Here is a 56,984-nt window from a genome sequence, read left to right on the forward strand (position 1 = left end):
GAGCGGTAGTTCAGTTGGTTAGAATACCTGCCTGTCACGCAGGGGGTCGCGGGTTCGAGTCCCGTCCGTTCCGCCACTTAATAAAAGTGCATATGATATTAATATGCTTTAAAGAAACCACACAATATATTGTGTGGTTTTTTTTGCCTGAAATTCCTTACTTATATCTCTGGCGTACACGCTAATATTACCCTGAATTTCTGTGATTATCTGTGTCGGGGAATAACAAAAAGTCCCCCGCTCAGGCGGGAGACTTTTTACAGGCATAATGACAGGATCAGGAGCGGGCAGAAGAGCCTTCGGATATATTGCTGACCTGTTTCTTTTTAGGATAAAAACGTCCTTCTTTCAGTGATATTTCTATATCTTCCAGTGAACGTCCCCTGGTTTCCGGTACAAAAAAGTAAATAAATAAAAATCCCAGAAAGTTAAGCAGTGCATAAAACCACATCGCTCCGCCAATCCCGAGAATATTTACCAGAGATAATGCCGTGGCTGTCAGCAGCAAGTTAGAGCCCCACAGTACAGCTGCATGTAAACTGGTCGCTTTTTCCCTGATCCCCATGGGATACACTTCTGAACCAATCAGCCAGCCAATAACCTGAATACCGCCGGAATTAAATACCATAAAGGCAAACAGGCAGCTAACGACCAGCCAGCGATGTTGACCTCCATGGCTATTCATAACAAATACTGTCCCCAGTAATAATAAACTAATGATCGCACCAGGCATCATCCACAGAGTCAGAGTTCTGCGTCCAATATGATCAACCACCAGTTTTCCGAAGATAGTCAGCACCAGATAAATCACAGCCACACCTAATGCCGAGTGTAATGCTGCACTGCGGCTGAACCCGGCATCGGTTAAAAACGTCGGCGTATAGTAAATCATCATCTCAATACCTGATAATTGAGTAAATGCCGCAACGCCTAGTCCGGCAAACAGAGCCGGTCGTAACCAGGGCTGTTTTAAATCTCTCCACCCGGTAATCGATTTCCGTTCTACTTTATCGTGTACTTTTTGAATATTTCTTAGCTCATGACGGACTTCCCGGTCAGTCTCACGGACCATATTAAGTGCAATACGTGCATCTTTAGTTCGTTTCTGACCGACCAGCCAACGCGGGCTTTCCGGAAGCGGTAACATACCTAACATCAGGATCAGTGCCGGTATGGCCGCAACAGAAAACATTGTGCGCCATGTCCATATATCCTGCAGGAATGCACCGACCAGCCCGGCAGTCAGTATTCCGACGCCAATGGAAATATTGAAAAAGGTCACCAGACGACCACGTTTATGGGGCGGAGCCAGCTCAGCAATGTATACCGGTACAATCTGCGAAGCCCCGCCAACGGCAAAGCCGAGCACAATACGTGCCAGTGCCAGGGTGATAGCTGAATCTGACCAGCCTGATGCAAGAACCCCGATAGCAAATATTGCGGCCACAGCCATTACCGTATAACGGCGGCCAATCGCTGCCGAAATTTTTCCACATACCAGAGCACCTATTACCGCACCTACCAGAATGGCACTGGTAACCAGTTCCTGAGCATGGGCTGAAAGTGAAAAATCATGAGTAATTTGCAGCAGGGCACCAGAAATAATACCGGTATCATACCCATAGAGAAAACCGGCAATAGCAGCGATACCTGTGGCGGTTAACAGAAATGCATCTGCACTGAGAAAATAACTGTTGCTGCTGTCGTCCTGATTACTTGTATTATTGTCGGTCTGTGAAGTCTCCGGGGAGGTCTTTTTTATCTGAGGGTTAGATTGAGTCATAATTACCTTTTTTGTTGTTAGTGTGGTGTGCGAATTATCCTTGCGAAGAGTAATTTAAGGCCTGCCAGGCAGGGGGGAAGTATCTTATATAGCGTGGTTTGATAGTCTCCTCATACTCAAAAAATATATAGAAATTAAAAATCAATAGATAAAGCTATAACAGCTGATGTCCATGATGTCATTTTTTTATGATTGATATCACAGTTTTTGATGATATTCAGAGGATATCTCTATAATTCACTCTTTGATTGAAATATATAACTGGAATTTCTGAGGGTGATATTTCCATATAACAGCTGTTTTTAGTTATGAAATATTTATATTTTTAGCCATGATTTATGGTGTTTTTTTCGTGATTTTTATCAGGAGGTGAGGCTGTTATTCTGTATTGTTTTTCTTGTGTGTTATTTTATTTTTTATGATTGAGTTCTCTGGGTTTTCATCCCGATGGACATTATTTTTACTAGCTGATGAATATTTATTTTTTTTGCAGGAGAGGCTATTTCGTTATTAATTTTCCGGAGGGGTAGTCCGGGGCGTGCCCTTGTGTATCAAAGCCTGTGTAGTCCGTCTGGCAGGTTAATTATATTATTACCCGTGTCTTCCTGGCTGGTGCCGGTACAGATAAAGTGGCATTATTTCCTCATTATGCGCCTCATCCTTAGGTGTAATAATAGTTGTTCCACGAATCACAATGTATGATATTTCCTTACATATATATGCAGATGATTGATCTTACCCGTCTATGGTGGATACACGAATTAGTGAGTAAACTCGCAACCTTCCGGAGGTACCCGAGTAACCTGTTTAATAACCTGATTTACTCTGAAAAGTTAATAATCAGCGCGATAAAAATAGCGGGGAAATAAGCCCTGCCGTTGATATACCACCGATACTTAACCTGATAATGATCAGTGGTAAGGACTGCGGTAACATGCACGCCGATAATGTTCTCCGGGCAGATAAAAGTCACAGGCAGGGCCAAAGTGTTTTATCAGGGGGCGGGAAAAGCGGATATTATGTGTGCCGGCACGTCGGGATCAGTACCTGCTGATTGAAACCAGGGCATAAAGTCCCTATAACAGAGAGAGACGTTTTCCGCGGTGAAGAGAGCAGACACTAAAGTGCAGAAAAAAACCTATGCCATGAGATATGTTGCAGGCCAGCCGGTGGAAAGAACATTTCCTCCGGCCGCCTTATTGCATCTTGGCCAGGCGATGCCTGCTGGTGTACCTCTGACTACCGGGCCGAAGCTCAAAGTTGTGGTGTGGAATATTTTCAAACAGCAACGAGCAGAATGGCAGACAGTCCTGAAAAATTTCGGGGCACATTCTCATCTGGTGTTATTACAGGAAGCACAAACCACCCCGGAACTGATTCAGTTTGCAACCAGCCATTATCTTGCTGCCGATCAGGTTCCGGCCCTGGTATTACCCCAGCATCCTTCCGGAGTTATGACCCTGGCGTCGGCACACGCTGTCTACTGTTGTCCGCTGCGGGAGCGTGAACCGCTTCTCCGTCTGGCGAAGTCGGCATTAGTTACTGCTTACCCTCTGCCTGATGGCCGGATGCTGATGGTGGTCAATATTCATGCGGTGAATTTTAGCCTGGGCATTGATATCTACCGTAAGCAACTGGCTGTGATTGGCGAGCAGATACAACATCATAACGGACCGGTATTAATGGCCGGAGATTTTAATGCCTGGAGCCGGCAAAGGATTCGTGTTCTTTATCAGTTTATGCGTCAGCTTAAACTGCGGGAAGTGATGTTTACTCAAGACTGCCGGCGTAAAGCGTTCGGACGCCCACTGGATTTTATCTTCTACCGTAATATGACACTCAGTCAGGCATCAGTACTGGAAACGACGGCTTCCGATCATAACCCTTTGCAGGCCGAGTTCTCATTTTAATACGACGGGTCATGGGTACAAAAAAGGCTGACCGCGGTCAGCCTTTTTCAGTGGTATCTTTAGCTATTATTCACAAAGAGTGTCAGTTTATCGCCCGGTCTCAGGGATTGCTCATCAGATAGCAGCGCATTCCAGCGCATAACATCTTTGATATTCACACCGTGTCTTGCGGCGATGCTGGAAAGAGAATCACCCTTACGAACATTGTAGGTGATGCTGTTTCCATTATCAGCCAGCTGAGTGGTTTTTGCCGTCGCGGTGCCCAGTTTCAGAGTCTGGCCCGCTTTCAGACTGGCGGTACGCAGGTTATTCAGTGATTTCAGTGTGCTCATACTGATCCCGGTTTTTGCTGCAACCGTGGACAGCGTATCACCGCGGCGAACTCTGTAACTTTGTGATCTGCTGACAGTACTATTATCCGCCATTAATTCTGGCTGAATTGCCTTAATCTCGGTGGACGCCAGAGACATTTCCAGACGTTCAACATGAGACTTCGGTACCATAATGTACTGAGGACCTTGTGGCGCAGTAGCCCCCTTTTTATATCCGGCATTATAGCTTTTGAGCCGCGATACGGAAATGCCAGCCATCTCAGCAGCCTGGGTCAGTTTTATTTGCTGACCAACCTCCACCCGAGCCAGAGCACGACTTTCATTCGGCGCAGGTAATCGTACACCATAGCGCTGATTGTTCTTCAGAATTTCACTTAATGCCAGCATTTTAGGGATATAAACCGTTGTTTCTTTTGGCAACGACAGGTGCCAGAAATCCGTCGGTTTACCCTTCGCCCTGTTTTGTTTAATCGCTTTCATCACTGTCCCCTCACCACTGTTATAAGCAGCAATAGTTAACAGCCAGTCACCGTTAAACATTTTATTAAGGCGTTGCAACATATCCAGGGCCACACGGGTAGAAGCGACTACGTCTCTCCGTCCGTCATACCATTGGTTTTGTTTCAGTCCATAATTCCGACCCGTACTCGCAACAATCTGCCAAAGGCCTGCGGCGTTAGCTGCAGAAGTTGCATGCGGATCAAAAGCGCTCTCCACTATGGGTAGCAGTACCAGTTCCATCGGCATTTTACGTTGCTGTATTTGTCCGACAATCCAGTACATATACGGTTCAGCCCGTAATGTTACATCGTGGAGATAGCTCTTATTTTTCAGGTATTTATTTTTTTGCTCACGGATCCGGTTATTATCCGGAATCCCCATCTTCAACTCGTCACTAATGGTAACCCAGAGGTTGTTGTCCTGTGCGATAGTCGTTCCATCATCCTGCCATCGCGGTGACAACATCCGCTCTCCGTACTTACCATTTTCTCCCTGACCAGCCGAAGACAGACTCTGTGCATGCTGAACAGGTATATCAGCATCTTTCCCTGATGCCTGACATCCCATCAGCAAGACCGAGGCGAAGAATATCGCTTTAGCCTTCATTATGTGTGTCATCGTTGATAGTAGATTAAAAGACGAACAATCATACGTGACGTGATGGCACAACACAATAAAAAAAGTTAAAAGTTATCCTTCTTCAGGCGCAGGGCAGAAAATACCTGCCATTCTTCAGGTAAACTTATGTCAGGCAATATATTCCTTTGTAAATCAATATCATGGGTTTTAAGAAAAACATTAATCTCGCGTTCTTTCGCCAGCGTCGAAGGTAAGCTAATGCAGTTTTTATCACGTAACTGCTTAATATCATGGTAATAAGAGCGAATCTGCTGGTTTTGTGGTAACACTTCCAGTGCAAAGGCAAGATTCGATAATGTATATTCGTGGGCGCAGCAGACCAGGGTATCTGCAGGTAACTGATTAATGGTCTGAAATGAATGGTACATTTGTTGTGGCGTTCCTTCAAAAAGCCGCCCGCAGCCTCCTGAAAATAGCGTATCACCACAAAACAGATAAGGCTGAGTGTAATAAGAGACATGCCCCAGGGTATGGCCGGGAGTATCGAAGACAGTAAACTCATAGCCCAGTAATGTGACTGAACTCCCGCCTTTGACAATATGGCTGGCACCCTTAGCCTGAGTTTCCTGAGGACCGTAGACCGCCAGCTGTGGCCACTTGCCGAGTAATCCGGCGACACCATCGACATGATCACTGTGATGATGGGTGAGTAAGATAGCCACTGGCTGCCACTGATTTGCTGTTATAGTGTCCAGTACCGGCTGTGCCTCTCCGGGATCCACAATAATGCATTGCCCTGCCGGAGTGTTCAGCATCCAGATGTAATTATCTCTGAGGGCCGGAACACTGGTAAGATTTAAACGGGGAAGATTCATACGCGCCTCTCATAATCCTGAATGTTTTAGTGATGGTAAAATATGAAGCCTGCGAAAACACGTCAAACTCTTATTGCGCCTGAAGAATGGCAGGATATGCCCTGGGGCAGTTATTTTCATGATGCACTGACATATCATCTGCAGCCATACTTCGGGAAATTGTATGGTACACACCTGCTTAAAATCGGCACTCTGAGTGGCAAAATTGATACCAGCAGTTGTGCTATCAGCCATCAGGTCAATGTCAGTCTGTCAGGTGAGGGCGGAGGGGTTATTGCTGAAGATACCCGCTTACCTTTCCTCAGCAAATCAGTGGATGCCTGTTTACTGGCTCATACGCTGAGCTGGAGTCAGGATCCGCATCAGGTATTACGCGAAACTGACAGGGTTCTGGCGGATGATGGCTGGATCATTCTTAGCGGCTTTAACCCTTACAGCCTGATAGGACTGGGAAAACTGGTTCCCGGGCTTCGTCACCGTATTCCGTGGAATGGACGTATGTTCAGTAAGGGGCGGCTGATTGACTGGCTGAGTATTCTTAATTACGAAATAATTTTCCGCAGTGGCTTCCAGGTTATCCCCTGGAAACCGCAGGGAGGTAATATTATCAGTACCCACCTGCCTGCGATCGGGGCAGTCAATATCGTTGTCGCGCGCAAGCGGACCTATCCGCTGATATTGAATAAAAATCAGTCTGTTGCCCGCGCCCCGGGGATCCGTGCAGCCGTTAATGTCACCCGTCAGTTATCTGAAAATAAAAATCATGATACTGGCGAATAACCGCTGTCTTCCTGGTCAGCGACATTTGCCGCCTGGCGGGCCAGCTCATCACAGCGTTCGTTTTCAGGATGGCCGGAATGTCCTTTGACCCACTGCCAGTCAATTTTGTGATTTTGTAATGCCTGATCGAGACGCTGCCAGAGGTCAACATTTTTCACCGGCTTTTTGTCTGCTGTTTTCCAGCCGCGTTTTTTCCAGTTAACAATCCACTGGGTAATGCCCTGACGAACATACTGGCTATCGGTACTTATTGTGACGTTACAGGCTTCGGTTAATGCTTCCAGGGCAACAATTGCCGCCATTAATTCCATCCTGTTATTTGTCGTCAGCCGATAGCCTTTACTGAACTCTTTTTCGTGTTTTCCGTAGCGTAAAATTGCACCATAACCGCCGGGCCCGGGATTACCCAGGCAAGAACCATCGGTGAAAATTTCTACCTGTTTGCGCATCTCTGGTAGACTTCCTGTTGTGAAAAATCCAAGTCTGACATAAACGGCCCCTATGAGCACAGTAAAAAACCGCCAAATCGTCCTTGATACAGAAACCACCGGTATGAATATGATCGGGGTGCATTATGAAGGGCATCGCATCATTGAAATAGGTGCAGTGGAAGTGATTAACCGCCGTTTGACCGGCAACAACTTCCATGTGTACCTGAAACCTGACCGGCTGGTGGATCCTGAAGCATTCGGGGTACATGGTATTTCCGATGAGTTTCTGCTGGATAAGCCGGCTTTTTCTCAGGTTGCTGATGAGTTTCTGGATTACATCCGTGGTGCAGAACTGATTATCCACAATGCATCGTTTGATATCGGCTTTATGGATTATGAGTTTGCTAAACTCAACCGCGGGCTGGAAAAAACAGAAACTTTTTGCCAGATAACCGATAGCCTGTTGATGGCACGTAAGATGTTCCCCGGTAAGCGGAACAGTCTTGATGCTTTATGTTCACGGTTCGATATTGATAACACAAAACGAACCTTGCACGGCGCATTGCTTGATGCCGAAATCCTGTCGGATGTCTATCTGGCCATGACCGGTGGTCAGACATCTCTGACATTTTCTTCGGATACAGACTCGTCGAAGAATAATACCGGGGGGATTACCCACCGTGAGGTACAGGCTGATGGTGGTTTACGGGTTATCCGGGCTGATGCCGGTGAAATTGCTGCTCATGAGTCCCGGCTTGATCTGGTATTAAAGAAAGGCGGAAGTTGTTTATGGCGAGTATAAACATCATTTCTGGCGGATAAATCGCCTTCAAGGCCAAAAAAACGGCAAACACATTGATTGCTGTAGAAAAACCATTGACGTAATCAGGCTGCCCTATTAATATTCGCCTCGTTCCCGACGGGGAATGAAGCGGAGCGGTAGTTCAGTTGGTTAGAATACCTGCCTGTCACGCAGGGGGTCGCGGGTTCGAGTCCCGTCCGTTCCGCCACTATTTGAGGCCATGCTATTGATTAGCATGGCCTTTTTCGTATGTGTGTTTTCTGCTATGCCATTACCCTGTGACCGGCATAAGAACCCGCAGGGCGGGTTACCGCCGGATATTGTATCCCCTTGCATCCGGCCTTCCCGGGCAGTGATGTCAGTGGGTTCATCGACCAGTTCAGGTGATCTGAACGCCATATGTGTTCCCCTTTGTGAAAAATATTCGATTGTAAACATTCCGCATCATTCTGCTTATTAATGGCCGTTTTTATGAGTACGATTGCAGAAGCATCAGAATTAGTGGCAGCTGATCAATTGTTCTCTGTCAGGACATAATCGGCTGATGCCCCTGACACCCAGTTAATGCCTTTCACCATGTTTCTCACCCTTAACCCGGGCATAGCCTCCGGGGAATCTGAGCCCTTTCTGTTATTACCTTCCGTCCTGAAGCCATTATTTCATAATGGATTGATATGTTTATCCTCAGTGTATTGATTTTAATCAACTGAAGATTAATTGTTTAATAACTAACCGTCCATTTTAACTATTTCGATATAAATATTTGCTTACTGCATTTCCAGTAGTTCGGCTTTCTGGTGTATCAGCGTAATCCGTCATTAATATCTGGTGTAAAATTCTTAGTTATTAACTTTTTGCGAATTAAAGATCTGTATATTTGATCTTGGTTAGATCATTATTCTGCTATCGGGTGTAAATTACTTCAGTCTGAAAGTGTGCACAGCGATAAAGCGAGGGGTGATGAAATGGCTGACAGTTTCCAGAACGAAGTGCCAAAGGCACGTATTAATCTCAGGCTTGATCTGCATACGGGGGGCGCAGGTAAGAAAACTGAACTTCCTCTGAAATTACTGGTGGCGGGCGACTTCAGTCATGGCCGGCAATCGGCACCACTGTCTGAGCGCAAAAAAGTGAATCTGAACAAAAATAACTTTGACGCTGTGCTTTCTGAATATTCCCCGCAAGTCAGTCTGACGGTTAAAAATACGCTTGCTGATGACGGCAGCGAAGACAACATCAGCCTGACCTTCCGCTGCATCAACGACTTCACTCCGGAGCAGGTCTCCCGGCAAATACCTCAGCTGAAAGCCATGCTTTCCATGCGCAATTTACTTCGTGATTTAAAAGCTAACCTGCTGGACAACCAGAACTTCCGCAAAGAACTGGAAAAAATTATGCGTGATCCGGCGTTAAGTGCAGAACTCAGATCCGAACTTGCAGCTCTGGCAACCAAACAGCCATAACGGTCACGATGATCTCACCGATTAATTAAGGAAGATGCTGATGTCTGTAAACAATGAGAATGCCGCGGGTGGCGAAAGTGTGGTGACCGACGCGCCGGCGACCGGCGGGGTTTATGCGTCTCTGTTTGAAAAAATCAATCTGCACCCGGTCCCGGGGCTCAGCGCACTGGATATCTGGCAGGATACGCAGGTAATGTCAGAAGCAACGGTGGATGAACGATTAACGGCCGGTATGCAGGTCTTTCTGGAGTGTCTGGCAACATCGGGCTCAAAGGTTGAAAAGCTCGACAAAAACCTGATTGACCATCATATCGCTGAGCTGGACGGGCGGATAAGCCGTCAGCTTGATGCGGTGATGCACCATCAAGCCTTTCAGGCGGTGGAAAGTCTGTGGCGCGGCGTGAAATCCCTTATCGACAAAACCGATTTCCGTCAGAATGTAAAAGTGGAACTGCTGGACATGTCCAAAGCAGACCTGCGTCAGGACTTTGAGGACAGCCCGGAAATCATCCACAGCGGCCTGTATAAACAGACTTATATTGATGAGTATGATACCCCGGGAGGAGAGCCGATAGCGGCGCTGATTTCCGCTTACCAGTTTGATGCATCCGCTCAGGATATCACGCTGCTGCGCAATATCTCGCAAGTGTCTGCCGCAGCACATATGCCGTTTATCGGCTCCGCAGGCCCGGCATTTTTCCTCAAAGAGTCGATGGAAGATGTCGCGGCGATCAAAGATATCGGTAACTACTTTGACCGTGCTGAATACATTAAGTGGAAATCCTTCCGCGAGACGGACGATGCCCGCTATATCGGACTGGTGATGCCACGCGTACTGGGCCGGCTGCCTTATGGTCCGGATACTGTACCGGTGCGCAGTTTCAACTACGTCGAGGAAGTGAAAGGCCCGGATCACGATAAATACCTGTGGACCCAGGCCTCGTTTGCTTTCGCGGCTAACATGGTACGCAGCTTTATCAGCAATGGCTGGTGTGTACAAATTCGTGGTCCGCAGGCTGGTGGTGCTGTCCGGGATCTGCCAATCCATCTTTATGATCTGGGTACCGGCAATCAGGTGAAGATCCCGTCAGAAGTGATGATCCCGGAAACCCGCGAGTTCGAATTTGCCAGTCTGGGTTTTATTCCGCTGTCCTACTATAAAAACAGAGACTACTCCTGCTTCTTTAGCGCCAACTCAGCCCAGAAGCCCGCCAGCTATGATACGGCTGATGCCACGGCCAACAGCCGTATCAATGCCCGGCTGCCCTATATCTTCCTGCTATCGCGTATCGCCCATTATCTGAAGCTTATTCAGCGTGAAAATATCGGTACCACCAAAGATCGGCGTCTGCTGGAGTTAGAACTTAACAGCTGGGTGCGCAGTCTGGTGACGGAAATGACCGACCCGGGTGACGAACTGCAGGCCTCTCATCCGTTACGGGATGCCAGGGTGGTGGTCGAAGATATCGAAGACAACCCCGGCTTCTTCCGCGTGAAGCTGTATGCGGTCCCGCATTTCCAGGTGGAAGGGATGGATGTCAGCCTGTCACTGGTTTCGCGGATGCCGAAAGCGAAATCGTAACACGAGGTGAAATCAGGGATGAAAATTTACCGCCCGCTGTGGAATGAAGGGGCGCTTCTGGCCCCGCAACAGTTCCAGCAGCAGTCTGAATGGGATGCATTTTCGCGGGCGGGTATTGCCGCCCGCGGAAGTGCCTTTCCCTGGGGAGTTGGCCGGGTTGAGCTGGATGAAGCAATGCTGGCCTCCGGGCGGATCCGGGCGCAGTCACTGCGTCTCTGGCTCCCGGATGACACGCTGATTGATACCCGGTTCAGCGATCTGCCACCGGAGCCGCGTGAAATTGAGACACCGGCGTCTGCCAGCAATGTCCCGGTGACAGTGTATGTGGCTTTACCGGTGATGCAGGCCGGGATCGTCAATGTGCAGACGGACAAGGTACCGGCAGAGCGCCCGCTGCGCTATCGGGAAGCCTGGGAGACGATCGCCGATCATTTTGGTCCGGAAGAAGAGTCGGTGGCGGTTGCCCGCTTTAATCTGACATTCCGTTTCGGACATGAAGACAATAGCGCATGGGATACCTGCGCTGTTGCCCGTCTGTTGCGGGACGGGCAGGGGGGGTGGCGTCAGGATCCTGACTTTATCCCGCCGATGGCGCTGTTCTCAGCAAGCCGCAGTCTGTGTGAACGCCTGGCGCTGCTGAACCGCCAGCTGCGTTCCCGTCGCCAGCGTCTGATGTCCATGCGTCGTGAAAGCAACGACAGAATGGCTGATTTTGCGGTCGCTGATGTGTCGTTGTTCTGGCTGCTGAATGCGCTGAATTCCCATGGCCGGGTGCTCTCTGAGTATGAACGTTTCCCTGACAGGCATCCTGAGCAGGTCTGGGCCGAGCTGGCTCGTCTTGCCGGCAGTATGCTGACGTTTTCCCTTGAGCACGACCCGGAGGCGATACCGGGTTACGACCACAGTACGCCGGAGCAGACCTTCCCGCCACTGTTTGACCTTATCAGTCAACTGCTGGAAGCCAGCCTGCCGTCCCGTGTGGTAGCGGTCAGAATGGAGCGTATGGATCCGCAAACATGGAAAGCAGTATTGCATGATATTCGTCTGCGCGATGAAGCAGATTTTTACCTCTCGGTGCGGGCGAATCAACCCGCGTGGCAGATTGCCGGGCGGTTCGCAGAGATGTGTATTGCCGGTGCCCCGGCGAAAGTTGGCGAGGTGTCCGGTGTGGCTGTCGAAGGAATTGGTCTTATTACCCTGAGCCGCGTGCCTGCTGCACTGCCGCTGCGTCTGGAAAACCAGTACTTCGTACTGGATATGGAAAGTCCGGCGGCCCGCGAAATGCTGGATCAGGGGGTGTGCGTATTCTACGTTCCGTCACTGCTTGGTGAACTGGAACTTGAACTGTTTGCGGTGCTGCGCTCATGAATAAGGTTATCGATATTGATGCTCTGATGGTACAGACCTGGCTCACGGTGGCGCAGCTGCGCCATGGCGGGCAGGTAACGGACGGCCCTGCGCTTTATGCGGCCTGCAAAGCACAGGTGGAAAGTGTACGTGAAGCGCTGGAGCGCGCAGGGCTGAGTACAGAAAGTATTGATCACATTACCTATGCCCAGTGCGCCCTGCTGGATGAAACCGTAATGAACCGTAAGCCAGAGGCTCAGCAGCCAGAAAACAGGGACGCGATTATATCCGCGAGCAGTGGACAGGATGCACTGAATATGACCCTGGATGCCGGACAGCGAGCCTGGCGTTCTGCACCGCTACAGGCAGTCTACTTTGGATCTCTGAGAGCGGGCGAGGCCTTATATGATCGTATCGCGGAGGTGCTGCGACAGCCCGCGCCGGAGCCTGCGGTACTGGTCTGCTACCAGCGGGTGCTGGCTCTGGGGTTTCAGGGGCAGTACAGCCTCTCCGGTGTCGGGCAATCACAGCGTGATGAGGTGATAGCAGCCCTGAATGAACGAGTGCCACCACCGAAGGCGGGCGGCTCACTGGTCGTACAGAAAACCGGTCGTCGTCGTTATACCCTGCTGCGGTCCGTCTGGTTCTGGATGGTACTGGCAGTGGTCCTGACTGGTGCTGTCTGGCTGGGCGGGTATCTGTGGCTGCAGGACTTGCTGAACCAGCAATTGCCGGAGCACCTCTGATGCGCGGCCGAACACTGCTCCGGGCTGCCCTGCCGGTATTGCTGTGCCTTGTCGCGGTGCTGTGGCTGGTCTGGGGATTTATCCCATGGCCGGTCACCGGAAAACTGGTCCTGACGCTGGTCGTTCTGCTGATTTCCGCTGTGCTTATCCGTCAGGGTTACCGTCAAAAATGCCCTGTTGTTCAGGCTGATGAAGCAGGTCACTTCCCGCCAGAAAGCCATACCGGGCCGGTAGTGCTGATCTGTGGTGATGTGGATGGTGCCATATTTGCGGGCGGCCCATGCAGGGGGACGGCACAGGGCTGGTATCTGCGGATAGCGGAACTGACCGGACTTACCTCTTTTGCAGAGTGCCTGCTGGCGCGCACTCCGGCGATGGCAGGCCAGCTCGCCGTGATGTACCGCTGTCTGCCGGACCAGCATGAGGATGAGGCGTTGTTGCGTGCGTCACTCAAAGCGCTGCGTCTGCAGATGAAGCAGTTACGGGAACTTACCGGCTATAACGTTCCGTTGGTGCTTAATGCCGAATTCAGTGGTCCGGAAACGCCGTGGATAGTGGTACGAGGCAATACGACGCTAGTGTGTCCGGATGAAGAACCAGCCATCATGCTTAGCGAATGGCAGCAGTGGTTGCAGGCAGCCGTTGTTCAGCCGTATCTGACACTGGCGAGATCACTGCTTCACTGCGTGGTGCTGGATGAACTGGGCAAAGTGGATCGTTTGTATCCGGCCGTACTGCCCTTTGCTGTCACTCTGCGTTTCGGTGCGCTATCCACCTCGCTAGCTGCGCTGTGGCCACAGTTATTGTTTCGCCGGACCTGCATAGCTCCTGCCGGTCGTGTGATTGCATATCAACCTCGCTGGCATTTTGCCGATGCTGTACTCCCTCTGCTGGCCCCCTATACCACCCCGTTGCAGGGGGGAAAAACAGGGCGTCGGGTGGTCATGATTCTGTTGTTATGCGTGCTTGGCGCCATTGTCCTTTCCGTGCGACATAACCAGTCGCTTATCCGCAGGGTCAGCACCGACCTTCAGCGCTGGCAGGCTATCCCGATGAATCATTATGTTGCGAAATCGCAGGCTCTGCATGCTCTGCAGCAGGATGCTCTGTTGCTGGAGCGCTGGCAGCGTCAGGGAGAGCCACACCGTTACGGGCTCGGTCTGTATTCAGGTAACCGCCTGTGGCTGGCGGTTCAGCAGGCGATTGATACTTATGTCCCTCCGCCGCCGCCACCGAAACCCGGGCCAAAGCCGGTACCGAAAATTGTGCGCCTCGACAGCATGTCGCTGTTCGATTCCGGCAGCTTCGATCTCAGGCCCGGCTCCACCAAACTGCTGGTTAACTCGCTGGTCGGCATCAGGGGCAAACCCGGCTGGCTGATTGTGGTGGCGGGCCATACGGATAACACCGGTAAGCCGGCACTGAACCAGACGCTGTCCCTGAAGCGTGCCGAAGCGGTGCGTGACTGGATGCGTGACACCGGGGATGTACCTGAAAGCTGTTTTGCGGTGCAGGGCTATGGCGCAAGCCGTCCGATCGCAACCAATGACACCCCGCAGGGCCGGGCGCTTAACCGCCGTGTCGAAATCAGTCTGGTACCGCAGGCGAATGCCTGCCAGCGACCGGGCCCACCCCCGGCGCCATCGCAGAATAATGGCGCTTTATAAAAAGAATACACAAAGTCATTCGGGCCGGATCGCGGCGGCAACAGAATGAGTTCCCGGCAGCAGAGACAGCTCTGTGAACGGGGCGAATGACGGCCGCCGGCAAAGAGGCAGCCTGAAGGATGATGTGTATAAATGGAGAAATTATCATGGCAATCCCTGTTTACCTCTGGCTGAAAGACGATGGCGGCGCGGACATCAAAGGGTCTGTGGACGTTCAGGATCGTGACGGCAGTATCGAAGTGGTGGCGCAGCAGCATAACCTGTATATCCCGACCGACAACAACACCGGCAAGCTGACCGGTACCCGTATCCATACCCCGTTCCAGTTCACCAAGCAAACCGACTCGTCCAGCCCGTACTTCTACAAGGCGGTAACGACCGGTCAGACCCTGAAGTCCGCGGAATTCAAGTGGTACAAAATCAACGACGCCGGCCAGGAAGTGGAATACTTCAACACCCTGCTGGAAAACGTAAAAGTAGTGAAAGTGCATCCGGTGATGCATGACGTCAAGGATCCTGCTTACGAGAAACATAACCATCTTGAGCAGATCGAACTGCGTTACGAAAAAATCACCTGGACCTACAAAGACGGCAACATCATTCATTCCGATGCCTGGAATGAGCGTGCCACCGCCTGATTACGCGTCATCTTTCGTGCCGAAGGCGCGTTGGCAGAGTTCGTTCACCCCGGCCACCGGGTGATCTGTGCTCCCGGGGACTGACAAACCTGCCGTCTGCCTGCGACACGAACTCTTTCGCGTAATCCTCGTTTTTAAGCGGAGGGGAATAACCTTTCCGCTGTTTTTGCTGAACGCCGGCCTGTGCGGGCGTTCAGCAAAAAACTTACAAACTGCCAGCACAACCGTATGCGCTCTGGTCCCCTGCACGGGAAAAGCGATGGGCGGTAGCGTGTCCGGGAACCGACAAAGAGAGACACTTATGGAAAAGTCAGCCATTCTGCTGCGACGTCTGAACCCTTACTGTGCCCGCGCGATGGAAGGGGCTGCTGCGCTCTGCCAGACCCGCGCCCATGCGGAAATTTTTCCAGAGCACTGGCTGCTGAAACTGCTGGAACAGGGCGAAGGGGACCTCTCTGTGCTGGCCCGCCGCTACGAGTGGGACATGGACAGCATCTGGCAGGATTTACTCGGCTGGCTGGACAAGCAGCCGCGATCGGTACGCCACCGGCCACAGCTCTCGGACAACATCCGGATGCTGATGCAGGACGCCTGGCTGCTGGCTTCACTCGCCGGTGAGCAGAGTATTCGCAGTATTCACCTGCTGATGGTCCTGGTGGAAAAACAGAACCTGATACGTTGTGATGGCCTGTGGCCACTGCTGACGCCCGGTCACAGCCAGCTGGAGCGCCTGCGTCCCCTGCTGGATGCGCAGTCGGATGAACGCCCTGAGCTGCAACTTGACGCTGAACTGGTCCGGGAGCATAGCAGTGAGGCGGAGTTTGTGGGGCATCCTGCGGTGACAGAGTTGAACGCGGGGGAGCTGAGTCCGGCGCAGCAGAACGCGCTGGGAAAATTTACCCTCGATGTCACCGCCAAAGCCAGAGAAGGCAAAATCGATCCGGTGTTCGGCCGTGATACGGAAATACGCCAAATGGTGGATATTCTCTCGCGCCGTCGCAAGAACAATCCGATGCTGGTCGGTGAACCGGGCGTCGGCAAAACGGCACTGGTTGAAGGTCTGGCACTGCGTATTGCAGAAGGTAATGTGCCGGAATCGCTCAAGCCGGTCATCCTGCGCACACTTGACCTCGGTCTGCTGCAGGCCGGTGCAGGCGTGAAAGGTGAGTTCGAACAGCGTCTGAAAAACGTCATTGATGCCGTGCAGCAGTCGCCGGTACCGATTCTGCTGTTTATTGACGAAGCGCACACTATTATCGGGGCCGGTAATCAGGCGGGCGGAGCCGATGCGGCCAACCTTCTGAAACCGGCACTGGCGCGTGGCGAACTGCGGACTATCGCGGCCACGACATGGTCTGAGTACAAACAGTATTTCGAGCGCGATGCCGCACTGGAGCGTCGTTTCCAGATGGTGAAAGTTGACGAGCCGGACGACGATACCGCCTGCCTGATGCTGCGTGGCCTGAAATCGCGCTACGCGGGGCACCACGCTGTGCATATTACTGACGATGCGGTGCGTGCTGCAGTTACCCTCTCCCGCCGTTATCTGACGGGGCGCCAGCTGCCGGATAAGGCCGTCGATTTACTTGATACCGCCGCTGCCCGCGTGCGTATGAGTCTCGATACGGTACCCGAACAACTGACCCGCATCCGCTCGCAGATTACTTCTCTGGAAATGGAGAAACAGGCGCTTCTGGAAGACATCGCTATCGGTAACCAGAGCCATGGCGAGCGCCTGGCCGCCATTGAACAGGAAGAAAATTGCCTTATCGTTGCGCTTGATGAACTGGAAACCCGGTACGGTCAGGAGCTGAAAATTACCGAACAACTGCTGGAAACCCGCCGTGATATCACCCGGCAGGGTGAAACGTACGCGCTGCAACAGGAGCTTAATGGTATGCAGCACAGCAACCCGCTGCTCTCCGTTGATGTGGATGTGCGTACCGTTGCCACTGTGATTGCCGACTGGACCGGTGTGCCGCTGTCTTCCCTGATGAAAGACGAGCAGACTGAACTGCTAACCCTGGAAGATAACATCGGCAAACGCGTGGTCGGTCAGGATGCAGCACTCAATGCCATTGCCCGGCGCCTGCGTGCCGCCAAAACCGGACTGACCCCTGAGAATGGCCCGCAGGGCGTGTTCCTGCTGGCCGGACCGAGCGGTGTCGGTAAAACGGAAACCGCGCTGGCACTGGCAGACGTGCTGTATGGCGGTGAAAAATCGCTGATTACCCTCAGCCTCTCAGAGTATCAGGAACCGCACACGGTTTCCCAGCTGAAAGGTTCCCCGCCGGGCTACGTCGGTTATGGACAGGGCGGTATCCTCACCGAAGCGGTGCGCAAGCGCCCGTACAGCGTGGTGCTGCTCGATGAAGTAGAAAAAGCTCACCGCGACGTGATGAACCTGTTCTATCAGGTGTTTGACCGCGGTTTTATGCGCGATGGCGAAGGGCGCGAAATCGACTTCCGTAACACCGTCATTCTGATGACCTCTAACCTCGGCAGCGACCATATCATGCAGCTGCCAGAGCATCAGCCGCAGGCGACCGAAGGCGACCTTCAGGAACTGCTGCGTCCGATCCTGCGCGACCACTTTCAGCCTGCGCTGTTGGCCCGCTTCCAGACCGTGATCTATCGCCCGCTGACGAAAGCGGCAATGCGCACTATCGTGGAAATGAAGCTGTCACAGGTCAGCCAGCGCCTGAACTGTTACTACGGCCTGACCACGCGGATTGATGAAAAACTGTATGACGTGCTGACCTCTGCCTGCCTGCTGCCGGACACTGGCGCACGCAACGTCGACAGTCTGCTGAATCAGCAGATTCTGCCGGTACTGAGTCAGCAGCTACTGACCTATATGGCGGCAAAGCAGAAACCACGCAGCCTGACTCTGAAATGGGACGAAGAAGAAGGCATCGTGCTGGAGTTTGATGGCGCGCAGAAGACACTGCCGGAGGTAAACGATGATTGAAAGTTTAAACAGCCTGGCGCAAAAAGCGATAAACGCAGCTCCGGGTCTGTCCCGTTACCGGATGGATGTACATGGCTGTTCACAGTCGCTGGATGTGCTGCGGTTTCGTGCCAGGGAAACTCTGAGCCAGCCGTGGCATTATGACGTTACCGTCACCTGTGCGGCGAGTCTTGCCAGCAATGATGTGATGCTGAAACCGGCTTGCTTTACCTTCCGGACTCCGCTTTATAACGGTACGCCAGCGGTGCCGGTGCGCACTGTGTATGGCGTGGTTGATGCATTCCGGCGGATCTCCGCATCAGCGGATGAGATCACCTATTCCCTGCGACTCGTGCCGCGTATTGCCCTGATGCAGCATACCCGGCGATGTGCGGTATACCTCAATCAGTCCGTGCCGGAAGTGGCGGAACAGATACTGCGTTCTCACGGGCTGGAAGGGGCGGATTTTGAATTCCGCTTATCACAGCATTACCCGGTCCGCGAACTTATCACCCAGTGGCGTGAAACAGATCTCGCCTTTATTCAGCGTTTGCTGGCCGAAGTCGGTATTTACTGGCGTTTCGCAATGGACAGCCGCATTGAACAGGATGTGGTGATTTTCCAGGACAGCCAGGTGCAGTATCAGTTTGGCGTGAAACTGCCCATTATTCCGCCGTCACGCACCAGTGATAACGGCCAGCTGAGCGTCTGGGATATTCGGGCCACAGACCGCGTGGTCACCGATAGTGTGGCTACCCGCGACTATAACTACCGCGATGCGCTGGCCCCGCAGGACAGTTCGGTGACGGTTCTCCGGGAGGGTGGGGCAACCACTGGTGAGGTGTATCATTACGCCGAACCCTTCCTGAACGCAGGGGATACTGAAACCCCGGAAGGCGGGGCCTGGTTTGCCCGCCTGCGCCATGAGCGTTACCTCAATACCCGGCAAACCGTTACGGGGCGTGCCAGCAGTCCGGTTCTGGCTCCGGGCGAAGTGCTGGAACCACAGGGCAGTGGCCTTGCGGATTCGCTGAAAAACGGCATTGTCATCACCGGGGTTCACACCTCAGGTGCACGCGATAAGGGCTTCCGGTTGCACTTTACGGGTATTCCTTACCGCGAAACGGTCTGCTACCGCCCCGCGCTACTGAACCGCCCGGTGATTGCCGGCTCCCTGCCTGCGAGGGTGGAGAGCGATGAGAAGCATGACACCTACGCGTACCTCGACAATCAGGGACGCTACCGCGTCCGGCTTGATTTTGACCGCAGTGAGAGTGAGCAGGGATATGCGTACCTCTGGCTGCGCATGGCGAAACCTTATGCCGGGGACAGCTACGGTTTCCACTCACCACTGCTTGATGGCACTGAAGTCTCGATAATGTTTGATGGTGGTGACCCGGACCGTCCGTATATTGCCCACGCACAGCATGATTCCGGACATCCCGATCATGTTACCCGCGATAACCACACGCGCAACATCTGGCGCACCGCCGGGGATAACAAATTCCGTCTGGAAGATCAGCGTCAGCAAGAGCATTTCAAGCTGGCGACGCCGTTTGGCAAAACGCAGCTTAACGGCGGCCATGTGGTGGACGCTCAGCGTGAACAGCGCGGTACCGGCTTTGAACTGCGTACCGATGAATATGGGGCGCTGCGTGCCGGGCGGGGGATATTCCTGTCTGCAGATGCGCAGCCAAAAGGTGAAGGACAGATGCTGGATATGGCGCCGGCCGTCAACCGCATTCAACAGGCCAACAGCGAAATGCAGGCGCTGAATAATGCGGCCGAAGCAGCGAAAGCACTGGTCAGTGATATTCAGGCACAGAACAACCTGGTGATGCAGAGTATTGCTGATTTGCAGGCCGCAGTCCTGCTGGTATCGGCTCCACAAGGTATCGCCCTTACCTCAGGTGAGCACCTGCAGCTCACCAGTACACAGAATACAATGTTGACAGCAGGTAAGAACATCGACATGGGGGCGATGCAAAACATTTCTATAAGTGCTGAGAATGAGCTGGGGCTGTTCGCACATAAAGCGGGTGCCCGGATGATTGCTAACCTCGGTGACGTGGAAATACATTCCCGGCACAACACACTGGAGGTGAGCGCACAAAAGGCGCTGACCATCACCAGTACTGACGATGAAATCGTTATCAGTACACCGAAAACACTGACAGTCAATGGTGGTGGCTCTTACCTGAAAATCAGCGACAGCGGTATTGAGCATGGTTCGAGAGGTGACCTGACTATGAAGGTGGGGAAATACCTGGTACCGGGCAGTGGCAGTGATTTGCCTGTCTCTTCTCCGGATTTCAACAGTACCGAGATAGCCGAAATTAAACGCGTCATCAGTAAACCACTGAGTAACTGAGGGAACAGATATGTCGGTATTACCTAAATTCAGCTGGCCTGTGCCATCCAGCAATCGCGGCAGCGACTTTGCCAGCCAGCAAGACCTGATGTCGCACCTGGAAGGTGAAGCGACGGGCTGGTACATGGTAGGAAGCAACGGTATGTGGCACGGGGGGATTCATATCACGAGTAGCACCACGCCGTGGTGTGCTCTGAGTGGCAGGGCACTTTCCGAACAACTGGATTTTCCGGTGGCTTACAAAGGCGAGCAGAGCATTCGTTGTATGGCGGACGGAGAAGTGGTGGCGTACCGGATTTGTCGCGATTATCTGACCGTTCCCTGGGAAACGGGCTCTCTGAGTATCTCCGGTTCTTTTGTTCTGGTGCGGCACTTCATTCAGCCGGGCGAGAAAAAAGAAAACGGTCTGCATTTTTATACACTGTATATGCATCTGGCGCCTTACTCCGCTTACGCTTCCAGTGAAAACGAAATGCAGTGGATGGTGAATGATAAGCTGTCTGTATTTAGCCGCGAGTGGATTCCTGATACCAGCGCTGAAAACAGAAACAGATATCGCATAACCACCATCCCGAAAGGTTCACGGATTGAATGGGATGCTTCAGATTCAAGCCTTAGTGCGACCGGGCCTGAAACGCGACGTTATGGCCTGGTCACGTTCATAGGACTGTCTGATAAAGTAAAGGCCAAAGGTACGAAGAGCAGTCTGGTGGAAGGGCAACAATACTGGATCCTGGCGGACAGAGATAATCTTGTCCCGCCATCAGGCGCGGCTGTACGTCCGTCCTGGTGGTCGCATCTGTTGCCGCCTTATGCCGAGCCGATGCAGTTTGATACAGTTGTTTGTCCGGCGCCGTATCCAATCGGTGCAGGTAACAGTGTCGGGCACTTGGGTTATTTTCAGGTACCGAAAGAGGGTGGCTATGATGTCCGTTATCAGGTACACATCGAATGCCTGAGTGCTGATGACAGCCTGCCTGCGTTCCTGAAAAATCCTGAGAAGGCGGGGGAAAGTACGCCACGTTATCTGAAGTGTCCCCCGGGCCTGCCGCTATTCTCGAAAGACTTAAACACAAAGGCAATGGTCAGTGATGGCAGGGTCACCCGTGGCGAGGCAATCCTGAAACTGAGCCAGGTGAAAACAGAACCGGATGCTGATAAACAGGAATACTGGTTTTTGCCGTATGCGAACGGCTACGTGCCGAAAAGTAATACATCGGCTGAGACGCTGTCGCAATACGATCTCGAAAAGCTGGGGTTCACTACAATAGTGGACGAAGCGCTGAGCTTTGATCATCTTGATGGCACAACATCACCCAAAGGGATGGTTCGCAGTATTGTTAATCGTCTTCTTGATGCATCAAGTACTGACACGCGGTTAACCCATCGTGCAGTCCCGTACAATTATCAACGACTTTTGAACCGGATCGACAGTCGTGTCAGCCCCTATTCATCCCGGGAGTATCTGAGCGCTATCCACAACCCGTCTTATCGCGGTGTTACGAATAAGATGATAGTGAAACATCCCAGCGAGTGGTATCACAAAAAGGATACATCTGTCTGGCAATCGTTTTTGAACAAACTGACAAGTGATGCACCAGAGTGGCGGGAATACTGTGAAGCCTATCTTGATAAGATGGTATGGATGCAGGATGCCGGTAAATTAAAACTGGGATCCTCTTTGTGGCATATGCATCCGGTAGCGTTTTTAGGTATGCTGACCGCGGTTAGCGATGGTGTTACATATGAACAGATAAAGAAAATTTTTCCAACAGCTTCTGATTCCGATATAAACACAGTCGTTGAAGAACTACGTGGAAAACTAAAAATATTCAAGCTAGATACCCCAACACGATTAAGTCACTTCTTTTCTCAAATAAGAGGAGAGGTTGGTGAAAGCATGAAAGGAGTAACAGAAAAATTCCAATTTTCACCTGAAGCACTACTTACCTTCAGTAAATACTACAGACAGCATCCCGGTGAGGCTGAAACTGACGGTTACAAGAAAAATTCAGCAGGTAAGATTATTCGCGCAGCTGATGAACAAGCTATTGGGCGTAAACACTATCTTCGGTTGAACGGTAACCGGCAGAGTCATCCTGATGATGGCTATAATTTTAGAGGGAGAGGGCTGATTCAAATTACAGGTTACGAAAAATACCATGGTTTTATGGTCGATTATCCTAATTATTGGAGTAGCGGTACGCCGGATACTGTTAATTATCCCGAAAAAATAAACGAGATGCCATATGCTATCCGAAGTGCTCTTTGGTTTTGGTTGAAATATAAACCGTATAATGCAGATCAAGGCCGGGGTCTCTCTGATGTACCAGATGTTACGCGCGTCGTAAATGGTGCCCACATGGGGCTAAAAGAACGCGAGAATGCTTATAAAATTGGAGAGGATGTATTTAAATGAAAAAATATATATTTGTTTTTATGATGTTTAGCATATCGTATGCTAACGCAAGTGAATGTGCTAAAAATGAAACTTTAATTGCATCATGCTCGTTATCAGGGAAACTGAGCCGCATAGCTACATTTTGCGCAAAACCAAAAAATGGAATGATTAAGTACACGTATAAAAATGGAATGGAAACAGAGTTAGTAGTTGATTTTGATTTTGAAAACAGGCTAAAAAGATGGGTGGATTTAGCAACATATACGACATATTTAGGATTCAGTAGAGGCGAATACTCTTATATCCTAAGTATTCCTGAAGAGAAGCCCGGAGTTGTCGCGCAACTTGATGTGAAAAAAAACAATAAAATTATAAGTTCGAAACAATGTGACTCTAACTCCTTTGGCGATGAAGGGATTAAAATGAATAGTATTGAGGATGTTTCGGATGATGTAGTGAGGGACGGTGGGTTTAAATTCCCATAAGATAATGGTTAATGGGAGTTTTTACTTCCTTTCCTGCTTGCCATGACTTAATGATACGTTGATATTTATATTTTCGATACGATATTTTATTTTTTAATAGATGGAAAAGAAAATCTAACTATCCCAATCCTTCCCGGGGGGAATGACGCTAGTGCAATAGCCCCCGTTTAAATCGGGTACTTCGCCAGTAAGATATAGTCATGGAGCTATGTTTAAGGAGTGTCCAGTGCAAAGAATCGAAGTGATCACTGGCGAGCAAAAGCGCCGTCGTTATACTCCCGAAGAGAAAGCCCGTTTTGTTGCGATCGCCATGCAGCCCGGTTATACCGTCTCACTCGTTGCCTGGCAATATGGTATCACACTCAGTTTTCTTTTTAAGTGGAAACGGCTCATGAACGATGGTGGGAAGTCTGCGATCGCCGCAGGCGACAAGGTAGTCAGCGTCGTCGGGGTCAAAGCACAGGAGAAAAAAGTTCAAACAGCCTGAATAAATGCCGGGCCGCAAAACGATGGAAGCCGAAATCCTTCGGGACGCGTTTGAGATAGCCCGGCAAAAGAGTTGATATCGCGTATGCCATTGCTGCCATCGGACGATCCCCCCTCATCCGAATAGCCGAAGCGTTCTGTGTATCGCGTTCGAATTTGTATGAACGCTATCGTCGCGCGACTGCACACCTCAACCGTGCTTTTGGCGATGAAATCGATGCTATCGTTAACAATACTATTAAAAAAATAATTACATTAATACTTCAAGCCTTATTGAAGGAAAAATAAAATGTCGTCAATGCATGATGTTTCAAAATAAATATCATTATATTTGTAAATTACATTAAATGATTAAGTATCTGGGGTGAACCTGTTGAATATAATTTATTGTAATAACAAAGGGTGCTTAAAAGGCATGCTAAAAAACCAGTGGTTATTAATGGTGTTAATGGTTTGATTATATTGCAGAGTAGTTAAGGACGGGGATTTAATTGCGCGTGAAGTGCTTACTGGCGAAGTGAATGCGATTATAAAAATCATTTGCTGTTTAATGTTAAGTCACTCAAGGAATATTTGCGTTTGTCATTAGGTGAAAAAAATAAAGTCATATTTTATTCAGGAAAATAAATTAACACTACTGATAATTGAGAGTGATATTTTTTTTGATCAGGTATATCAATGCAGAAAATAAATCACTCGACGGTAATGTTGTCTTTAGCGACCTGAATATTTACAGCTAACCCATGGTCTGAAAGTAATAAAATTAAAGTGAGTGGAAAATGTTAAAAATAATCCGTAAAGGGGATAAAACGACCCATGGCGGTTCGGTGTTAACCTGTTCCGCCACCATGAAGTTTGGTGGTATTGGCGCTGCTCGTAAAGGGGATAAAGTCTCTTGCCCTGAGCATGGAGAAACCACCATTGTTGAAGGTAACCCTGATTACCTTGATGAAAACGGCCTCCCGGTGGCTTTTGAAGGCCATAAATGTGGCTGCGGTTGTACGCTGATAAGCTCTTTTTCTGCGGCGAAGGTTGGTTGAATATGCCGATTTATCTGGATGAAGTCCCTGAAAATGCCGATGGGGTTTCACGTCCGTCGACAATGCGTTGGATAATTTTTCTGGTTGTCATCCTGCTGGCTGGATTGGTGCTGACCCTGTGGCAATGGACCGGAGATCAGCGTGGGATCTCATTCTGGTTTACGGCGATCGGTCTGCCTTTTTGTCTGTGGGGGGGGCTGTTTGTCTTTCGTCATATCGGGTACCGGCTTGAACTCAAGGGTGAAGCGGGCTGGAACTACGAAAGTGATGACCTGGAAGAAGCCGAAATTTCACGTGGCAGGCGTTTTTCCTGGGTTCTCAATACCTGGGTACAGACCCCGGCCGGTCGGGGTACGGGAAGCCTGAGCGCAGCAATGGCGTTGGGCATTCCGCTCCTGAAAACCACCAAACCGCGAAGTGGCGGAGAGTCTATCAGACACGCCCCGATAACGGATTTTGATGCCGGCCCGGAGGCTGTTGCAAAAGCCATTGAAAAAGCCGCGCTACGTATAAACAAAACACTGAAACGCCTTCCTGAGGAACTACCGTGCTGGCTGGTATTAGAGTGTGATGCAGAGCTTTCGGTAGCGAAAGAGGCAGAACTGCTACAGCTGGTCACAGAGAAATCCGGGAGGGCGCTACGTCAGATACCGGGGCAGGGCATGAATGCTCTGGATTACTGGCTGGATCATCACTGGGCCAAACCGTCCGTACTGGTTATTCTGACGCTCACACTGCGGACTTTACCACAGGAAAATGATGCAGAAGCCATAGCTGCAATAGTGCTGTGTAACCGAAAAAGTCACCACTACCCTGATGCTGTCAGACTACATCGTCCGCAAAAGAGCATCCCCGAAACACTGACGCATAATATGGCGCACGCTCTTCGCTGGGCTGGATTATCCCCCGACGCGATCAACGGTATCTGGATTACTGGTGAAGCTGTTACTGACAGGCCCGGACTGAATCAATCCTGTGAAGATAATAAATTAACACTCAGCCTGACGGGCGATATTAATAATATCGATGCCACGCTCGGGTATGCCGGTCAGGCATCACCATGGATAGCAGTGGCACTGGCCGCGGACAAGGTTTCAGAACCGGGGGGACAGCTGGTTGCAGCACAACCGGATCCCGGAAGTGACGATATCTGGCTGATCTCAATGACGATAGCAGAACGAGAAAAGGACATTATCAGGGATGAGCAACGATAAAAAAGGAAATACTAAAATAAAACCAAAAGCCTTGCCCGGACTCGCTATTCTGGCGCTGATTTTTGTCTCAGCAATCATTATTTTTGCTCTGACAATTGGCAGTAATTTTGTCGACAGAATATTTGGTCTCGGCCCGTATCCCCTTGAGTGGATAGTGACGCTCTGCGCGATCGTCAGTGTCATTCTGTTGGCTCTGCTCTGGAGCCTGGAACAACTATTTTTCATCTCCGGAAGGAAAGGAGCACGGCGGGCATGGGGTCACAACAAAGCGTATTCGGCCTCCCTTCCTGATAGTAACGCCGCAAATACCTTTGTTGACGAAAAAGAGCGTGCAGAGAAAAGCTTTAGTGCCGAAGCCCTGACTGATCACCTGCAGTTACGCTACCGCCGCCGCTGGAAGGCAAAAGTACGTCTGCTGCTGGTACAGGGCAGTGACAGTGATCTCGAAAAAGTAGCCCCGGGCCTTAAGCGCGATCACTGGCAGGAGAGTGACGGAATTGTGCTGATCCATGGTGGGCAGTCGGACAGCGTGCCCGGTGACGAGTTTCTGTCGGCACTGAAAGCCGTTCGCCCACAGCGTCCACTGGACGGGGTGATACAGGTGATGAATGCCGATACGCTCCCTGATACGGCCAGACAGGACACCCTGCTGCGTGTGCGTCAGAAAACCGATATCCTGCTGGGCTGGCAACTGCCGGTCTGGCTGTGGGTGGTCCTTGAAGGGGCATGGGCAGATGATGGTGACAGGGCTCCGCCGACGGGAGCTCTGTTTGGCCCCGCAGCCACAGCGGATGAACGCCGTACAGCACTGGCGACACTGTCGTCAGAGTTGCAAGGGGCCGGTGTGGCCGCTCTGCTGGAAAACTCGCAGCATCACTGGTTATTAAACCTCTCTGAGGTATTGCGGGGTTGTCTCCGCCAGTCTCTGCTGCCGTTATTCACCATGCTGATGTCAGGTCCGGTACCTTATCGCCTGCATGGCGTGATGTTCAGCCCGGCATTGCCAGGTGCAGCGACTGTCCCCCATGCGCGGCTGTCACCACCGGTCTGGCAGGTACTTGAAACGGACAGCCTGCGGGCGCAGGCCCGTAAAACCGGTGTTCACTGGCAAAAAGTGCTGCGCCTGATGCTGCCGGGGCTGGTCCTGCTCTGGGGGGCCGGCACGTTGCTGTCACTCTCCGTCAACCGTACCCAAATCTGGCTGGCCCGGGATACTGCCCGGATGGCTGCCGATACAAAACAACCCCTGCCGGAGCGGCTGCGTCACCAGCTGGCGCTGCAGCAGACCATTGCCCGTCTGCAGAACCGGGAAGTGTACGGCGCGCCGTGGTACACCCGTTTTGGCCTGAATCAGGACCGCGACACTCTGCAGATGCTCTGGCCGCTGTACGCCCGTAACAACCAGCAGCTGATGCGTGATGTACTGGCAGATGAACTCCGGCGTCAGCTGAATGCCTTTGTTCAGCTGCCACCGGCAAGTGATGCGCGTACCTCCGCCACCCAAAAAACGTATAGCCTGCTGAAAGGGTACCTGATGCTGGCCCGCCCCGATAAAGCCGATGAAAACTGGCTTGCCGGCAACCTGCTGAAAATCTGGCCGAAGCGCCCCGGCGTGCCAGACAGCGTGTGGCGGACTCAGGGACCGAAGCTGCTTGGCTTCTATGCCCGGAATTTACCGGTTCATCCGGCGTGGAAAATTACCACCGACCGTATGCTGGTTGGCACGGTGCGCCAGATTTTGCTTAAACAGATTGGACAGCGTAACGCGGAGTCCGGGCTGTATCAGGAGATGCTCGGGCGTATTGCCCGCAACTGGCCGGATTTAACCCTCGCGGACATGACCGGTGATACGGATGCCTCATCGCTGTTTTTATCAGAAGAAATAGTGCCGGGGATGTTCACCCGTCAGGCCTGGGAGGAGCAGGTGCAGGATGCGATTGATCAGGTGGTAAAAAATCGCCGCGATGAAATCGACTGGGTGCTGACTGACAAAACCCGGCAGCCGGGCAACGATGTGTCACCGGAAGCACTGAAGCAGCGGCTGACAGAGCGCTATTTCACCGACTTTGGTAACGCATGGCTGAATATGGCCAACAGTATCCAGTGGCAGGAAGCCGGATCGCTCTCCGAAGCCATTGCTCAGCTTAACCTGCTGGCGGATATCCGCCAGTCTCCTCTGGTGGCGCTGATGAACACCCTGGCCTGGCAGGGCCAGACGGGGGCCAAAGGTGAAACGCTTGCGGATTCCCTGGTGGAATCGGCGAAGAAACTGGCAGGGCGTCAGAAAAACGCCAGACAGTTTATTCAGCAGGCACAGGGGCCCAAAGGGCCGCTGGACGGCGTGTTTGGTCCGCTTACGGGGCTGATGGCCGGGAAGGACGGTACCGGCTCGAACGGTAATCTCAGCTTCCAGTCCTGGCTGGCACGGGTGACCCAGGTGCGCCTTAAACTGCAGCAGGTGACCAGTGCGCCCGATCCACAGGCCATGGCCTGGATGCTGGCCCAGACCGTTTTCCGTGGGAAAACCATCGATCTGACGGACACCCGTGACTACGGAAGCCTGGCGGCGGCAAGTCTGGGGCAGGAGTGGAACGGCTTTGGTCAGGCACTGTTTGTTCAGCCGCTTGACCTGGCCTGGCGTCAGGTGCTGGCTCCGGCCGCAGGCAGTCTTAATGCCCGCTGGCAGAGCACTATTGTTTCGCAGTGGAACACCGCTTTTGCCGGACGTTATCCGTTCAAGGCCACCGGCAGCGATGCTTCATTGCCATTACTGGCACAGTTCCTGCGAAGTGATTCCGGGCGTATCGCCGCATTTATCAAAAACAACCTCAGCGGCATATTGCATCAGGAGGGCAGTCACTGGGTGGTGGATCCGGCGGCAAGCCAGGGGATGACCGTTAACCCGGCGTTTCTGTCAGCCATTAACCTGCTGGCTGACATTGCCGATATCGTCTTTGCACAGGGCGATGCCGGGGTTCACTTTGAACTGATGGCGCGACCGTCGAGGGATGTGGCGCGAATGCAGCTGACCCTGGATGGACAGAAACTGGATTACTTCAACCAGATGGAAAGCTGGCAGAGTTTCAGCTGGCCTGGCAACAGCTGGTACCCGGGGGTGAATCTGAGCTGGCGATCGACCAGTAGCGAAATGCGCCTGTATGCGAATAACCAGGGAAACTGGGGCTTTATCCGTCTGCTGGATAAGGCGCGTACCACCCCTATCGACAGCAGCCGGACACAGCTGCAGTGGACCACCCCTGAGGGTAATCCGCTGAAATTCATTATGCGCAGCGAGCTCGGTGACGGACCTCTGGCACTGCTCAGATTACAGAGCTTCAGCCTGCCGCAGACTATTTTTTCCGTGGGCACCCCGCGCGGTTTGCTCACCTTTTCCGGAGACGAATAAATGGCAACTGCAGAAACACTCCTTAACCTGTGTCTGCCGGATGCAACCCGGCGTGCTGCACTGCTGGTACAGACCCGGCAAAGGCTTTCCCTGTGGTTGCCGTGGCTGACGACGCTGCCGAACGGTGCCGGTGACGACCCGGTCTGTGAAGATGATTTTCAGCTGATGCGCGAGGAAATCAATAAACTGTCAGGCACCGATACAGACGCGCTGTGCCGCCTGGCGGAAAGTATTCTCACCCGGCATGCCCGCGATATCCGGGTGGTGACCTGGTATACCTTTGCCCGTCTGCATCGTGACGGTGATGCCGGTCTGACCGATGGCATCCTGTTGCTGGTCGCGATGCTCAGCCAGGCCGGGGTGCACTGTCACCCACAGCGCAGCACCGCCAGACTGGCGGCACTCGACTGGCTGAACAGTGAAAAAGTACGCGATGCATTCTCGCGCTGGCCGGACGTGACGCGGGAAGAAACCGCCTGTACAGCTGCGGCCCTGTGCCTGCTGGAGACCGTTCTGGACTCGTTACCAGAGGCAGGGCGGCCTGCATTTACCGGCCTGCTGAGTATGCTGGAAACCCGGCTGGCTGGTAGCGGCGGGCTGGATACACCGCTGGCAGCCTCCCGGACAGGTGGGGCGGGTGACGACAGTCATACTATCCCGTCATCAGGTAAGGCTGTTCCGGTGGCCGCTGCTGTCAACTCTGAAGTGGAGCTGGTTCGCCAGTTACGCGTACTGTCCGGCTGGGTGGTGGAACAGCCGCAGGGCTGGCTGGCGGCCCACCGGATGATGAAAGCTGCCCGCTGGGACCTGGTGACGCATTTACCGGCACTTGATGCCAGCGGCCGTACACGCCTGCTGCCGCCCAAAGCGGACTACCGCGCCCAGCTGAAACGCCTGTATCTGCAGCAGAGCTGGACTGAGCTGGCGGAGCTGGTGGATGTGATATTCACCGAAGGCGGTAACCGCTTCTGGCTCGATTTGCAGTGGTATCTGTGGCAGGGGCTGAGCCGTGCAGGAAGCCCCGGGGATCAATGGGCAGATTACATTCTGAGCGATCTGCGGCTGTTACTTAAACGTCTGCCGGGCCTGGAAACGCTGGCCTGGAGTGACGGCACACCGCTGGCTGATGAGGCGACGCTCAACTGGATAGCCGGACAGGTCAATGATGAGATGCCCGGGTTCAGCGATCTGCCGGCAGTGGCCAGCGTCCCTCAGACAGATGACATTCTGGCGCTGGAAGCGGAAGCGATGGAGAAAGGTGACCGTGAGGGGCCGGAAACGGCGCTGGGCTGGCTTCAGAGCCGTCCGGGTATGGACTCACCACGAAGCCGCTGGTTACTCCGCTTACTGATGGCCCGGGTCGCAGAACAGTATGGCCGCAACGAGCTTGCCCTGCACCTGCTCGGCGAACTCACTGCCAGTGCGCCGCAACTGACCCTCAGTGACTGGGAGCCAGGATTACTGTTTGATGTACAGGCCCGTCGTCTGCGCTTACTGCGTCTGAAAGCCGGACGCAGTGAAAGCGACAAAGCCCGGCTCACCCCGGAAATGGATGCACTGCTGGCGGGACTGATTGCGATTGATCCGGCCCGGGCGATGGTGCTGTGCGGATAAATCACCGCCAGCCACGGTTTTTCAGTTAACGCCCCCCCTCTTGATGACATCTTTCTTTTGATGATTTTTCCACTCAGGATTTCCGCACATGGATGATTTAACCCTTCGCTACTATGAAGCTGAAATGCGTTACCTGCGCGAAGCAGGTAAAGAGTTTGCCCGCGCCCACCCGGACCGGGCGGCGATGCTTAACCTGGATAAAACCGGAGCCCGCGACCCGTATGTGGAGCGCCTGTTTGAAGGCTTTGCCTTCCTGATGGGGCGGCTGCGTGAAAAACTCGATGATGACCTGCCGGAACTGACTGAAGGGCTGGTGAGTCTGTTGTGGCCGCATTATATGCGCACTATTCCGTCGCTCACCGTAGTGGCCTTTAGCCCGGAGTGGCAGCAGCTGCGCAAAAAGGAAACCCTGGAAGAAGGCTTCCCGGTGCTGTCGCGCCCGATCGGGCCGGAGAAAACAGTTTGTCAGTACCGTACTACCCGTGAGGTAGCGCTGCAGCCCCTGCAGCTGGCAGATGCCCGTCTGCAGACCGAACCGGATGGCAGAGCCGCTATTCGTCTGTGTTTCGAATGTCCGGATAAAGTGGACTGGTCAAAAGCCGGTATCGATAAGGTCATTATTTACCTTGATGCTGACAGTCCGGTGGCTCCGGCGTTGCACCTGGCGATGACCCGACAGGTTCACGCCATGTACGTCCGTCACAGCAGAACCGGTACCGCAAGGGTGGCTTTTGACGGCTGGTGTAAACCGATGGGCTTTGACGATACCGACCGCCTGTGGCCGAAAGGCGATTCAGCGTTCAGCGGCTACCAGCTGCTGCTGGAGTATTTCAGCTTCCGCGAAAAATTCATGTTTGTAGAGCTGCGGGGGCTTGAACTGACCGGCCTCAGTGCCAGAAATACCTGGTTTGAGATCGATATCGTGCTGAATGGTAGCTGGCCGTCGGATCTGCCGTTTGACACCGAAAACTTCCGTCTGCACTGCGCCCCGGTGATTAATCTGTTCTCCCTGGAGGCTGATCCGCTGACACCAGACCCGCTACAGAGCGAATACCTGCTGCGTCCGCTGCGTGTTCAGGACGGGCATACGGAAATCTACAGCGTGGATGATATTCACGGGGCGGTGAAAAACGGCAAGCATCCGTATGTACCATTCACCAGCTTCCGTCACCGTGGTGGCATGATGCGCTTTGATGCGCCGGAACGTTACTTCCACACCCGCGTGAAGCGCGGTCCTTCGGGACTGTATGACACCTGGCTTATCCTTGGCGGAAAGTCCTTCGAGCTTGAGCAGTTGTCTCACACTCCGGAGTCGCTTTCGATCCGTATTACCGCAACCAACGGCCAGCTGCCGAGGCGCTCACTGGAAAGCACCCTGCTGGACCGGGTGGTGAAAGCCGGCAAAGTACCGGTAAAAGTCCTGAATCTGAAAGTGCCGACGCTGCCACTTTATCCACCGGCCAGTGACCGCTTCCACTGGCGGGTCATGAGCCATCTGGGCTCCAGTTTCCTGAGCATGATGGATAACCCGGAGGTACTGCGCGGAACACTGGCGCTGTATGACTGGACCGGTGATGAGATGAACCGCCGCCGCCTGGAGGCGATTGTGGCGGTGAAACATACCCTTATTCGTCGCTTTGAAAAGGGCTTTATGTTGCGCGGGGTCGACATCGAAATCACCCTCGATGCTGACAATTTTGCCGGGGAAGGGGATGTCACCCTGTTTGGTGAGATGTTGCACCGCTTCTTTGCTCTCTATGCCGACGTCCACCTTTTTAATCAGCTGACACTGGTACTGCAACCAACAGGGAAACGACTGCGATGGAAAGAGAATCACAGCCAGCACATTCCGGGCTGACAGAGGCACTGCGTAACAACATCTGGCGGGTTAATTTCTACCGCTTATGCCAGTTGCTGGAGCAGGAAAACCCGGAGGCTCCTCCGCTTGGCAGTACCGACAAAATCAGTACTGACCCGGTGCGCTTCCGTCCCTGGCCGGGGATGGGCTTCCCGGTCAGTGAGCTTAAAGTTATTGAAACTGATGAGGATCAGCCCGGCCAGGTACCGACGGTGCGCACCACTTTCCTCGGCATGTACGGTGTGGATTCGCCGCTGCCGACCGCACTGCTGGATGATATCGCCCAGCATCGTGAGGGGTATCAGGCGACTTCCGCGTTTCTGGATATCTTCAGCCACCGTATTCTGACCCAGTATTACCGTATCTGGCGTAAATATGCCTATCCGGTGACCTTTGACGCTGGTGGCGAAGATGACATCTCCCGATGTCTGCTGGGACTGGTAGGGCTCGGTATTCCGGGTACCGCAGAACAGGTGGCGACACCGTGCTCTCGTTTTCTGGCGCTGCTTGGCACCCTGCGCCTGCCAACCCGCAACGCCGAAGGTATCCGCCAGCTGGTGACTCTGCTGGCCCCGCACACCCGGGCCACGGTTATCCGTCCGGACCCGGTGAAAGTATCCATAGAGAGTCGCAGCGGACTCGGTAAAGCCAGTCGCGTGTCTCTGTCACAGCGTGCCACCCTCGGCAGGACCGGGAAAGAGGCCTGCAGCCGTATTCTGCTGATGCTGGCGACCGATAACAGACAGGAAGCACAGGGCTGGTTGCCCGGCGGGCAGATACATACCGACCTGATGGTGCTGCTGCGGGTATATATGGGTTACCGCGCCGATGTACGCCTTCGTCTCACGGTGCCGGTTAGCTGCCTGCCTGAACCCCGGCTGGGTAAGACAAACCGGGTGCAGCTGGGACGTACCGGCGTGCTGGGCCTCAACCCTGATAATCCGGCGGAACGCAGCCACCTGACGGTCAGCACGGGTACCTATGCAGGGCTGACCTGCAGTGCGCTTTCGCCGGCACAGCCCGCCGGCTATCGGTTTGGCTGATAACTCAATACCCGCCCCCTGACAATCCTGTTGTGACGTCTGAAAGGAACCTGAAATGACATTCACTTCCCTGCAATCTGGCGCATCTCTGATGTTGCTCACTGTTCTGCTGACGGGCTGCGGCCTGACTCAGTCGGTAACGGATGGCGCCGTCAGTATCACCAAGGCCATCTTCTGCAAAAAAATAAAGGTACTGCACCTCGACTTTGAACCACGTGCTGCCGCCAATGCCGATGAAAGTCAGACACCGCTCGCGACTATGGTGCAGGTCTGGCAGCTCAAAGACCGGCAGCAGGTGGATGCCGCGGATTATCAGAAACTACTGCGCGATGCGAACACCAGCCTGAAAGAGGATATTGTGGCCAGTAAGTCACTGCTGGTGATGCCCAAAGGCAGCATCATCCTCAATATGCCGCTGGAGCAGGCCGCAAAATTCGTCGCAGTGGTCGGGCTATTCAATCGTCCGGACCTCGATAACAACACCTGGAAGCTGGTGCTGAGCCGCGCTGATCTCGACCCGGATAAGCCGCGTACTATCCAGCTCAACAGCACCGGACTGACTCTGGTGCCGCTAAAGGAGTAAGCATATGGACACCCCGCAGGATAACGGGCCGACCCGATATACGCTTGAGATTAATGACAGCCTGCTGAAACCCGATGTGCTGAACTTTCACGGGCGGGAAGCACTGAGCGAACCGTTCGAATGGCGGATTGAGTTCACCACGCCACAGCTCGCTATCAGTCGTCAGGATACGATGCTGAAATATGCCACCCTCCGTATGCACAGCGGCAGGGTGGTTCAGGGCATCATCACCGGTTTTGAATACCTGAAAGAGACGGCAGATCAGAGCCATTTTGCCGTGACAATCTCGTCGCGTCTGTCTTTGCTGGCTTATTCCCGCCGCTGTGCTGTCTGGCAGAATGTCGCGGTGCCGGAACTGGTGGAGCAGATACTGCGCAGCCACGGGCTGGAAGCGTCAGATTTTGAGTTCCGCCTGGAACGCGTTTACCCGGTCCGTGAGCTTATCACCCAGTGGCGTGAAACGGACCTGCAGTTTATTCAGCGCATTCTGGCTGAAGACGGCATCTGGTTTCGCACAGGCGTCAACCTCACCACCGGGCTGGATACGGTGACCTTTGCCGATAGCCAGCGACAGTATCAGTTTGGTGTGCAGCTGCCGTACCGTGATCCCTCCGCACTGTATGACGGCGCGGTTGAAGCGGTGTGGGGGGCACGGGTGTGGCATCACACCGTCACCGGCAGCGTTACCACCCGGGATTACAATTATCGCACCGCCGGCACACCAATGGAGACGACTGCAGACGTCAGAACCGGGGTTGCCACCACTGGCGAACACTACCGCTACCTGGTGCCTTACCGCGAAGCCGGTGATAACACCACTTCTGAACCGGAAACCGAAAGCGGCGCCTGTTATGCCCGGATACACCATGAATATGCGCTGAATAACGCTATTCGTCTGCACCTGTTCAGCAACGCCAGCCACCTGACGCCGGGCATGGTACTGGACACCGGGAACACTGAGGTGCCGGAGCTGAAAGAGGGAATGGTGATTACGCTTGCCACCTTCCGCGCGGCTCGTGACACCCGTCTGCAGGTCTCCGTGTGGGGCATGCCCTGCAGCGAGCAATTTTGCTTCAGACCACAGCCAGTGCCGCGCCCGCTGATCGCCGGGACGCTGACCGCCCGCGTCGAAAGCGATGAGAAAAATGCCCTGTATGCCCATCTGGATGAACAGGGGCGCTACCGGGTGAGGCTGGACTTCAGCCGTGAAGATGCCGGCCCCGGCTATAACTACTTGTGGATACGCCAGGCGAAACCCTATGCCGGAGAAACGTATGGCTGGCACACACCGCTGATTGGCGGTACCGAAGTGGGGATTGCCTTTGACGGCGGTGACCCGGATCGCCCGTATATCGCTTATGCGCTCCATGACTCTGAACATCCTGATGTGGTGACCCGCAATAACCGCAGCCAGAACATTCTGCGCACCGCAGGGGATAACGAGCTGCGAATGGAGGACCAGCGGCAGGCAGAGCATATTACGCTCAGCACGCCGTTCGGCGCCACCGCGCTGAACCAGGGCCATATCGTGGATACACAGAATCAACCGCGCGGCATCGGGTTTGAGCTGCGCACCGATGAGTACGGAGTCATCCGGGTGGCGAAGGGACTATTGGTGACAGTCGCAGGCCAGGCCAAAGCCGAAGGCGATGTGCTGAGCATGGAGGAAGCCCTGCGAGAAATTGATATGGGGCGTCAACGGCTGGCCCTGCTGGCGGATGCGGAACGGCAGGCGCTGGCGCTGGAAGCGGATTTAGCCAGCCAGATAGCGATGTTCAATGAGCGACTAAAACCTCTGAATGAAGTGATTCATTTCACGGCACCTGAGGGCATAGCGGTTAGCAGCGGTGAACACCTGCAATTCGCCGCGACGGATAATATCGGCATCAATACTGGCGGGGATATAAGTACCGGTTCGCGGGATAATACGGCGTTGCTGGCAGAGCAGGCTCTCGGATTTTTTTCACGGAACGGTAAGCTGAGCCTTATCTCCGGCCAGGGACCGGTACAGATTCAGGCACAGAATGGTGCTTTGCAGATGAGTGCAGCACAGAAATTAAGTATCAGTAGTATGGGCGACATGCTGTTCGCCGGAAAGAAGAAGGTAACGCTGATTGGCGGTGGCAGCTACGTGAAGATTGAAGCGTGGGGGATAGAGTACGGGACGCTACATACCTTCACCCGCAATATAAGACGCACGCTGAAACTTCGTTCAGCAGATCAGACCCCGGATTTACCATGGCTTGCCGGGCCGGTAAGAAATCCGGCTGATGCACTGATGCAGTACCTTTACCATGATGACGCGCCGGTGGTCGGTGCGCCGTTTACCGTAACTCTGGCGGACGGTTCAGTACGTACCGGCAATCTGGATGGCGCTGGTTACCTGCACCTTGATGATGTACCTGAGGGGCCGGTCAGGGTTGAATTGGGGGCAGACAGCCGTAGCTTTTCCCGTAAGCTACCTGAGGATAACCCGCGTTACCAGCTTCAGGCGATAAATACTGCTCAGGCCGGAGACCTGATTACCCGTTACACAGGGAGTGAATTATGAGTGATATCAGCACCACCGCCTGGTTTAAACAGACCAGTCTGGAAACCAGTCAGTGGATTTGGGGCACCCTGCAGGGAGCATTTAATGAAAAGCAGACTATCGGGCAGATTATTACCGATGCCGCGATAGGTATGGTTCCCCTGGTGGGGGATATCACTGCGGTGCGTGATTTACTGGCAGTATCGATTGGCTTAATCAATGAACCTAAAAAGCGGGAAAGCACCACTGAATGGGTGTTTCTGGTGATTCTGCTGTTTGCACTGATCCCGGTGATTGGCGGTGTTATTAAAGGCGTCGGACGTCTGTGCCTGCGGGTCACAACAAAGGCGGCGGAAAATGTGGAAACGCTCAGTGATGTGGTCAGGTTTCTGAATCGTGTCGGTGAAGGAGATGCACCGAAATGGCTGAAGGCACTGGATCTCCAGTCTCACCAGACTGTGCTGTTGGATAAATTTGGTGTGTTCTGTAACACCATGATAACGGTAACCCATACAATCCTTGGTTCGGCACTGGGACGAGCCTTACCGGATAAATGGTCCGTGCAGCTTCGCTCGCTGGCAAAAGGTTTTGTCATTCTGCGGGAGATGGGCGGACGGATGATCCCGCCGGCGCTGCAGGAACTGAATACAAAGCTGAGAGTGCTGCAGGCAATGGTCTATAAAGGTGACATTCTGGAGCTAGGAAAGAGCTCCGGACGAGCTGCTGTTTACCGTGAAGCGGAGGCGTACCTTATCGAGCGTCCTTTAAGGGAAGCGCCGAAAAAGGGGACCCGTTACCCGAGTCTTCATGCTGAGAAACTTCATGAAGACAGACTGCGGCTGAAATATTCAAAAAAAAGCTACCCGGATTTACTGGGGCATAAAGGTAAGAGCCCGGCATTTGGGGATAAGCAGGTATTTACGAATATTGCATCTTTCAGTGGTGAAATTACCGCCAAAAGCGCCAGGGAAATGGCGGGTAGTACAATTTTTCGCGCTTTCGGCAATGAGACTGCGCTGGCGACAACGCCCGGTGGCTCCCGTGCTGCCGGGGGATTCTGGGGTTACCGGAAAGTCCCGGGCAGTGCAAAGGAGTGGCGGCAGCTGTCAGCGGTGCTGGATGAGTGGAACGGTAATGGTTTTCTGGTGGTGCTGCATCTGCCGGAAGATCTGGCGACCCGGATGCCGGGCAGCACAGCCTGGCACGGTAAGATTGCAGAACAGTTCGGGAGTGATATTCCCGCTCAATATCTTCAGGGGGGCGGTGAACAGGTAATTATCAACCTGGATGAAATGCTGAAAACAGAGCTTAACCGTATCGGTGAGCAGGTCAAAGCGACCGGACTACCGGTCAGCACTGATATTAATGGCGTAAAAGCGGAGTTTTATCCGACAGACTGGAAAGAGGCGGAAGGCCTACACGGTTACAGCAAACCTGAGGGGATAGCGCCGCCTTATGCCACATATACGCGAAAACTGCATGACGATGAGCTGCGCAGTAAAGCGAATGGCCGAATAATGATTAATGCCGCCCGTGCGGAACATCAGATAACCACAGGACGTGAACTATGATGAGCATCAAAAAAACCAAATACCCGATGAGTGATGAACAGGTGCGTCGTAGACTGTTCTGGCTGTTGCAACGGCTGAGCAGCTACAGTCTGTGGCAGCGCAAGCGGGATGCCTGGGCGTGCTTTACTGAAAAATATGAACAGGCACTGAAAACCTGGCCGGAGGAGATTACAAAGGGTTTCCATCCGAAGAGTATTATCAGGGCATATGAAGCATTATGCCTTTACGATAAAGGACTGCCGGAACTGGCATCGGGCAACCGGCAGGTATGGCAAATTAATACAGGAGAGTTTGACCAGCTTTATCGGCCCGTGAGTTTAATCAGAACTTATTTTTATTATCCCTGCCATGATGAACGAGGAGGGCAGCGGGAACCCTACCCTCCGGAAATAGAGGAAATTAATCAGTGGCGGGTTGCGGCAGAGTTCCGGGGAGATAACCTGCTGTATCCGCCGCAAAATAATGTCTGTAACTTTTTTGATGCAGAGACTCTGCTGGAGCCAAATAAATATATCTACAACTTAACTCATTTATCCTATCCGGTCTTTCCTGAACACCTTCCGTCCGTGCCGGAGCGCAGCGATATTATTATAAAAACCGACGATGCGGTGCCCTGTGACGGCATCTGGGAACCGGTGGAAATAATATATGACCGTAAATTCCTGGTATTTAAAGAAGGTATCCGCGGGTTTAAAAACCTCGGTGCCTATAATTATTTTATCCGCGGAATGAAGGCACCGCTTCAGATTTATTATGATGTATTAATGGAAAGCGCCACTGAAATATTGATAACCGATGACCCGGTCTGCTACCGGGATGTGCACTGGCGACTGGTCTGGGAAGATACACGTTATTGTGACGGTATTATTCCGGATGAATCGGAATATTTTCTGGAACAGCGATAGCGGGAGTGTTTATTTAATCCCGGACAGAACATCAGACAGCCACAGGACGTGAACTATGATGAGCATCAAAACAGATGTCCAGGTACGACGCAGGCTGTTCTGGCCGATACCGCAAAAGCAATATTAATACTGAGTGGATAGAATGTAATTGGCATATAAAGGAGGTTAATTATGACTCAGAATCCCCCTTCGCTGTATGAAATTCTCTACGGCAATTTCACCGGCGGGCTCGACGTGTATCAGGTCAGCGAACAGGACCAGGTCATATTGTCAGTGCTCGACAATATGCAGCGTATCCTCAATTGCCGCACCGGCACGCTAAAACATCTGCCTGACTATGGCCTGCCGGATATGACCAGAATCCTGCAGGGCATGCCGGGAACAGCCCATGAACTGATGGGTATCCTGTCGGCTGTTCTGCTTAAATATGAACCACGGCTGAAAAAAATAAGTGTTGTACTGCTGGAGCAGAACGTTCCCGGCGAACTGCGCTATGCCATTGACGCTGAACTCAGAGAGGTTGGTCTGGTTCGTTATGGTACCGAATTTATGCCCGCGGGACGCGTGGTGTTAAGACACCTGAAGCAACAGCAGTACCCGGATACCATCCCCCGTATCTAAGGCCAGTTAACACTCTGTCAGTAAAAGCTCGCCGACAGACCACCGTGGCAGCGATCAGTAACTATAAGACTGGTATTGCAGAGTTTCATCGGTGAATCATACAGCGGCGGGCGCAGATGGACGCGTGACTGGCGGGTAGCGGACTGAATATGGATCCGTTTACTTCCCCGTCACGGCTCTGCCGTCAAATAGTCTGTGACGTCACCCCGGCGTTTATATGTGGTCATAAACAGTAAGCGACCGGACCTTTGCGGGTACATTATCCCGTCCGGACAGGGGGTTGATCAGCGTACATTTTCCGGGCTGGTTTTAGCCAGCCAGAGACTGTGGTATGCCAGTATCAGCAACGCCATAAACCGGCACAATAATCCTCTCCACAGTGCCGGCTACTTCAAATGGATATCAGGTCATGAATGACATTACTTCGCGAAAAATTAAAACCGGTGGCGATCCGCGTATGCTAACGGATTATATCTCCCTGCGTGATGAACTGAGTAAGCTGACACATCCGGCACGTCCGGATGTCGACTGGCATTACGTCGAAAAACGTTGTCTCTCACTGTTTGAGATGAACGGGGTGGAACTACAGACAGCGGCCTGGTACACACTGGCCCGTATGCAACTGGCCGGTATCTTCGGGCTTAATGAAGGACTCGTGATACTGGAGGCGCTGATTAGTCATCAGTGGGATGTGCTTTGGCCGCGGCCTGCCCATGCCCGAATGGACATCCTCCGCAGCCTGAGTCAGCGTCTGCAACAGCGGATACGCTCGCTCCCGTTTAACTACCGCGACCTTAGCCAGCTGTACCGGGCTGAACAACTGCTGATAAGTCTGGGAGAAAAGCTGCAGCACCCGGAGCTTAAGCTGGATACTCTGCGTGCTTTGATACACAACAGCGCTGTCCGGCTGGAAAACAGTGCTGGTATAACCAGCCCCGGGCCGGCCATTCAGCCCGGTATCGTATTACCTGCGACCGTGATTAATGATATGGCGGCAGCCTCGGGTGGCCCTGCGGGTTATTCTGATGAAGACAGACCAGACGGTGTGATGAAGTGGGTGTACGTCATGCCACCGGAGCAGCAGCCGGCAATGCTCGCTCCGGTAAAAAAATGGAAATCTTTCGCTGCCGGTATGTTTACTATGCTGGTGATCAGTAGCGTCGCTGTATGGAGCTGGCAATATCTCCGCCAGTCAGACCCGCTACAGGCTCAGCTTGTTGCTTCACTGGCTCCGTTACCTTTACCTCTCACCCCTGAACAACTGGATGTGTTACGTCAGCAACTTCCGTCATCACAAACGCTGATAACACAAACACAGCAGCAACTTGTCCGGCTGGATAAGATGTCACCCGACTGGAATATTGACTACAGTCGTCAGTTGATTAAGCAGGCCAGTATCCTGTGGCCTGAGCAGGCTAAACCGATGGCATCACGCTGGCAGCAACAATTTGCGGCGGCCACCTTACCAGCGGCGCAGCTTAATGGCTGGTATCAGGGAATGACAACGTTACAAAAACTGAGTGACCGGCTGAACAGGCTGGATCAACAGAAGGGAAAATATATGACAGTCAGTGAGCTGAAATCAGTCGTTTTTTCCACTATGCAGTCATTTAATCAAGCGATACCGGCTGAAGAGCAACTGCGGGTGCTGTCACAAAACCCTTCAGGAGAACCTTTACCTGTTGCTGCCCGGTCTCAGCTTGAAATGCACCTGAAACAACTGACAGTCCGTTATGCTGAAATAAAACAGCAGGTATCAAAATAAAAGCGGTTTACGGACAGAGCGCACACCGCGCTGGAAAACGCCGGTTCGGTTGATAAATTAAACTGAAGGAAGAGTGAAAATAAGATCCGGAGCTGGCGTTTAATTTATTTATCAGTGCGCACAACGTTTTATAGTGCAGTAAACCGATCCGGATGGCGGGCAATTTAAGCCAGATATGGTCTGACCGGACCCCGGATAAATCCCCGGCAGCTGCCAGATCAGATCCGGGAGCTAATACAGGGCGCGGTAACGCGCTATAATAGCGGTTTGTGACAGGGGACCGGCCATTGTCACCCACTGAATGCACCGGTCCGGGGATAACAGCGATAACCGGATCAGGCATTGGCGGAGTAACGCAGGATCCTTAATCCGTTAGCGACCACCAGCAGACTGGCACCGACATCAGCAAAAACCGCCATCCACAGCGTTCCTGCCCCGAACAGGGTCATAACCAGAAATACCAGCTTAATAGCCAGCGACAGAGAAATATTCTGTGTCAGGATCTGGCTGTTTTTACGCGATAAGCGAACAAACATCGGAATTTTACGTAGATCATCGTCCATCAAGGCCACATCAGCAGTTTCGATAGCAGTATCGGTGCCGGCAATACCCATCGCAAAACCAATATCCGCCCGGGCCAGGGCCGGGGTGTCGTTAATCCCGTCGCCTGCCATACCTGTGACGCCCCGGCGGCTGTATTCCTCTATCGCCCGCAGTTTATCGTCCGGCAGTTGTTGTGCTTTTGCCTGGTCAATACCGACCTGACGGGCTATTTCAGAGACAGCAAACGGGTTATCTCCTGACAGCAGCAGAGTTTTTACTCCCAGCTGATGCAGCTCATCAATTGCCTGTTTACTGGTCAGTTTCACCGTGTCAGCCAGGGCGAAAACGGCCAGTAAACCGGTTCTGTGACCTAAAAATACCAGCGTTTTTCCCTGTTTCTCCAGAGCAATATAACGCTCTTCTGTATCCAGTAGCTCCACGCCCCGTGCCTGAAGTAAACGGCGATTTCCCAGCCAGTATTCTTCGTTATTAATGATCCCGGTGATCCCCTGGCCGGTGACAGAGGTAAAATCATTCACGGTTAACGGAGTCACCCCCTCACTGTGCCTGGTGACGGCCTCAGAGACCGGGTGATCAGAATAGGCGGATAAACTGCCGGCTATCGCCTGTGCCTGTTCAGGAGTCAGCATGCCAGGGGTGATCACATCGGTCACTTCCGGTTTACCCTGTGTCAGGGTACCGGTTTTATCCAGTGCCAGCCATTGCAGTTTTTTCCCTTGCTCAAGGTAAACGCCCCCTTTAATCAGTATGCCCATACGTGCCGCAGCCGTCAGGCTGCTGACCAGTGTCACCGGGGTGGAAATAACCAGCGCACAAGGACAGGCAATCACCAGCATTACCAGAGCGTTATAAATCCACGGCGTCCATGGCAGGCCGAAGAACAGTGGCGGCAGGATAGCCACAGCGAATGCCAGCAAAAAGATAACCGGTGTATAAATCCGGGCAAACTGATCGACAAAACGCTGTGTCGGGGCTTTACTGGCCCGTGCTGATTCCACCGAACGGATGATTTTCGCGAGGGTGGTATTCTGTGCCACAGAGGTGACCTGATATTCGAAACTGCCCGACTCATTCAGTGTGCCGGCGAAGACCTGATCATCTGTTTTCTTTTCTACCGGCAGGCTTTCTCCGGTAATTGCTGACTGGTTCACGGTCGAGTTTCCCCGCACGATAATGCCGTCCAGCCCTATTTTTTCGCCGGGTTTCACCCGTACTATCGCCGAAAGGGGCACATCCGCCGGCTGCATTGGTTTCCAGCTATTATCTGCCTGGCGGACATTCATCCACTCCGGGGCCAGTTTTAATAGAGTGTCAATAGCGTTTCTCGCCCGGTCGAGTGCTTTCGCCTCAATCATTTCAGCAATATTAAACAGCACCATTACCATCGCGGCTTCCGGCCATTGCTGTAACAATAATGCCCCGGTGACTGCAACGCTCATCAGGGCATTGATATTCAGATTGAGGTTTTTAATGGCGATCCAGCCTTTTTTATAGGTCTTAATCCCTGCCAGTAACACGGCGGCCAGGGCACAGAGTGCCTGTAACCAGCCGGGAAATTGCAGCCAGCTCAGGGATTCGGCTGCGAATGCCAGTACTATGGCGGTGATCAGCGGCCAGTATCGGACAGGGGGCGGGGGCACGATACTGCTGGCGGTATTCTTACCGGGTAATTCCGGCTCAAAACCGAGGGAACGGATAGCCTGTAAAATATCGTCCAGTATCTCCTGGCGGTGAGTCACCGTCAGTATCCTTTGCATCAAATCAAACTGCAGGCTGACGACCCCGGGCATGGCCGAGAGTTTTCCGGTAATCAGATTTTCTTCGACCGGACAATCCATCTGCATAATACGGATGGCCGTGATAGTACCGCGACCGGTGTTTTTCCCTTGTGGCAGGGCATCCAGTACCGGCTCTGCCGCGGTGCAGCAGTGCTGATGGTCACCGGTATGCTGTTTCCCGACAGAAAGAGGGCTGACAGCAGAAATTTTTCCTGTCGCAGACGGTATTTTACGGGGCTGAAGTAAGTTGTTATTTTTTTCGTGACTGTTCATTGTTTGTTCCGCTAGGTATACCCTGGTCGTTATAGTAAAAACCCTGCAGTCACTACAGGGTCAAGAGGTGAGGAGATAAAATGAAGATAGGAGAACTGGCCCGGCAGTCGTTATGCAGTGTCGGGACTATTCGCTACTACGAGAAAGAAGGGTTACTGCCGGAAGCACTGCGTGACCAGAATAATAATTACCGTTACTACGATCAGCAGCATCTGGATACTTTACTGTTTATCCGCCGTTGCCGGGCGCTGGATATGGCACAGGATGAGATCAAACAGCTGTTACAGGCACGTGCCCAGCCGGAAGCTGATTGCACGGTAATTAATCAACTGGTGAATGAACATTTGTCCCATGTACGGGAGCGGATTGCCGAACTGTCGGTATTAGAGAATCAGCTCAGTGAATTACAGGCCTCCTGCTGTGACAGTCTGCCAACCCGGGATTGCGGTATTCTGAAAGAACTGGAACACCCTCAGACGGAACTACCGGTACTGACTGGTAAACATATCGGCAGTACCCACGGCCACTGAATTGATCTGTGCTGCAAAACGGACAGAAAACCGGCAATAATTCGTTGTGTTGGTATTTATATCTCCGGATAATCGCTATGTATTTTTTTACATATCGAAAGGAGTTGAAAATAATGTCCAGGGGCCTTTGTACGATTTTAGTTGCACTGTCTGTCAGTATGCCGGTACTGGCATCGGACAACATTCGCGTGACCTATGCCGGATCGATGGGAAAAGTGATGGACCAGGAACTTGGTCCGGCGTTTGCCAGTCAGCAGAAGGGGACATATCAGGGACAGGGGCAGGGGGCTTATGGCATGGCCCGCCTGCTGGCCAGCCATAAAATTGAGGCGGATGTTTTTGTTTCCATCACCCCCGGCCCGATGCAGATACTGAAAGACGCCGGACTCATCGAGACCGCGGTTCCGGTTGCCAGTACCAGTATGGTGATTGCTTATAATCCGAAAAGTAAGTATGCCGCGCAGTTTGCGGAGGCTGGCACCCGTCATGACGGCAGTTGGTTACAGGTAATGACCACCCCCGGATTACAGTTTGGCCGCACAGATCCTTACCTGGACCCTAAAGGACAAAACATCGTTTTTAGTCTATTGCTGGCTGAGAAATATTATCGTCAGCCCGGCATTGCAGAACAGATTATGGGCTCACCACAAAATCCTCGTCAGGTTCATCTGGAAGGCGGGTTGCTGACCCGGCTGGAAAGCGGCCAGATTGATGCAGCGGCAGGTTACGAAAGTGAAGTGATTTCTGCCGGGCTGCCCTATCTGTCATTCCCGGACCAAATAAACCTCAGTAATCCGCAGATGGAGCAGCAGTGGTACAACACTGTCAGTTTCACTATTAAAGACAGTAAAGGGCAGGATAAAGTCCTGCATACTCAGCCGCTGGTGTACTACGCCGCAGTACTGAAAAATGCCCCTAATGGTGTGGCCCGGGGACAAAAATTTGTCGACTTTATGCTGACTCCGCAGGGACAGAAACTGTTCCGTGACAGTGGTTATTCCGCGCCTAAAGGGAAAGGTCTGTACCAACAACAATGAGATCACGATTCAGGTTATTACCCTTACTCACAGTGCCGGCATTAGTGATGCTGGCACTGCCTTTTGTGACGTTGTTTGGTATGACCCCATGGCATGATTTTTCGCTGGCCTACGGTGACAGCGATGCGGTGCTGGTCTCTGTCGGTTACGGGTTGTTGTCGCTGATTTTTATTATACTGGCGGGTCTGCCGGTTGCCTGGTGGCTGGCAAATTCGTCGACGGAAGGCTTGCTGAGACGAGGGGTTGAGTTAGTGGTATTACTGCCACTGATGACTCCTCCGCTGGCAATGGGAATTTTACTTATCTCTGCACTGGGTCCTTACAGCTTACCGGGCCAGTGGTTATCTGCTTTCGGATGGATGCTGGTCAATAATCCGGCGGCTTTTATGGTGGCGCAAATTTATGGCGGGCTGCCGTATTTTATTGTCACCGCCCGTTCGGCGTTCAGTGCCGTTCCGCGTGAAATACTGGAAGCCGGGCAGACGCTGGGGGCCAGACCATTCCAGCGTTTTCGCTATCTGGTCCTGCCGTTATCAGCTTCAGGGCTGGCTTCGGCTGTTTCTCTGGCCTGGGTACGTGCGGTTGGTGAATTTGGCATTGTGATGATTTTTGCCTATTTTCCGCAGGGAATGCCGGTTAAGTTATATACTAATTTGCAAAACGATGGTGTGGATGCCGTCTATACACTGGTCTGGGTATTATTGCTGGTGACTCTGCCGGTCCCGTTATTCTGCTTTATGCATTCCGGAAAGCGTGAGCGTTTACTTCTCAGGTAATCCCGGTGATCGCCGGTGATCATTTTCCCGGGGTGGGATCCCGTCCGTCTCTTATGCTGACGATCCGTATGGCCGGGCGCTGATATGGCTTATGCCGCCAGCGTGGTTTGTTTTGCCGGATTTGATGGTTGCGGAAACCGGTTTGCAGGGACAAACTGTGGCCGCAGATATTCTGTTGGTCAGGAGAATCAAAGTGATACAGATGATAACGCAATGACGGTCCCGCGGTTGTTTATTGTACACGGATTTATGGCTGCCCCTGAACACCACTGGTTCCCGTGGTTACAGCAGGTAGCAGAACAGGCGGGGGTGGTGACTGAGGCCCCGCAGCTCCCGGAATCGCACAGTCCGCAGCTTTCACACTGGCTGGAAAGCCTCGAAAGTGTGGTCGGTGAGCCGGATGAAAATACCTGGCTGGTCGGACACAGCCTCGGCTGCATCACTCTGTTGAATTATCTGAATCAGCGTTATCCGCAGGCTGTCACCGGAGGTATGATTCTGGTCTCCGGATTCAGTGAGGCGGTTCCCGGCCTGGAAATGTTAGCAGATTTTGTCCGGCAACCGGTTGATAACCATCGGATAATCAGTAACGTCAGACAGCGGGCAGTGATTGCTTCACTGAACGATACTATTGTTCCTGCGGCGTTTTCGTTACGGCTGAGCCAGCAACTGGCGGCCCCTTTTTACGGTATTCCCGACAGTGGTCATTTTTTAGGGCGTGAGGGCGTCACAGAACTTCCCCTGGTCGCCAGTCTGTTACAGCAATTCTGGTCACAGTCCGCGGCAGGTCATATTCCTGCCTGATATCCACCGGGGGAAACTGCCTTTCGGGTTCTGCAGGGAACTCAGTCTTGCTGATCGCGCTGCTGGCTGGCGCGCAGGCGCTGATAATATTCATCTTCGGCAGTCGTAATTTCATCCAGCAGCGAATCCATATCGACCTGATGTTCCTGCTCGATAAATACCCCGCTTAACGGCGTTTGCGGGGTTAGTTTGCCTTCCTGATATAACTGCCAGATTTCTTTGGCGTAGGCGGTATTATCCAGTTGCGGGGCGAACTGAGCGTAGTAAGCGGTAATATTATTCACATCGCGTCTGAACATTGCTTCGGCATGGTTATTGGCTGCCGCATCCACCGCCTGTGGCAGGTCAATAATGACCGGCCCCTGTGCATCCTGTAACACGTTAAATTCTGATAAATCGCCGTGAACAATACCGGCACACAGCATACGGACGATATTTTTCAGCAAGGTATTAAAACCGCTGATTGCCTGTGTTTCGCTGAGGGTGACTTCACTGAGACGCGGTGCAACGGCGCCTCCGGCATCGGTTACCAGTTCCATTAATAATACACCGTCAATACACAGGAAGGGCCGGGGTACCCGCACACCGGCATTATCCAGCCTGAACAGAGCATCCACTTCTGCGCTTTGCCAGGATTCTTCCTGCTGTTTGCGGCCGAATTTAGATCCTTTCTGCATTGCCCGGGCGTTACGTGAATTACGTACTTTCCGGCCTTCCTGATAATGCACTGCCTGCCTGAAACTGCGCTGTGTGGCTTCTTTATATACTTTGGCACAGCGAACCTCGTCGCCACATAACACGGTGTAGACGTCAGCCTCTTTACCGCTTTTCAGGCGTTGTAAAACGCTGTCGATAAGTCCGTCATCGACAAGGGGCTGGATACGGTTCGGGATTTTCATGCGGCATTAGCCTTTAATTCAGCCGCTATTCTTAGCAATAAACAGATCTCGATACTGTAAAAGCGGGCAGGTTGATAAATAAGTAGCCGATTATACCGAAAAAAATACCTTTGGGGAGTGTGGTTTTTAACTAAACCGTTAAGAGTATTTATCAGAAAAAACAGAAGATTAATTATCTTTTGCTCGCTTCCTTCTGAATCAGTCGCGGGATCTTTCAGCCACCGGACGGTGCTATCCAGGACCGGTGGACGGGGGGCACGCCTCCTGTGTCAGCAGTTAATGGCGTGCTGGCGGGGTAATTATACGCTGGCTACCGGCGAGTTTATTGGCATGATTACGGGCGATACCTGCGGTAAACCGCTCAGTGAACCGGGTGAAACAGAGTAGCCGGGGGTATCAGCACTGGCTACTCTGGCAGCGGGACTGGCTGGCAGGTAGATTGGTGACACAGTGCTGATGCCATCGCAGTGGGCGCAAACGCGGGCTGAAAATTTATCCACTGAGTCGCGTATCGATTATCGGCGACAACGGGCAATACGCTGATAAATATTACTCAGATCGCCAGGCGATACTTACTCAAAAACCGGAAGGTTATTCCCGTCGTTCACCAGATTCTTCTCTGCCATCCGGACAAAAGTTTTTATCGGACAGAGTTCACCAACGGAAGTTTCATGACAGTCGGGATTTTTAAATTCAGCAACCGGTAACGGGTTACGGGCATTTAACGGAGAAAGACGCCGCCACTGATCTAATGTTCTGGCGGCAAAGATTAAATGAATAAAGTGTTCTCCGGTTTTTTTATCCAGATAACGTTCTGTAATCAGGCTGCCGCCGGGGGGAATATCATTGTGAGGATATCCGGGCAATTGCCAGTTAAAGCCGAGCATCGTTTGGATCTGTGCGATATTAGTATCATGACCGACCATAATAACCAGCGGGCTTTGCAGATAGGGTTTTTCTGTTAAAGGGGACGGGCTCTGACTGCGGGCGGTAATAGCCGCGACTAACTGACGCATTAATAATGAGCCACCGTGACTGGCATATTCGGGTGTGTCGCTGAGAAGGTCATATTTTGCAGCATGTAATGCCATCAGGTTACTGACCTGTTGCGCATTCCGGGCATGACCAAAAGCGACCTGTGATAACGGCAGGTTTTCGCTATATTGCAGACGAATCGTCTCACCGATTGCAGCCCCCCCGGCAACCGGACCGGTTAATTTTACTTTTCCTTTATTATTTATTTCGACGCCCCAGTCGCTATCAGGAAATTTGCAGTTTTTTTCGTCCGTGTGACATACCGCCTTGCGTAAGTCAGTAACGGCATTAGCATAGGTGGTTCTGGCCTGTGCCGGTGAACCAAGCCTTTCTTTTACCTGTTGTATAACTTTATTTTCATCCGGCCGGGCTATCCCCATTGCCATCGTATCAAACAATGGATCATGTTTGCCGGTTGTGGAATGTACCACCATCCCGCAACCGGGAAACATACCATCCAGTAATGCAGCTCCGGTCGCTTTAGTCCGCTGGTCGGGGGCTGCCCACAACCATACCTGATCTGCTGCCGGGCACCCTGCATGACTCGCCAGTGGCAGCCCGAGTTCCCGCCATTGAGTGAGCTGATAGGATCCCTGGGCGAGTATGCCTGCGTAGCCATGGCCGGTTAAAAAACCATCGGGTACGTTCCACTGTGGCCATATTTTCCCGGTTGCCTTATTCAGAGCGGGAGTATTGGTGGGGGCCCGTACACCATGGCGGATAAGCATAACGACTTTTTCCAGCTGATAGCGGTCACTAACCTGACGGGCTGCGCTGGAAAAGGGGGACAGGATAAGGCTCAGACTTGCCAGCAGAAGATTGAGTATCAGTAACGGTTTCATTGGGGTTATTCCTGCGGATTAAAATTTGTAAGAGATGCCGGTAATGAATTCAGTCTGACGATCAGCACTTTTTTTCGATACTGCCAGATTTTTCACCCCGATATAAGGTACTAAATGTTTTGTCAGCTGATATCCGGCTTCAATTTTATGCTCGATATTTTGATGTTTATTATTATAAAGCGTTTCGTTGCTGTTATACCAAATCATGGTATAGCTGAACTGAAAGTTTTCAACTTTTTGTGTTATTTCACTGTCAATCCGGTCCGTTTTTTTTATCGGTTTATTCCGGCGATCAGTTATTTCTTTCCGGTAGCGAAATGAAATTCGGGTATTATCAGAAATACGGTATTTAAGTTTTATCGATGGTTTATATTTTTTATCTTCTTCTTTTATTCCATAGACCATGCCGGGTTCAATACTGAGCTGTTTTGTGAACGGCTGAGTATATTTAATCTTAAACTCTTTCTCATTAAGTTTTCTGTGGTCAAAGAAGTTACCTGCATCGCCATTGGATTGTTGTTCCGGATGAAATTTTAGTTTCGCAGAAACCCCCAGTCCGGATGAAAAGTTATGGGATACGATGAATTCATCTGTGTGTTGTCTGGAAATATCTTCATACTTATGTTTGTAGTCGATCTCTAATGCCAGCGCTCTGTCTGATATGACGATAAACCCGACTCCGGCGATCACGGGGATTAATATTTTTTTAATCATATTTTCTTATTCTTACATTTTATGGTAACCGGGACATTACTTGTTTAATGTGTCATTTTAATTTCATAAATATTTCATGTTTACTGCGTGGAAATTTTTGCGTGGACATGATCGAATCTGATAAGTAAACAGGCAAAACATGACATTTTTTATCAGGGTTTTTATGGTGTATTATCGGGGGCAGGCTGGTTTTTCCGGCAGTGTACCGATTTTTATGTTAGCGTACCACACCACAAAAAATGGGTGTTTTAAAGAGAAAACATAATATTTTCAAAGAGTATCCCTGACGAAAGAATACGCTGACTGGCAGTTAACCCGTGATCATGATGTATTATTGGGGTCCGCAGGAAAAATTTCATCATTAAAGCGGATAGTCATTATCCCGCCTGATGGATAGCCCTTATCCCGCAGGAGACAGGGAAAGCTATTGGTGACAGAGAATCGGAATAATGACCTGTGGTGATAGCTGTACAGATTAATGGCTGAAGAATAAAACTATCGCTGACGACGCGATATCCAGTGGCCGTACCTCTGTTTTACTGTAGAAATAAAAGACAGCCTCCGTATATGGAAGCTGTCCCGGTGATTACTACTGTATTAAATAAATTTACCGGCAGAAAATCAGAGATTAATTAATAAATTTGATATCTGTTGGCGTTCCAATTTGCACAGTAACCCCGGTCTCAGTCAGGGCTCCGGTATCAATATCGCGGCGTAATTCTACGACATTATTTGAAAACAGATTGGCGACAAGAATATATTGCCCTGTTTTATCGAAAGCAAATGCCCGTGGCTCTATCCCACCGGAGGAAAAGCGGTTACTCAGAGAAAGTTTCCCTGTGTCCTGGTTAACTTTATACACAACAATCGTATTGTCATGGCGACGGTTTCCCACGTACAGGAATTTATGGTCAGGGCTGAATAATATCCCGCCCCCCCCCTTTATCGTTAGGATCCTTGCTGTCAGTCAGATCGACAACCTGTATTTCTGTAAGTTTATCATGATCTGCTTGGTAAACGTGTACTCTGGCGGACATCTCGGTACTGACATAAGCGAATTTACCATCTGCGGAGAATGTCATATGCCGTGGTCCTTCACCCGGAGCAAAGTGCAGATTAAATTGCGGGGCGGCCGTGAAAGGCTCTTTATTATTGGCATGATATTTAAATGCATGCACAGTATCATTGCCCAGATCAGCAACAAAAAGCATTTTCCCGTCAGGACTTATATTGACGGAATGGGCATGTGCGCTTGCCTGACGATCCGCGATAACATGAGAACCTTCGGTAAAAGGTACATGCTGGATAAATTTACCCAGCCCGCCGTTACTTTCGATGGGAAAGATAGTGATACCGGCATGTCCGGGATTTACGGAATAATTTGCGACCAGTAAATATTTACCGTCGTGAGTAATGGTAGCATGTGTCGGATAAGCGCCAGCGCTGTCAACTGTGTTAATGGTGGTGAGCTTTCCGTCTTTACCGGTGCGCAATGCAGTCACGGTGCCCGCTTCGTTTTCATTGGTGGTATAAGCGAATTGCTGATTATTGCTGAAAACAATCCAGGAAGGGCTGGATTGTTTTAACACCCCGACGGGCAGTAAACTGCCATCTGAATTCAGGCGCAGGGTGTAAATTCCCTGACCCGGATAAATGGCTTTTTGCACACCATCCCCGGTTGTCTGTCCTGTCCAGGAGCCAACCAGTAAGGTCTGGACCGGCAGTTTTACCGGTGGCCTGGCTAATGGCACACTTTCATTTGCATAGCAGATACAACTGGCAAGCAATACAGGGACTAATGCTGCCTTCAGAGCTTTATTGTAATGTTTTTTATTCATTGTTTTTATGTAATCGAAATGTTTCTGGTTTGGTGAGTTTATATAAAACCAATGAATATTCAACAGAATTACATACATTACTTTACATTAATTTAACTACTGGTGCTGTTGGCAGGTTTTTTGTATGATTTTTGCCCGTAAATGTGCTGACAGAGATAAACATAATGTTCCGCAGTGAATAATAGAATTCGCCAGGCAGAGCCAGAATCAGTCAGTCATCGATTACCGCAACTTAGTGGCTGGTGGCTGAGTTAATAGAAGATAAGGTTTTGCTGCCCGTAACCACAGATTTATTGATAAATTGTTCTGATCTGATCACAGAGATCTGATCTTACCCGTCAATGCTGATCACCTATCTGACGTGCGGTAGCAAGTGTCAGAGAAGGGCAGGAGCCAGGACTAATATTTGTACGGTTATTATTTGCTGACCGCGAAAGTGCCACCGCTTCTTATCTGATATTTTAACGATCAGAAAAAGCCCATCGCTATCATGCAGCGTAAAGCCTTTCTCCCGGACTCGTGGCAATAACTGTCCCCGGGTAGGAAAATTTCAGCATTCCTCAGGGTACCAGCCTGCCGGAGGAACGGCGGAACCTTTGCCGGACTTAGAAAATATGAGCCGGAAAGAGCTTAAAGCATTAAAAATCAGATTACGGCAAGTGAAACCAGTACAGCGAAAGGGCTATAAACAGGAAATCAGTGAGCAGCAGCGTCTTCAGCCTGAACGTGAGCTGAGAATTGCAGAGGGCAGGATTTGCACACATGCGGTGAAGTGGAAAAAGGTCCGTAAGGCCGTTGACGTTCAGGAGGCGACAGCCGACCAGGGCGCTTGCGCCCCTTGGACTCGTGGCAATAACTGTCCCCGGGTAGGAAAATTTCAACATTCCTCACGGTACCAGCCTGCCGGAGGAACGGCGGAACCTTTGCCGGATTTAGAAAATATGAGCCGGAAAGAGCTTAAGGCATTAAAAATCAGATTACGGCAAGTGAAACCAGTACAGCGAAGGGGCTATAAACAGCAAATCAGTGAGCAGTTGCGTCTTCAGCTTGAACGTGAGCTGAGAGTCCGGGGATTTGATGGCAATGAAAAAGAGATCGATTTGTTGCTGCGGGGTGGCAGTATTCCATCCGGATCAGGACTGCGGATCTTCTATCGCAATCAGCGTCTGCAGGAAGATGATAAATGGCGACAGTGGTACTGATAACGCTGTTTTCATATTTTCAACTTTTTCAAATATTGTCGTGCAGATCCGTTTAATGGCAGAAAGTATTTTACATAGAGAAATACACATTATACTGCATGTATAAACAGTACTATTAAGCGAGGTATTTGTGAATTGCTTCGCAAAAGCCAGGGTTAGGACTATCTTCCCAGGGACAGGAGAGAAACAATGCAGGATTATCTTTTTGAATCGATAAAGCTCCAGCGCATTGATTTTTTTATCAAACTCGTAGCCGCCAGTGAGTGCAGCGAAGAAGAAAAGCGGCTGGCGAACCAGTGGATGTCAGAGCTGACTGACGAGCTGATGGCTAAGATCCGCTACCATGAGTACGCCAGGTCGATGGACATCAATAATTGAGGGAGAGTAGAGGAAGGGGGAACCTGGAGCTTACATTGGTTTGCGCTCCTCTGTCACAAAACAGGAATTCGTCTCTTCGGGTTTATCTCTCATAGCGTTAAGCTGAGCGGGTTGAAACGGGATAAAGATTTAAGACGATAATTGAGATTAGGCTGTATGTCTGGCAAACAAAGGGCAAGGCGTTAGAAATGGTCTTTGTGAGTGTTTTTGCTCTCAATTACCACTATATAGATATAGGCTAAAGACAGCGCGTTGAGACAGAAATATGTTGCGCTATCAGGGGAAATGAACATAAGTTAAACAATGCAACCAGGCGCTGAAACGGCTGTCTTAGTGGTACAGGATTTTGAGGTTGATGGTGGCGAAGTGTACACTTCCGCGCCACAGAAAGAGGGGGAGAGTTATGTCAGATATAGCCGCATTGAAACTGGGCAATCCGGTAGAACGTTTGGCACGGGTTCTCAAAGAGAACCAGGACAAGCTCAATCTGAGCAAAGATGGTTTTGTGTCCGTAGACCTATCCAATGAAGAAGCTCTTAAAGCCATCAAAAATCAGATGGATAAGCTTGAATACTTCAATATCAGAACAGTCAAAGCAAAACATTATTAAAGAATCCGATAATGGCAACATTACTTTTAGCAGTAATTTTGGTTAGCGGTTTTATATATGTAAACCTTTCACTTTCAACACGATACAGATATAAGCGTTCCAACGGCTGGGACGCTTATTTTTTTGTAGCAGCATGGGGAATCGTGTTTTTCCTCGCTGGTGGCCTCTGTACCTTCCTTCTTAACATCAGCGGTGGATTTCGGTGGATCGCCAATGTACTGAATCTGACTCCAGACAGCTTCAATGGCATGTTGTCTGCGACCAATGATAAATCTCAACGAATTAACGAAATCAAACAGATAGCATGGATAGTGATTTCGATAATTCTTTCAGCCTTTTCAGGACTGGGCAATAAACTACGAACTAAAAGTGGGGATCGCCGCTGGGATGCACTGGCCAAAGCTGTCGGGAATAATTCCTTCGAGTCTTTGCTCATGGAAGCATCTGCGCGCCAATTCCCGATCATCGCGACACTTTCCTCACGCAAAATCTATATCGGGTTAGTGACTTGTCCGGCCCTCGAAAATGGATTGTCAGAACATCTTGAAATACTGCCAATGCTGAGCGGCTATCGTGATAAAGATGACCTTACTATAGGCATCACGACTAACTACCATCAGCATTACCTTGAAAGCGGCATCATCGGTGGAATGTCGCGTCTGAATATTCAGGATTTTCGTGTACTGATTCCGAAAGATGAAGTTGAAACACTTTCGTTCTTTGATACGGAAACGTATAACAAATTTAAAGAGGATGAAGCCCGGGACAAAAAAGACAGCAGTAAGCTGGGTGGCAGAAAGGCATCAGTCCGCAGGCGAAGGGCTCCAGATGATACGAAACAGGATAGTGCATGACTATACTGCATGAAATCGCATGATCGTTTAAGGATCGTTTCTGCTGAGGCCCGCCAGAACTGGCGGGCTTCTTCTTGTGCCATGCAGGTGCATAAAAACCACGACAAAAAGCGCGGAGGCGTGGCGGGGATACGAGGGCGCGCTGGCAGTCATGGCAATCCTAATTTTGATAAAAGTATTGGAGGTGGTAAATTGACAAGACAATAAATCTAAATAGCTGCGCCAAATAGTAGATCACTTTAAGGGAACTCAGCCCGGATTGTGCGATCTGATCAATCGCCAAACATCACAAACCACCAACCGGACTGAGCGATGTCGATCATAGCACCAATACCCCGTACCGAACGACGCCTGATGCAGAAAACTATCCATAAAACTCGCGATAAAAATCATGCCCGCAGGCTGACCGCTATGCTGATGCTGCACCGGGGAAGTCGTGTTACCGACGTTGCGGTAAGTGTCAAGGTAGTTGTCACCCCCGGTTAATTTAAGCTGCCTGTTTTTCCCGTTCCGGGTTCAACGTTACCGGACCTTCCGGCTGCCAGTTTCTCGTTTTACCTGACCACCGTTC

At 51.7% G+C, this 56,984-nt stretch carries 43 protein-coding genes, 1 tRNA gene and 4 pseudogenes; 37 read left to right on the plus strand and 11 right to left on the minus strand.

Features of this window, described 5'->3' with window-relative positions:
- Positions 1 to 277 precede the first annotated feature (277 nt).
- Positions 278 to 1,837, minus strand: a complete 1,560-nt coding sequence (locus tag JK216_RS14565) for a sugar porter family MFS transporter (protein ID WP_349290167.1) — start codon at positions 1,835 to 1,837, stop codon at positions 278 to 280.
- A 1,070-nt stretch (positions 1,838 to 2,907) separates the two neighbouring features.
- On the opposite strand from JK216_RS14565, the gene JK216_RS14570 reads away from it, so the two are divergent.
- Entirely contained in the window at positions 2,908 to 3,693 is a 786-nt protein-coding gene (locus tag JK216_RS14570; protein WP_212708915.1) for an endonuclease/exonuclease/phosphatase family protein, read from the plus strand.
- A 59-nt stretch (positions 3,694 to 3,752) separates the two neighbouring features.
- Here JK216_RS14570 and mltD read toward each other — a convergent pair whose 3' ends face one another.
- Both mltD and gloB read right to left on the minus strand, forming a co-directional pair.
- Positions 3,753 to 5,132 carry a murein transglycosylase D gene (mltD, locus tag JK216_RS14575; RefSeq protein ID WP_212708912.1) on the minus strand — a complete coding sequence of 460 codons (1,380 nt, stop codon included), beginning with the start codon at positions 5,130 to 5,132 and terminating at the stop codon, positions 3,753 to 3,755.
- Between the two features lie 77 nt (positions 5,133 to 5,209).
- Positions 5,210 to 5,980 carry a hydroxyacylglutathione hydrolase gene (gloB, locus tag JK216_RS14580; protein ID WP_212708911.1) on the minus strand — a complete coding sequence of 257 codons (771 nt, stop codon included), beginning with the start codon at positions 5,978 to 5,980 and terminating at the stop codon, positions 5,210 to 5,212.
- Positions 5,981 to 6,022: 42 nt separating this feature from the next.
- Between gloB and JK216_RS14585 the strand changes: the two genes are divergently transcribed.
- Entirely contained in the window at positions 6,023 to 6,760 is a 738-nt protein-coding gene (locus JK216_RS14585) for a methyltransferase domain-containing protein (protein ID WP_212711045.1), read from the plus strand.
- Here JK216_RS14585 and rnhA read toward each other — a convergent pair.
- Entirely contained in the window at positions 6,742 to 7,308 is a 567-nt protein-coding gene (gene rnhA / locus JK216_RS14590) for a ribonuclease HI (RefSeq protein ID WP_212708909.1), read from the minus strand. The two genes, JK216_RS14585 and rnhA, sit on opposite strands and share 19 nt — an antisense overlap.
- Between rnhA and dnaQ the strand changes: the two genes are divergently transcribed.
- The 25 genes and pseudogenes from dnaQ (at position 7,262) to JK216_RS14715 (ending at position 42,279) form a co-directional block, all read left to right on the plus strand.
- The gene (gene dnaQ, locus JK216_RS14595) at positions 7,262 to 7,993 is read left to right on the plus strand and encodes a DNA polymerase III subunit epsilon (protein ID WP_212711046.1); all 732 of its coding nucleotides are present in this window, start codon (positions 7,262 to 7,264) and stop codon (positions 7,991 to 7,993) included. The two genes, rnhA and dnaQ, sit on opposite strands and share 47 nt — an antisense overlap.
- A 131-nt stretch (positions 7,994 to 8,124) precedes the next feature.
- Positions 8,125 to 8,201, plus strand: a tRNA-Asp gene (locus tag JK216_RS14600).
- A gap of 757 nt (positions 8,202 to 8,958) precedes the next feature.
- Positions 8,959 to 9,456: a type VI secretion system contractile sheath small subunit gene (gene tssB / locus JK216_RS14605; RefSeq protein WP_212708907.1), complete on the plus strand. Its 498-nt coding sequence runs from the start codon at positions 8,959 to 8,961 to the stop codon at positions 9,454 to 9,456.
- 34 nt (positions 9,457 to 9,490) lie between these two features.
- A complete protein-coding gene (tssC, locus tag JK216_RS14610) occupies positions 9,491 to 11,038 on the plus strand; it encodes a type VI secretion system contractile sheath large subunit (RefSeq protein ID WP_212712011.1) in 1,548 nt (515 codons plus the stop codon).
- 18 nt (positions 11,039 to 11,056) lie between these two features.
- The gene (gene tssK, locus JK216_RS14615; RefSeq protein WP_212712012.1) at positions 11,057 to 12,406 is read left to right on the plus strand and encodes a type VI secretion system baseplate subunit TssK; all 1,350 of its coding nucleotides are present in this window, start codon (positions 11,057 to 11,059) and stop codon (positions 12,404 to 12,406) included.
- Entirely contained in the window at positions 12,403 to 13,131 is a 729-nt protein-coding gene (gene tssL, locus JK216_RS14620) for a type VI secretion system protein TssL, short form (protein ID WP_212711054.1), read from the plus strand. The genes tssK and tssL overlap by 4 nt, the downstream gene beginning before the upstream one ends.
- Complete coding sequence (locus tag JK216_RS14625) at positions 13,131 to 14,798, plus strand: OmpA family protein (protein WP_212712013.1); 1,668 nt, start codon at positions 13,131 to 13,133, stop codon at positions 14,796 to 14,798. The genes tssL and JK216_RS14625 overlap by 1 nt, the downstream gene beginning before the upstream one ends.
- Positions 14,799 to 14,944: 146 nt before the next feature.
- Positions 14,945 to 15,436 carry an Hcp family type VI secretion system effector gene (locus JK216_RS14630; RefSeq protein WP_212708902.1) on the plus strand — a complete coding sequence of 164 codons (492 nt, stop codon included), beginning with the start codon at positions 14,945 to 14,947 and terminating at the stop codon, positions 15,434 to 15,436.
- Positions 15,437 to 15,737: 301 nt separating this feature from the next.
- The gene (tssH, locus tag JK216_RS14635) at positions 15,738 to 18,407 is read left to right on the plus strand and encodes a type VI secretion system ATPase TssH (protein ID WP_212708901.1); all 2,670 of its coding nucleotides are present in this window, start codon (positions 15,738 to 15,740) and stop codon (positions 18,405 to 18,407) included.
- A complete protein-coding gene (vgrG, locus tag JK216_RS14640; protein ID WP_212712014.1) occupies positions 18,400 to 20,757 on the plus strand; it encodes a type VI secretion system Vgr family protein in 2,358 nt (785 codons plus the stop codon). The genes tssH and vgrG (JK216_RS14640) overlap by 8 nt, the downstream gene beginning before the upstream one ends.
- Before the next feature lie 10 nt (positions 20,758 to 20,767).
- Positions 20,768 to 23,176 carry a hypothetical protein gene (locus JK216_RS14645; RefSeq protein WP_212710808.1) on the plus strand — a complete coding sequence of 803 codons (2,409 nt, stop codon included), beginning with the start codon at positions 20,768 to 20,770 and terminating at the stop codon, positions 23,174 to 23,176.
- On the plus strand, positions 23,173 to 23,643 hold the full coding sequence (locus JK216_RS14650; RefSeq protein WP_212708898.1) for a hypothetical protein: 471 nt from the start codon (positions 23,173 to 23,175) through the stop codon (positions 23,641 to 23,643). The genes JK216_RS14645 and JK216_RS14650 overlap by 4 nt, the downstream gene beginning before the upstream one ends.
- A gap of 226 nt (positions 23,644 to 23,869) precedes the next feature.
- Positions 23,870 to 24,130, plus strand: coding sequence for a transposase (locus tag JK216_RS17160; protein WP_212708897.1), 261 nt, complete (start codon positions 23,870 to 23,872; stop codon positions 24,128 to 24,130).
- 778 nt (positions 24,131 to 24,908) lie between these two features.
- Positions 24,909 to 25,169, plus strand: a complete 261-nt coding sequence (locus JK216_RS14660; protein ID WP_212710807.1) for a PAAR domain-containing protein — start codon at positions 24,909 to 24,911, stop codon at positions 25,167 to 25,169.
- Positions 25,170 to 25,171: 2 nt separating this feature from the next.
- Positions 25,172 to 26,383 (plus strand): hypothetical protein, encoded by a 1,212-nt coding sequence (locus JK216_RS14665; RefSeq protein ID WP_212708895.1) that lies wholly within the window; start codon positions 25,172 to 25,174, stop codon positions 26,381 to 26,383.
- Positions 26,370 to 29,789: an ImcF-related family protein gene (locus JK216_RS14670; RefSeq protein ID WP_212710806.1), complete on the plus strand. Its 3,420-nt coding sequence runs from the start codon at positions 26,370 to 26,372 to the stop codon at positions 29,787 to 29,789. The genes JK216_RS14665 and JK216_RS14670 overlap by 14 nt, the downstream gene beginning before the upstream one ends.
- Entirely contained in the window at positions 29,790 to 31,403 is a 1,614-nt protein-coding gene (gene tssA, locus JK216_RS14675) for a type VI secretion system protein TssA (RefSeq protein ID WP_212712015.1), read from the plus strand.
- A gap of 88 nt (positions 31,404 to 31,491) precedes the next feature.
- On the plus strand, positions 31,492 to 33,261 hold the full coding sequence (gene tssF / locus JK216_RS14680; RefSeq protein ID WP_212712016.1) for a type VI secretion system baseplate subunit TssF: 1,770 nt from the start codon (positions 31,492 to 31,494) through the stop codon (positions 33,259 to 33,261).
- Positions 33,225 to 34,304, plus strand: coding sequence for a type VI secretion system baseplate subunit TssG (gene tssG / locus JK216_RS14685; RefSeq protein WP_212708891.1), 1,080 nt, complete (start codon positions 33,225 to 33,227; stop codon positions 34,302 to 34,304). Before tssF ends, tssG begins: the two co-directional genes overlap by 37 nt.
- A gap of 55 nt (positions 34,305 to 34,359) precedes the next feature.
- Positions 34,360 to 34,887, plus strand: coding sequence for a type VI secretion system lipoprotein TssJ (gene tssJ, locus JK216_RS14690; protein ID WP_212708890.1), 528 nt, complete (start codon positions 34,360 to 34,362; stop codon positions 34,885 to 34,887).
- 4 nt (positions 34,888 to 34,891) lie between these two features.
- Complete coding sequence (vgrG, locus tag JK216_RS14695; protein WP_212712017.1) at positions 34,892 to 37,438, plus strand: type VI secretion system Vgr family protein; 2,547 nt, start codon at positions 34,892 to 34,894, stop codon at positions 37,436 to 37,438.
- Positions 37,435 to 38,988: a hypothetical protein gene (locus JK216_RS14700; protein ID WP_212712018.1), complete on the plus strand. Its 1,554-nt coding sequence runs from the start codon at positions 37,435 to 37,437 to the stop codon at positions 38,986 to 38,988. The genes vgrG (JK216_RS14695) and JK216_RS14700 overlap by 4 nt, the downstream gene beginning before the upstream one ends.
- Positions 38,988 to 39,884 (plus strand): annotated as a pseudogene (locus JK216_RS14705) (Imm72 family immunity protein); the annotation flags it as partial. The gene JK216_RS14700 and the pseudogene JK216_RS14705, both read left to right, overlap by 1 nt.
- 180 nt (positions 39,885 to 40,064) lie before the next feature.
- Positions 40,065 to 40,514 (plus strand): type VI secretion system baseplate subunit TssE, encoded by a 450-nt coding sequence (gene tssE / locus JK216_RS14710; RefSeq protein WP_212708886.1) that lies wholly within the window; start codon positions 40,065 to 40,067, stop codon positions 40,512 to 40,514.
- Positions 40,515 to 40,923: 409 nt separating this feature from the next.
- The gene (locus JK216_RS14715) at positions 40,924 to 42,279 is read left to right on the plus strand and encodes a VasL domain-containing protein (RefSeq protein ID WP_212712020.1); all 1,356 of its coding nucleotides are present in this window, start codon (positions 40,924 to 40,926) and stop codon (positions 42,277 to 42,279) included.
- A 335-nt stretch (positions 42,280 to 42,614) separates the two neighbouring features.
- Here the strand turns inward: JK216_RS14715 and JK216_RS14720 are convergent, their stop codons facing one another.
- The gene (locus tag JK216_RS14720; protein ID WP_249213171.1) at positions 42,615 to 44,894 is read right to left on the minus strand and encodes a heavy metal translocating P-type ATPase; all 2,280 of its coding nucleotides are present in this window, start codon (positions 44,892 to 44,894) and stop codon (positions 42,615 to 42,617) included.
- 80 nt (positions 44,895 to 44,974) lie between these two features.
- On the opposite strand from JK216_RS14720, the gene cadR reads away from it, so the two are divergent.
- The 4 genes from cadR to JK216_RS14740 all read left to right on the plus strand — a co-directional run bounded on the left by cadR (position 44,975) and on the right by JK216_RS14740 (position 48,041).
- Positions 44,975 to 45,424 (plus strand): Cd(II)/Pb(II)-responsive transcriptional regulator, encoded by a 450-nt coding sequence (gene cadR, locus JK216_RS14725; protein ID WP_212708884.1) that lies wholly within the window; start codon positions 44,975 to 44,977, stop codon positions 45,422 to 45,424.
- Between the two features lie 113 nt (positions 45,425 to 45,537).
- Positions 45,538 to 46,461: an extracellular solute-binding protein gene (locus JK216_RS14730; protein WP_212708883.1), complete on the plus strand. Its 924-nt coding sequence runs from the start codon at positions 45,538 to 45,540 to the stop codon at positions 46,459 to 46,461.
- Entirely contained in the window at positions 46,458 to 47,237 is a 780-nt protein-coding gene (locus JK216_RS14735) for an ABC transporter permease subunit (protein WP_212708882.1), read from the plus strand. Before JK216_RS14730 ends, JK216_RS14735 begins: the two co-directional genes overlap by 4 nt.
- A gap of 84 nt (positions 47,238 to 47,321) precedes the next feature.
- A complete protein-coding gene (locus JK216_RS14740; protein WP_212712021.1) occupies positions 47,322 to 48,041 on the plus strand; it encodes an alpha/beta fold hydrolase in 720 nt (239 codons plus the stop codon).
- A 41-nt stretch (positions 48,042 to 48,082) separates the two neighbouring features.
- Here JK216_RS14740 and JK216_RS14745 read toward each other — a convergent pair whose 3' ends face one another.
- The 6 genes and pseudogenes from JK216_RS14745 to JK216_RS17055 form a co-directional block, all read right to left on the minus strand.
- The gene (locus JK216_RS14745) at positions 48,083 to 48,940 is read right to left on the minus strand and encodes a PA4780 family RIO1-like protein kinase (RefSeq protein WP_212708880.1); all 858 of its coding nucleotides are present in this window, start codon (positions 48,938 to 48,940) and stop codon (positions 48,083 to 48,085) included.
- Between the two features lie 572 nt (positions 48,941 to 49,512).
- On the minus strand, positions 49,513 to 50,817 hold the full coding sequence (locus JK216_RS14750; protein WP_212712022.1) for a histidine-type phosphatase: 1,305 nt from the start codon (positions 50,815 to 50,817) through the stop codon (positions 49,513 to 49,515).
- An 18-nt stretch (positions 50,818 to 50,835) separates the two neighbouring features.
- Positions 50,836 to 51,531 carry an oligogalacturonate-specific porin KdgM family protein gene (locus tag JK216_RS14755; protein WP_212712023.1) on the minus strand — a complete coding sequence of 232 codons (696 nt, stop codon included), beginning with the start codon at positions 51,529 to 51,531 and terminating at the stop codon, positions 50,836 to 50,838.
- A 628-nt stretch (positions 51,532 to 52,159) separates the two neighbouring features.
- On the minus strand, positions 52,160 to 52,426 hold the full coding sequence (locus tag JK216_RS17165) for a beta-propeller fold lactonase family protein (protein ID WP_349290166.1): 267 nt from the start codon (positions 52,424 to 52,426) through the stop codon (positions 52,160 to 52,162).
- A 16-nt stretch (positions 52,427 to 52,442) separates the two neighbouring features.
- The gene (locus tag JK216_RS14760; protein ID WP_283092866.1) at positions 52,443 to 53,369 is read right to left on the minus strand and encodes a beta-propeller fold lactonase family protein; all 927 of its coding nucleotides are present in this window, start codon (positions 53,367 to 53,369) and stop codon (positions 52,443 to 52,445) included.
- A 341-nt stretch (positions 53,370 to 53,710) separates the two neighbouring features.
- Positions 53,711 to 53,895: pseudogene (locus JK216_RS17055) on the minus strand (Arm DNA-binding domain-containing protein); the annotation flags it as partial.
- A 211-nt stretch (positions 53,896 to 54,106) separates the two neighbouring features.
- Between JK216_RS17055 and JK216_RS14765 the strand changes: the two are divergent.
- The 6 genes and pseudogenes from JK216_RS14765 to JK216_RS14790 form a co-directional block, all read left to right on the plus strand.
- Positions 54,107 to 54,571: pseudogene (locus JK216_RS14765) on the plus strand (replication endonuclease); the annotation flags it as partial.
- Between the two features lie 189 nt (positions 54,572 to 54,760).
- Complete coding sequence (locus JK216_RS14770) at positions 54,761 to 54,949, plus strand: hypothetical protein (RefSeq protein ID WP_212708876.1); 189 nt, start codon at positions 54,761 to 54,763, stop codon at positions 54,947 to 54,949.
- A 403-nt stretch (positions 54,950 to 55,352) separates the two neighbouring features.
- Positions 55,353 to 55,559 carry a multidrug ABC transporter ATPase gene (locus JK216_RS14775; protein ID WP_212712024.1) on the plus strand — a complete coding sequence of 69 codons (207 nt, stop codon included), beginning with the start codon at positions 55,353 to 55,355 and terminating at the stop codon, positions 55,557 to 55,559.
- A gap of 11 nt (positions 55,560 to 55,570) precedes the next feature.
- The gene (locus tag JK216_RS14780) at positions 55,571 to 56,413 is read left to right on the plus strand and encodes a hypothetical protein (protein ID WP_212712025.1); all 843 of its coding nucleotides are present in this window, start codon (positions 55,571 to 55,573) and stop codon (positions 56,411 to 56,413) included.
- 9 nt (positions 56,414 to 56,422) lie between these two features.
- Positions 56,423 to 56,620: a hypothetical protein gene (locus JK216_RS14785; protein ID WP_212712026.1), complete on the plus strand. Its 198-nt coding sequence runs from the start codon at positions 56,423 to 56,425 to the stop codon at positions 56,618 to 56,620.
- Between the two features lie 105 nt (positions 56,621 to 56,725).
- Positions 56,726 to 56,866, plus strand: a pseudogene (locus JK216_RS14790) (IS630 family transposase); the annotation flags it as partial.
- Positions 56,867 to 56,984 lie beyond the last annotated feature (118 nt).

It is taken from the genome of Tatumella sp. JGM94 (assembly GCF_018257595.1).
GTDB classification, from domain to species: domain Bacteria; phylum Pseudomonadota; class Gammaproteobacteria; order Enterobacterales; family Enterobacteriaceae; genus Tatumella; species Tatumella punctata.

What these genes read in the sequence shown, in the direction of transcription:
- JK216_RS14660 (WP_212710807.1), top strand. Translation starts at nt 24,909, where the DNA reads ATGTTAAAAATAATCCGTAAAGGGGATAAAACGACCCATGGCGGTTCG.
- JK216_RS14735 (WP_212708882.1), top strand. Translation starts at nt 46,458, where the DNA reads ATGAGATCACGATTCAGGTTATTACCCTTACTCACAGTGCCGGCATTA.
- JK216_RS14730 (WP_212708883.1), top strand. Translation starts at nt 45,538, where the DNA reads ATGTCCAGGGGCCTTTGTACGATTTTAGTTGCACTGTCTGTCAGTATG.
- JK216_RS14755 (WP_212712023.1), bottom strand. Translation starts at nt 51,531, where the DNA reads ATGATTAAAAAAATATTAATCCCCGTGATCGCCGGAGTCGGGTTTATC.
- mltD (WP_212708912.1), bottom strand. Translation starts at nt 5,132, where the DNA reads ATGAAGGCTAAAGCGATATTCTTCGCCTCGGTCTTGCTGATGGGATGT.
- tssK (WP_212712012.1), top strand. Translation starts at nt 11,057, where the DNA reads ATGAAAATTTACCGCCCGCTGTGGAATGAAGGGGCGCTTCTGGCCCCG.
- tssG (WP_212708891.1), top strand. Translation starts at nt 33,225, where the DNA reads ATGGAAAGAGAATCACAGCCAGCACATTCCGGGCTGACAGAGGCACTG.
- JK216_RS14770 (WP_212708876.1), top strand. Translation starts at nt 54,761, where the DNA reads ATGCAGGATTATCTTTTTGAATCGATAAAGCTCCAGCGCATTGATTTT.
- gloB (WP_212708911.1), bottom strand. Translation starts at nt 5,980, where the DNA reads ATGAATCTTCCCCGTTTAAATCTTACCAGTGTTCCGGCCCTCAGAGAT.
- JK216_RS14585 (WP_212711045.1), top strand. Translation starts at nt 6,023, where the DNA reads ATGAAGCCTGCGAAAACACGTCAAACTCTTATTGCGCCTGAAGAATGG.
- tssJ (WP_212708890.1), top strand. Translation starts at nt 34,360, where the DNA reads ATGACATTCACTTCCCTGCAATCTGGCGCATCTCTGATGTTGCTCACT.
- JK216_RS14780 (WP_212712025.1), top strand. Translation starts at nt 55,571, where the DNA reads ATGGCAACATTACTTTTAGCAGTAATTTTGGTTAGCGGTTTTATATAT.
- tssB (WP_212708907.1), top strand. Translation starts at nt 8,959, where the DNA reads ATGGCTGACAGTTTCCAGAACGAAGTGCCAAAGGCACGTATTAATCTC.
- JK216_RS14760 (WP_283092866.1), bottom strand. Translation starts at nt 53,369, where the DNA reads ATGAATAAAAAACATTACAATAAAGCTCTGAAGGCAGCATTAGTCCCT.
- JK216_RS14670 (WP_212710806.1), top strand. Translation starts at nt 26,370, where the DNA reads ATGAGCAACGATAAAAAAGGAAATACTAAAATAAAACCAAAAGCCTTG.
- JK216_RS14740 (WP_212712021.1), top strand. Translation starts at nt 47,322, where the DNA reads ATGGCTTATGCCGCCAGCGTGGTTTGTTTTGCCGGATTTGATGGTTGC.
- tssA (WP_212712015.1), top strand. Translation starts at nt 29,790, where the DNA reads ATGGCAACTGCAGAAACACTCCTTAACCTGTGTCTGCCGGATGCAACC.
- vgrG (WP_212712017.1), top strand. Translation starts at nt 34,892, where the DNA reads ATGGACACCCCGCAGGATAACGGGCCGACCCGATATACGCTTGAGATT.
- tssL (WP_212711054.1), top strand. Translation starts at nt 12,403, where the DNA reads ATGAATAAGGTTATCGATATTGATGCTCTGATGGTACAGACCTGGCTC.
- JK216_RS14750 (WP_212712022.1), bottom strand. Translation starts at nt 50,817, where the DNA reads ATGAAACCGTTACTGATACTCAATCTTCTGCTGGCAAGTCTGAGCCTT.
- dnaQ (WP_212711046.1), top strand. Translation starts at nt 7,262, where the DNA reads ATGAGCACAGTAAAAAACCGCCAAATCGTCCTTGATACAGAAACCACC.
- JK216_RS14720 (WP_249213171.1), bottom strand. Translation starts at nt 44,894, where the DNA reads ATGAACAGTCACGAAAAAAATAACAACTTACTTCAGCCCCGTAAAATA.
- JK216_RS14630 (WP_212708902.1), top strand. Translation starts at nt 14,945, where the DNA reads ATGGCAATCCCTGTTTACCTCTGGCTGAAAGACGATGGCGGCGCGGAC.
- cadR (WP_212708884.1), top strand. Translation starts at nt 44,975, where the DNA reads ATGAAGATAGGAGAACTGGCCCGGCAGTCGTTATGCAGTGTCGGGACT.
- tssC (WP_212712011.1), top strand. Translation starts at nt 9,491, where the DNA reads ATGCTGATGTCTGTAAACAATGAGAATGCCGCGGGTGGCGAAAGTGTG.
- JK216_RS14625 (WP_212712013.1), top strand. Translation starts at nt 13,131, where the DNA reads ATGCGCGGCCGAACACTGCTCCGGGCTGCCCTGCCGGTATTGCTGTGC.
- JK216_RS14665 (WP_212708895.1), top strand. Translation starts at nt 25,172, where the DNA reads ATGCCGATTTATCTGGATGAAGTCCCTGAAAATGCCGATGGGGTTTCA.
- tssE (WP_212708886.1), top strand. Translation starts at nt 40,065, where the DNA reads ATGACTCAGAATCCCCCTTCGCTGTATGAAATTCTCTACGGCAATTTC.
- JK216_RS14650 (WP_212708898.1), top strand. Translation starts at nt 23,173, where the DNA reads ATGAAAAAATATATATTTGTTTTTATGATGTTTAGCATATCGTATGCT.
- JK216_RS14775 (WP_212712024.1), top strand. Translation starts at nt 55,353, where the DNA reads ATGTCAGATATAGCCGCATTGAAACTGGGCAATCCGGTAGAACGTTTG.
- tssH (WP_212708901.1), top strand. Translation starts at nt 15,738, where the DNA reads ATGGAAAAGTCAGCCATTCTGCTGCGACGTCTGAACCCTTACTGTGCC.
- JK216_RS14700 (WP_212712018.1), top strand. Translation starts at nt 37,435, where the DNA reads ATGAGTGATATCAGCACCACCGCCTGGTTTAAACAGACCAGTCTGGAA.
- vgrG (WP_212712014.1), top strand. Translation starts at nt 18,400, where the DNA reads ATGATTGAAAGTTTAAACAGCCTGGCGCAAAAAGCGATAAACGCAGCT.
- tssF (WP_212712016.1), top strand. Translation starts at nt 31,492, where the DNA reads ATGGATGATTTAACCCTTCGCTACTATGAAGCTGAAATGCGTTACCTG.
- JK216_RS14715 (WP_212712020.1), top strand. Translation starts at nt 40,924, where the DNA reads ATGAATGACATTACTTCGCGAAAAATTAAAACCGGTGGCGATCCGCGT.
- JK216_RS14745 (WP_212708880.1), bottom strand. Translation starts at nt 48,940, where the DNA reads ATGAAAATCCCGAACCGTATCCAGCCCCTTGTCGATGACGGACTTATC.
- JK216_RS14785 (WP_212712026.1), top strand. Translation starts at nt 56,423, where the DNA reads ATGAAATCGCATGATCGTTTAAGGATCGTTTCTGCTGAGGCCCGCCAG.
- JK216_RS14645 (WP_212710808.1), top strand. Translation starts at nt 20,768, where the DNA reads ATGTCGGTATTACCTAAATTCAGCTGGCCTGTGCCATCCAGCAATCGC.